Genomic DNA, 57,671 nt, shown 5'->3' on the forward strand with positions numbered 1-57,671 from the left:
CGACATGATTTAATTGGCCTACAAAGGGATAATAAATGTCTCGAATGTAAGCATGCTGATCCAGATTCACTAAGCACTTCCCATTGCCTACGACGAGATATCGCGGCACACCATCACCTCCTTAATTGTTGATGAGATTGAACGATGCGGGATGCATAATTGTGCGCTAGTATTTTAGCTTGCGTTGGACTGTCCGCATGAGCGTAAACTTTAAAAAGAGGCTCATCTTGATCGGGCAAAATAAGCACGCAGCCTTCCGGTGACTGAATGCGGATGCCATCAAGCAATTCGGCTGCTTGCCCATTGGAGCGTACCCAGTCCATCAAGCAGCGCATAAGCGTACCTTTTTCGTTCCAATGGCAAGAGACCTCTTCCTTTGCTGTATAAGAATTAGGAAGTTCGGCGGCTATATCGTCAATCGACGTATTAGTCATTGCCAGGTGTTGTAAAATAAGGCTAAGCATATACAGGCGATGCGCAAATGGTGAAAACGGCAAGCCAACAGTTGCTTCCATAACAGAGCGAAGGGATTCCTTAGTTCTGATCACACGTAATCCGCTGCTTGCAACGGCAGCTGGCAGCGATCCGACCATGCTGGCTGGTACACCCAATACGGCTTTGGTGCCGTTTTCGGCCAGTGCCAGCATCGTAAGCAGAGCGACCTTGTCAGTTGATAAGAGGAATCCTTTAGGTGTAACAAAGGATAACTTTCCTTCTCCATCCCAATACACGCCAAAGTGGGCCTTACAGTTGTGGACATGTTCATGCAGATTAGTGGATTGGTCTTTGACTTGCTGAACCATCATTCGGGTACCGCCGACATAGGTGGTCCAACGCTGAATAAGCTCCAGATCCGCGCAAGGTGCGACAAGCAGCACATAGGTAAAGTTGGCATCGCGAATTAGACTGAAATCTATGTGCTGTGCCAAGGCATCGAGATAATCGTTGTCTGCGTGTGTATAGCTTTTGCAGCTGCCAACACGATCGGCATGACAGCGGACAAAGTCTTCTTGCCAATAGGCATTTTCGATCTTGCGCTCTGTTGATTTGGCTATCGGAAGTCCTAGACGGTCCATCCATTCTACAACCATGTTCATCATAGGCGATTGCTGGGCGAGATGCAGGTGAACAGCACCATCTGCTTTTTCTTGTCGTACCGCATTGCGGGTCACTTCATCGGATACGGTCCCGAGATCGATGATGTGAACGCCGACGGAGCGCAGTCCTGCTGCGAAGGCTGTTTTTAATAAGGACGAATAGGTGTGAGCGCATGCAGATACCATAATCGTGCTTGATTCGGGCAAGGTAGAGCCATATGCAGCCGCCAGTTTGGTTACCAATTCCGGATTAAGATCGACATTTGGAATGCCTGCTACGCCTCTGCTGCTGAACAGCGGCTTTGCTGCGGCATCTCCCCAAATGAGTGAGGTGTGCAGCGTTCCATTCGTAGGAACCGTCTTGTTTGGCCACAGTTTGACATGTTGACGAATGGTTGCTTTTGATCCTATCGTACAACCACTGCCGATTACGCTTCCCTCCTGAAGCTGGGCGTTGGAGGCAATGATCGTGCGATCCATAAGCAACGCATCCTGAATGTCGCAGTCTTCACCAATATAATTGCCGCTCCACGCAATTGTCCGCTCTAATATGCTGTTAGAATGGACCGTATTACTTTCACCGAGCACGGTGTAGGGTCCAATGCCACAGGAAGGATACAATGTGCAGCCGCTGCCGATATAAGCAGGTCCGCTCAGTCGTATGCGAGAAGGAAGGCGTACACCTGCTTCTACAAATAATCCTGGCAGCACTTCGGCAGCCGCAATGGATACCCCAACTTTTCGATCCAGCATATCAAATTGTGTTTGACGGTATTGGTGCAAATTGCCGATGTCAGACCAATAACCAGAGGCAACATATCCATATAATGCTTCATGGTTAGCGAGCAGTGCTGGGAAGAGGTCCATGCTGAAATCATACGGCTTGCCTGCGGGTATCCAATCGAGGATTTCCGGTTCAAGCACATATATTCCCGTATTTACTGTATCGCTGAACACTTCGCTCCAGCTTGGCTTTTCGAGAAAACGGGCCACTCTTCCGTCTTCCTCCGTCATGACGACGCCATATTCGAGTGGTGTATCGACTTGGGTTAACACCATCGTGGCTAAAGCCTGCTTCTGTTTATGGTATTCAATTGCGTGACGTAAGTTGAAATCTGTTAAAGCATCTCCACTAATAACAATAAACGGCTCGTCTAGGAAATGTGCCGCATTTTTGATGCTGCCTGCTGTACCAAGTGGCATATCTTCTTCGGCATATATAAGTTGCACGCCGTATTCAGAGCCATCGCCGTAATACTGGCGAATGACCTCCGGCAAATATTGAACGGTTACTGCGATTTGGTGAATGTCATACCGTTTCAGCAGATCGATAATATAAGACATGCAGGGACGATTCAGCAGCGGTACCATCGGTTTTGGAGTATTCAACGTAAGCGGACGTAAGCGGGTACCTTTTCCACCAGCCATAATAACGGCTTTCATCAGGCGATCACCCCTTCATATACTTGGCGTGTTGAAACTGCAATGGAATCCCAGTCATACATCGTACGAACTTTGCGCATCGCTTCTACTGCATAACGTCGAGCCAACGCTTCGTTTTGGAGCAGCTCTGTCACATGCCAGGCGAGTGATTCAACATGACCAGGCAGCGCTTTGAAGCCGTCTCGTCCATGATCGATAATTTCGGCCAAACCGCCAGTATCGGATACAACTACAGGAATGCCATGCCCCATTGCTTCAAGTGCTACGATACCAAATGGCTCATATAGACTTGGAAATATACACAAATCAGCAATCTGGAACAAATTTTCCCGTACCTCATCCTGCACGAAGCCAGCTAAACATACACTGTCTGTTAAATTCATCTCGTGAACTTGCCTCTTCAGTTCATTTAGCATCGGACCTGTTCCTGCTATGATTAACTTAATATTGGAGACGTGCTGTTTCACTAGCGGCAGTGCTTGAAGGAGTACCTGAATTCCTTTTTCGTACACCAATCGCCCAATGAAGAAAAGCACTCGTTCATCAGGAGCTGCATATTGAGCACGGAACGCTTGCAGATGGTTTGATCTTTCTCTTCGAAATGACAAGCTTGGCGACAATGTAATGTGATCTTTGCCTGATCCAGCAAGGGCAGCAGGCTGCCATGCACATTCCACCCCGTTAGGGATCATGCTGACCGCGGATCGCTTAATATCAAATAACTGCTCCACTTCTTGGACCATTGCTTGACTGCATACGATAACATGCTCAGCTGCGTGCACAAGCTGACGCTCTGTTTCATGAATGCGATGTTGAACAGACGAGTGTAACGTGCCGTTATTGCGGCCGTGCTCTGTAGCATGAATCGTTGCGATGAGCGGGAATTGATAGGTATCTTTAAGATCTTTAGCAGCTAAGTACACTAACCAGTCATGGGCATGAACAAAGTCTACGTGTAATCCGTCCTGAATGAGTTCATCTACACGATCACACATCGCTGCATTTAACTGTAGAACCCAATCCATAAATCCGATGGGAGCTACTGGAGTCGGCAGTGGGGCACGATGAACCATAACACCATGCATCCATTCTGTACTCGGACTGCCAGGAACCTCGCGTGTAATGACGTGCACTTCACATTGATGACGAGCAAGATGGCGCGATAAGTCATACACAGCTCTGGATAGACCACCCACGACGAGGGGCGGGAATTCCCAAGCCAGCATCAGAACACATTTGGAAGTAGTCCTTGAGCGCTTCCAAGACGAGAGTGGAAACCTGTTTGGCAAGGAAGGACAGATTTGTTCGGTTAAACTTGCGATCGTCATATGGCTTGTGCTGCACTGTACTTGACGTTTATACAATTGCAGCAGCACTTGGTAATCTATAGTCGGAAAACAGTCGATAGCTTGCTCCATTTCATACAATGCCACTTCGTCATATACGCCCTGCTCCAGCATATCCAGAAGAAGATGACATCGCATAATGTGTTCCTTTGTACGTTGTGAGGCATAGCTGGGCACGGTATCAGCATCTATAATAAATGCCCAATCACTGCTTTCCGCTAACAGAAGCTCGCGAATAGATTGGTTGCATAATCGTTCTTGCACCGAGCGGAAACCCCAGAGCTGGCGCTGCTGCTTGCTTATCATATCAAGCAGTCGATCTTCCGCCTGATGCAGGTGCTTATAAACCCAATCATTACGTTCTTGCAGCCAGACTTCCGCATAACCGCCACGTCCCCAACTGCTGCAAGGCAGCTCAACTTGTTGTGCGTCAGGGTGAAGCGCGATGTAATCAACGGGCGAAATAAACGCAATATTGCATCCTTTAGTCTGCTGCTGGTGATGGAGTTCGCGAAACAAGGCCTCAATCCAAATAGGACCCTCATACCACCAATGTCCAAACAACTCTGCATCGTATGGGCATAGGAGGATTGGAGGACGATCCAACTTGTTGGTATGCATCACATGAGAAAGTCTACTATGTAAAAAATGTCGGGCATGCTCATAAGCACGGGCTTGCGCCGCTTGCTCGTTATACAGTTCCTTATGGGAACCCGCCCCGGTAATGCGATAATATTTGATACCGGTGTTAATCCGCGCTCCGTCAGAGAGCAAGTAGGGCTTAATGTACGCCCATTCCTCCAGATCATGCCAACCAAGGTCATACCCGATGTCTCGGTAATACTCCCGATACTGTGGATCGCCCGGGTACCCCTCGTGACTGCTCCACACTTGATGCGAAGAGGCGGCATCTCTGCAAAATGCATATACGTTGTCATAAGTTTGGACAGGCGCTAATGTTTCGCGCACTGGACAAGGATCGGCATGTGAAATCGCATGCTCATCCACAATGAAATAGCGGAGCCCGCTCTCACGAAGCATAGGTGACAGATGCGGCGAATACGCGCATTCCGGCAGCCAAATGCCGTTCGGGCGGGCACCGAAATGCCGCTCATGTTCGGCGGCGCCAAATTCAATCTGAACTCTGGCTACCGCATCATTTTTAATAAAGGGCAAGTATGCATGTGTTGCGGCACAAGTCATTAGCTCCAAGTAGCCTTCATCAGCAAATGCCTTGAAGCGAGGAATAATTTGATACTCCCATTCCCGATACAATTGGAGCCACTTAGACCAGCGTGTCTGGTACATCGCAGCTAAGGCATGTAGCTGCTCTTGTTCCTGATGGCGTTCCATTTCCAGTTCCGCAAGTTTGATGCTGTGAACAAGGTGTTTCTCGTAACGTAATTGCATGACGGGATCATCCATCAAAGCAAGTAAGGTGGGTGTCATCGTCATCGTCAAACGGAAAGGAATGCCATCTTGCTTTAAACGAGAGAAGCATTCTAACAACGGGAAGTATGTTTCGGTCATCGCTTCAAAAAACCAGCGTTCTTCCATCAGGTCATCCCGATGCATATGGCGTACATATGGCAAATGAGCATGAAGGACTAATGCGACATAACCCGCGGGCGACGGCTGATCGGCTAATAATAAATCCTCTCTGTGAACGGTCATTTTTGAACCCCTTCTTCAATTGGATATATCGAATACGTCGAGAACTGCTTGAATGGCGATGTGTGATCGTATGATGACAAGGAGGTACCATGCGCTGGTGAGTGCGGCTGATGATGACCCTTATCGTTCATGTCAGTTGTATGGCCGGATCCATTTGTAGCTCGCTCGCTGCGCGGTGTACGTATGGCAGGAGAGCGTAGCAGTGAGACAAATAGGTGATCATCGGTTAGCAGGCCATATTCCAACTGGTAGACCACATTCGGCTCCAGATGACGGAAATACCAACGATCCGTATCATGGACAAAGACGTCCGTATACGATTCAACTGCTGCGGATGGGGGAGTGGTAAATGATCTTAATAAGCGGGCCACTTTGCATAATTCATCCCATCGTTTTCCGTAGTGGGCGGCAATCATCCGCCGCCTGCGCTCACTTATTTCCCAGTAGGCGTAAAGTACAGTCGGACTTTGAATCATAAGATGGATAATTTGCGTGTCGTAGCGCGGCGGCCATGCTGTCATGGAAGTGGTGGTATTAAACATAGAGACCTCCTTTCACCCGTGATGATGATGGACAAACTGGCTAACTGAGTGGTTCCAAACCATCTTATCCGTGAGATTCACGATCTATGTCTAATGTTTCAGTAAAGAAATATTAAAAAAGATGCTGTTGAAAAGGTATGGCAATCTATGAAAAGAGTTACAATAGTCTAGTAGAAGCGGCCTGCGAGAGCGCTGTTTCGAATGTGAGAACGAACGGTTGAGCAGCTGATTAGGATTGAGGAGTTTTCACCAGGCGTTGTGTCAGCTCAACAAAATCGTCATACCGGTTGTCAGACAATTGAAGCTGCCTGAACCAGCTAGCTGGTACACATCGATACGATTTGGTTTCGCCAGTTGCATATTGAGCGACCAATTCATTAGTAGTCTCATCGTACAGGAGATAGCTGATTTGCTTAGAGGGGACAAACAATACATTTAAAGGCATAGTGTATACACCCCGTTCCAATTTGTAATGTTTCACATGTATATGAAAAAATTAGGCACAATATACGTACACCTTACCGCGATTTTCATTTCATTTTGTATTGAAAAAAGGAATTTGTTGATTGTGTGACGAATATGCTACAACAATCGTTCCTAAACCAAATGTTGCATCCACATGAAGGTGCATTTAAGAGGAGGGAGCACATGAGTTTTTGTTGCGGGGCAAGTATGATTGGAAGTAAAGGTACGTTACAACATTATCGGACAAGGATTCATAATGTTCCCCTGCTATTATGTCCGGTGTGTCAGCGCATTGAAGTGCATTACCTCGTAGAAAATGAGTATGAGATTTTAGCGGAATATGCACAGACAGACGGTGTTGAGGACGTTGATTTTAAAGATTACGTGACAGAAGAAGACATGAAATTGTTTGAGAATTGCGTTAATCATGAAGACGAAGATCCGCTTGAAATTGTGCGCAGTCAGATTGATTCAGCTCTTGACCTGCTGGCACTTGCGAAGCAGTGGAAAGATACCCAATGGGAAGCGCAGCTCAAACGTCGATTAGCGCTCATGAGTCGCAGAAAGTCACAATTAACGAAGCAGAAGTAATAATCCTTGTCAGCCCCACGAATGGACTTCACGTATAACAAAAAGGCGACACTCGTCGCCTTTTTGAAGTGTGTGCGGTCACCTCCGCAGTTTAATCAACTCGGTCTCCGTTACAAGGAAGGCGCTTTATGCCGCCAAACCTGTGTGTTACGCACATCTTTCCGTATTTGCTCTGATCTTGTTGAAAGTTTAAACGGTTTCCTAAATGTTTAGGTTTCTTTTAGGCAATCCTCGTTTTTTTGCTGTTATTCGACATTATATTAGGTTGATTTTAATATCCTAATTTAACTATGATGAAGTCATTGATGCTTCAAGCCAAATTTGTAGCTACAGCAGAGTAGTGCTGCAGTGGGGTGAGATACATTGAATGGGATTAGTGCGAGTGAGGAGCGTGAGCTTGTCCTGTGGAAACAGCGATATTCCAGAAGTTTGCGTCGATATATTGTTAACGGCCATGAACAGGAATTGGAACAGGCGCGGGAGGCTGCACGTTCACTGACTGAATTACAACCAAATGACGTACTTAATCTTCATGAAGATACGATGTCCATGATGCTGACGCATGTTGAACTGGATGAAGCAGAGGTCATGTTTCATCGTTCATATGTTTATTTTATGGAGTGCTTGTCCGTCATTCAGGCGGAACGAGGTAGCAAGGAGGGGAATGTATTGTCCATTGACCCGATTCGCGAACCGTGGATGCAGTCTGCTCAGTCCTTGTTTGCGAACACGATTTCGCGCAACAAGTATGAGAACGTACTTCAGCAAATGGACAGCGCCATAGTGTTGTTTGATGACACCGGCATATTGTCTTTTATTAACGTAGAGGCGGCGAAGCTCCTGCATGTGCCCCGTAAAGAACTTGTAGGCTGCACGCTGCTTGAAGTGATGAGACACCCTTCGATAAGTCGTGAAAAGCGGAAGCTTATCCTGCGAATGTACCGAGAGACCATCGTTTATAGAAAGCGCTATCATGAATTCGTGGACAAGCAGGGACGTACTTTCCTAGTCACATTCACACATGGCGAACAGATGGATGGGGACTATTTGTTCAGCATCAAGGATGTGTCTGATTATAAGCGCATTGAGCAAACGGCAGTGCAAAATGACAAGCTAGCTATACTTGGCAAAATTGCAGCGGCCATTGCTCATGAGATTCGGAACCCATTAACTTCGATTCGCGGCTTCATACAACTGTTGCGTCCGCATCTGATGCAGCTCGGCAAAGAAGAATATGCACGTATTATTCTAGCCGAGATTGATCGTGCGAACGATATCATCTTCGAGTTTCTGAATTCCTCCAAACCGACAGCACCCCTGACTTCTGAGATTCCGATATCCTCTCTGCTGAGAGAGGTTGTATTGTTAACCGAAAGCGAAGCTTTAATGAAAGGCTGCGAGATTATACTCCTTAACGAGATACAAGATAGCACCTTGCTTGTCTCTATTGATGTGAAGCAAATCAAACAGGTATTACTTAATATGATCCGAAACGCCATTGATGCCTTAGATGAAGTACGTGACAAGCGTAAAGGAGCGATTACGCTCAGGACGGTTAAGGAAGGTCGTTATGTAGCGATTCATATCGTAGATAATGGCAAAGGTATGGATGAGCGTACGCTGGAACGTTTATTTGATCCCTTTTTTACAACTAAGGAAGAAGGTACTGGATTGGGTTTGTCTGTGAGTTACCGTATCATTCGGAATCATGGGGGAACCATTGAGGTAGACAGCCGACAGAACGAATGGACCGAATTTATTATCCGGCTGCCGCTTAATGGTTCAAAGCCTGCTAATCTGCTGTACTTCGACTCCTAAACGCACAGGTTCTAATGGCAAGCTAAGGGTGTGGTATAATAAGGATTAGCAGGATGAGACCATGACAGTAAAGGAAGGTATAATGATGAATTTGACCAATGTAGAGCAGTTGGGCGGCATTGCGGTGCAAGTAATGGCCAAGTCTGTGAAGGAAGTGGAGGCAGATGCCGTCATAGTGCTATTTTCCAAGTCAGAGTGGCATAATCGTGCTCAGGACATACCTGGCGGTCAACTGTGCAAGGATGCAGTTGAATGCGGGCTGTTTCAGGTAGAGGAACGTCATACACGTGTCTTTCCTGTACGTGAGGGAAATGTACGATATCTCATTGCGGTTGGTCGTAAAGAAGATCCATTAACGACTAAAGATGTTCGTTTGATGCTGGCTCATGCAGCCAAAGAGGCCTATAAGCTTGGCGTGGCACGGGTTGCGGTTGCGGTGCCGGATGATCTAGTATCGCTTACTGTTGAGAAGGACGTGTCAGCAATTGCCCATGCGCTTACCGAAGGATTTTTGCTTGGTGCATATCAGCGCGTCACTTATAAGCTTGACGCGAAGCCTATACATAAATTTGAATCGCTGACGCTTTGCGGCGAACAGCTTGGAGCCAGTGCATGGCAGCAAGGCGCAGAAGCGGGTAAAGCTTACGCGCTTGGTACGACGGTGGCACGTGACTTGACGAACTTGCCAGGCAATTTACTCGTGCCTAGCGTGCTTGCTGATTACGCGCAGCAGCTTGCAGCCCAATACGGTTTTGAAGCGCATGTGCTGGATGAGCAGCAAATTGAAGCAAAAGGGATGGGTGGACTGCTTGGCGTAGGCAAAGGCAGTGCTAATCCTCCCCGCATGATTGTGCTGAAATACCAAGGTAAAGAGCAGTGGAACGACGTGTTTGGACTAGTCGGGAAAGGAATTACGTTTGATACTGGCGGTATCTCGCTGAAGAAAGCAGAAGGCATGGAAGATATGATATGCGATATGGGCGGCGCAGCTACTGTGCTTGGTGCGATGGCAGCGATTGGCCAACTGCAACCGAAGGAGAATGTGCTGTGTGTTATTCCGTCCGCTGAAAATATGCCTTCAAGCAGTGCGATGAAGCCGGGAGACGTACTGACCACCTATAGCGGCCGTACGATTGAGGTGCTGAATACCGATGCAGAAGGACGCCTGGTGTTGGCTGACGGCATGACGTATGCCAAGGAACTAGGAGCTTCAAAGCTGATCGATGTTGCGACACTGACAGGGGCGGCGGTAGTTGCACTGGCTGATATTACGACGGGTATAGTTACTAACGACGAGACCTTTATGCAGGAGCTTATCGCCGCTTCGAAGCGTACAGGAGAATATGTGTGGCCACTGCCATCACATCCCGAGTATGCAGAGCTGTTGAAGAGTGATGTGGCAGATGTACGCAACAGCTGTGGTCGTGGTGGTGGTGCAATCACGGCAGGCTTGTTTGTAGGCACATTTGCAGACGGATTGCCTTGGATTCACCTTGATATTGCTGGAACTGCGTTTCTGGGCAAGCCGCGCGGAGTAGACCCGAAAGGGGCTACGGGTGTTATGGTGAGAACGATAACAGAGATGATCATTTCTGATTTATAGAAGCAACAGGTCCAACAACGCTAAATAACACGCGAGCTCAATGCTAAAGAAGCTCCATCTCCGCACGATTGGCAGAGATGGAGCTTCTTTGTATCGTTTCAATGTGTGAAATGAAGCGGGCGTGCTAAGCTACGCTCGGGCGCGATTTGACCTTGGCTGCCTGACCATTAGGCGCCGCATCGACAGCCGGACGGCGGCTGATGATGTTGTTTACAATTAGAGCGCCAACGATTAGCGCAGTCCCGATCCACTCTGCAACAGACACGCTGTAACCTTGAAGAACCGAAATTACAAATGTAGTTGCAGGTACAAAGTTAATAAATAACATGCCGTTAACAGGTGATAACAGTTCAATCCCCTTTAACCAACTAAGAAGTGCTAATAATCCGGCTGCAAGGACCATAAATGCCATTTCTGGTAAAACAGGTACAATTTCAGTTGATGTTGGCATTTGTAGCTGACCAAACAACGTAGCAATCGATACGATAACTAAAGACGTAATTGATCCTAATAAACAGGTTAGCGTGGAATAACGCAGGGCGGAGAAGCCCTTGAATTGTCCGCTGCCTACCGTATACAATACCCAGCTAATGACCGCTGCGAAAATGGAGAGCAGTGGCATAACTTTAAAGTCGCTGCTGCCAAACATCGACAGGTTTCCTTTGGTTACTACACATAACACACCTACAAATGCAACGATGACACAGGTTAACGTTCCGAAATTAGGGCGCTTTCGTGTAAGGAACCACATCAGCAATACGACTAGCATAGGCATGAACGACTCCATAATGGAGGCTAGCAGGACACCCGATTTTCCTAATTGCTGCTGCCCCCAGAACACGCCAAAATTGTAGATTGTAAATGCAAATGTTCCGAATATCCAAAGCCTAAATCCCTTGCCATCCAGACGGAACGCAGCACGTCCTTCCTTCCATAACAGCAACAGAACGAGAAGGAGCGTAACAGTTACATAACGAAGGGTGGAGAACCAGAAAGGGTCCAGATGGTGAAGCGCACTTTCGGCTACGGGAAACATCGCTCCCCAAGCGACAGCAGCGATAAAGCACAATAAGGCTCCTTTTAACAATTGAGACTTGGACATAGTAACGGCACACTCCTAGTTGTCTGACTCATGAAGTAACGACAGTTTCATGTATATAGACAGTCATATTTAAAATCTAAATTAATTGCTATCAACAGGATTCATCATACGGCTTTAGGAAGTATCTTGTAAAATAATTGAAAGTGATTTATGATATCATTTAAATTAATATCTAACGTCTGATGTGAAGAGGTGTTCAGTGTGGATTTAAGTGATATCCATATTTTTAAGGCGGTCGCGGAGCAGGGCAGCGTTAGTCGTGCTGCGGAACAGCTTGGTTATGTACAATCTAACGTGACCGCACGCATTCGTACGTTGGAACAAGAGATCGGACACCCGTTATTTCATCGTCATCGTCGTGGGATGACGCTTAATGCGGAGGGTAGAAAGCTGCTCGTTTATGCCGAGCGTATGCTGCTGCTCATTTCGGAGATGCGAAAGGCTTTTCAAAATCCTGAAGACCCGTCGGGCTCCTTGCTTATCGGCTCTGTTGAGACAGTGGTGGGGCTGCCTGATATATTAAGTCTTTATCATCGCAAGTACGCAAAGGTCGATCTGTCGCTGATGACAGGTGTAACAGAGAAATTAATAGAAGAAGTGCTAGAACTGAAGCTTGATGGCGCGTTTGTGTCTGGGCCTATTCATGAGCCTAATATCGAACAACATCCAGTGTTCGAGGAGGAGCTTGTACTGGTGTGCAGCACAAGTCGTGATGAGCTATCCCAATTGCGCGACGTACGAGAATTGCTTCATCTACCGCTGCTCGTGTTTCGTCAAGGGTGTGGCTATCGTGCGAAGCTGCGACAATGGATGCAAGCTGAGCGTGTGACGCCACATAAAGTGATGGAATTCGGTACGCTAGAAACGATTATCGGCACGGTCGTAGCGGGACTAGGCATTACGCTCGTTCCACGTGCCGCAGTTGAAAAGTTGGAACGTGAGGGATTGGTGAAGCTGTATACGATACCCGAACAGTTCAGGTATGTGTCTGTTTTGTATGTTCGTCGTATGGATGCTTATTTGGGCGAAGTGGAACGTAAATTTATGGAGACGATCGATGAAGTAACGAAGCTAAGACGACAATTGGTATAAAGAATATGATCACCGATAACCGAATGGAAGGTGTGTGACATAGCTGAAGTCGATCAGGTGGGCGAAATTTGTCAATGCATAGCGAATGCTGTTAAAAATGTGAAATGAAATAGCGGAACGTTCCGTGTTCAGGTGTTAAAGCATTCTTACTAGAACGAAGACAGCAAGCCAAATAAGGAAAATAACCTTGATATAAATCAAAAGAACCTTCCAGTCTGCTTTGAGGTGCAGCTTGAAAGGTTCTTTGTCATTTGTATTAGATAAGACATGAAAATACTAAGCTCGGGGGCGCGTGTTCTCCTGTACCCCGCATTTGGAAGTACATGAATGGCTGACGGAACAAGATGCACATGCCCCCTGTTTACTCTTTTTGACATGTTTTAGAACAGCCCAAGCTGCATATCCGAAAATGGCGACCAATAGTATAATTTCGAACCACGACATCATTATCGCTTCCTTTCCTAGATAAGCAAATTGATTCAAGCAAATCCGAGCAGCATGCCGCCAAACCGAATAAGCAAGGCAACGAGGTAGGCCACCACTAAAGCATAGCTCATGGAAAATAATGTCCATTTCCATGAAGCAACCTCACGCCGAATAATACCGACGGTTGCCAAACACGGAACGTACAACAGTACGAATGCGCAGAAGGCATAAGCTGTTAATGGCGTAAATGCATGTGCAATCTGAGCCTCCAGCATAGCGGCATCAGGTGCGTGATAAATAATGTTCATCGTGGATACGACGATTTCCTTAGCCATAAATCCGGTTACAAGTGCTGCGCCTGCTTGCCACGTACCAAATCCAAGTGGCACAAACAATGGTGCCAATACACCGCCTAGCTTGGCTAAATAGCTTTCATTCATCGCTACGCCAAAGCCATCAGGACCGGCATAGGACAAGAGCCAGATCAGGACAGATCCACCGAGAATAAAGGTGCCTGCTTTCCGTACGAAGCCCTTTCCTTTCTCCCATGTGCTGCGAAACAAGGTACGCCACTGTGGCATGCGATAAGGGGGCAATTCAACTACAAAGACGGTCTGCTCTTCTTTCATGAAGCTAAGGGAGAATACCTTTGCCAAAATTAACGTGAGTACGATGCCAAGCAAATATAAGGACAAGACCACAAAGGCTTGATGCTGCTCAAAAAAAACACCCGCAAACAAGGCGTACACCGATAGTCTAGCAGAACAGGACATAAACGGAACGAGCAGTGTAGTGACGAGCCTTTCACGCGGCTGTTCGATGGTCCGCGCAGCCATTATTCCTGGTACGCTACAACCAAAGCCGATAACAAAGGGAATGAACGCTTTTCCGTTTAACCCAACCGCTTCCATTAACCTGTCCATAACGATCGTGACACGGGCCATGTATCCAGAATCTTCTACGAAAGAAATAAACAAAAACAAAATGAAAATTTGTGGCACAAACACAAGTACACCACCAACACCTGCAATGATCCCTTCTTGAATCAAAGCATGGGTAAAAGCTGAAGCGCCGACCGTATCAAGCAGTGATGAGGTCCAATCGGTAAAGGCGCCACCAAAGAAACCGTCAAGCAAATCCGATAACGGAGATCCAATCCATTCAAACGTAACTTTAAACATGAAGTACATCACAGCAATAAAGATGGGAATGCCTAGCCAACGGTTTGTAACTATGTTATCGATCCGATCCGTCAAATTTGGCTTGGCGGGTGCGGTATGGGATAAGCTTTCAGCAACTATTTGCTTAATATACGCAGTCCTGACCGTACGAATGTGCTGTGGAAGATGGAGCGCTGTTCCAGCGGCTTGCAAATGTTGCTCGGTCTCTTCGTACAGGCGCTCAACCGCAGGTTCAATCTCAGCGTATTGCTGAACCCATTCGTGAATGGTGTTGTTATTTTCTAAATATTGCAGGGCAAGCCATCTGCTTGGAATGTGTGCGATAGCTGGCAGCAGTGCTTCCAAGCGCTGAATAGCTGCCTCCACACATTCACCATAATCCAGCCGGAAGGTGGAAGGCGGCTTTGCAAGCATGCCATCTGGCGTCAAGTCGTCCAGTAAAGCCGGGATTCCTTGATCACGACGTGCATTGACCTTGTATACGGGCACACCCAAGCGGCTTCCCAACAATTCGGATTTAATATATATGCCTCGACCTTCAGCGACATCATTCATGTTTAAGGCAATTAACGTTGGTGCACCGTATTCCAGCAGCTGTATTGTTAAAAATAAATTTCTCTCCAATTGGGAGGCATCAACGACGTTAAGTATTACATTTGGTTGGTCATGCAATAAGTAATGAACGGCAACCCCTTCATCTCGGGACATCGGTTGCAAGGAGTAGATACCAGGAAGATCAATTAACTGAGCTGCATGATTACGCAGCATTCCGACCTTTTTCTCTACTGTAACGCCAGTCCAGTTTCCCACATATGCATAGGAGCGAGTAAGAGAATTAAACAAAGAAGTCTTGCCTGTATTTGGATTGCCGACAAGGGCAGTGGACCAGGAGTTCAACATACATCCACCTCGATTAAAGTCGCTTCGACTTTACGCAAACCGAACAGCTGCCCGTTCGCTTCAAGCATCAGCGGGCCGCCTAGCAAGCTGCAACGTTTCACTTTTACAAGTGTCCCTATGGTCACACCAAGATCCAGTAGACGATGGGAAACTGCAGAAGATAGTCGGGCTAAGCTTGTAATATACGCTGCTTCACCTGGCTTTAGATGGCCTAGCGATTTGCATGTACAAGGGGATTGGATGTGTGAAGTCATACCTGATTCCTACTTTCAGCTTCAAGAGTGATAATCTTTATCATTTACATTTGTAATGTATCACTTTTTGAGCGCAGCCCTTGTGATTAATATCATATTTAGGAGAGACATTTGTCACAATAAGCACTTTTTTTACAGCAATTTACCGAAATCAGGTATCTTTTACTTTGCTTTATGTCGTTGTTTCCAGTAGAATGAAGAAAATTAAAACGTAAAAAGGAGAAAGCGGAATGAAAACGAATCATTGTAAAATTGTCGACTGCACCATTCGAGACGGCGGCCTCGTAAATAATTGGGACTTCAGTGTAGAATTTGTGCAAGATCTGTATGCCGCATTAAATGAAGCGGGCGTCGATTATATGGAAATCGGCTACAAAAATTCGCCTAAGCTGTTAAGTGGCGCTGATGAAACGGGTCCGTGGCGATTTTTGAATGATGATTTCTTGCGTAAGGTCATTCCGCAAAAAGGTCAAACCAAGTTATCTGCACTGGTAGATATTGGTCGTGTGGACGAAAATGACATTTTACCGCGCAGTGAAAGCTTGTTGGATCTCATTCGAGTCGCTTGTTACATTAAAGACGTTGACAAAGCGCTAGAGCTTATTCAGACGTTCCATGATCGTGGTTACGAGACCACTTTGAATATTATGGCGTTATCCAATGTAATGGAAAACGACTTAAATGAAGCGTTCCTGATGATTAAGGAAAGTCCGGTTGACGTAGTTTATATTGTAGATTCTTACGGCAGCATGGATCATAACGATTTTTATTTCTTGGTGACGAAGTTCCAAGAACATCTGCCTAACAAGAGTCTTGGAGTGCATACACATAACAATATGCAGCTTGCATTTTCCAACACGCTCGTTGCAGCAGAAAGAGGCGTAGAACTGCTGGATTCCTCTGTTTATGGTATGGGACGTGGAGCAGGTAACTGTCCTACGGAAGCGCTGCTAACGCATTTGAAGAACAGCAAGTACCATTTGCGCCCAACTTTACGTTTCTTGGAGAAACATATGATTCCGATGCGTGAGCAGTGGGAATGGGGCTATCTCGTTCCATACTTGATTACAGGCACGTTGGATGAGCATCCACGTTCTGCAATGGCATTGCTTGCTTCCCCGGAACGTAACAAGTTTACCGAATTTTATGACCGGATGATGACACCAGAAGGAAATTTTGTGCAGAAGAAACCGGAATAATTTCAATTTCTCCATACGTACAGCATGGCTGCTCCTTAGGAGCGGTCGTGCTGTATTTTTATTTCTCGTTATGATGCGATAAGGGACCATATAATAATACATCCGCACGATTAATTCGTGCGGATGTATTGTCTGTCGCCAGTCTTGGGATTGTAGTATACTTGATATTGGAAACCGTCACGCGGATCAATAAAGATTTCCTTTGTTGGGACATAATCAGCATTTAGACCGATAGCATCACGCACATTGTCATGCTGCTTATAGCGCTTGTCGTACACTTTCTTACCGATAATAATAAGAATTATAAGACCAATAAGCGGTATTCCATAGAAGACTACGGCAATACCGAGTATAGTTGCGACGCCGGACATTAATAGTTCACCGGTCTAAGCCGTACGACAGTTCCATAGGCTACAATTTCACTCATATTTTGTCCGATGTCTCCACTGTCAAAGCGCATCATAATAACAGCATCTCCACCCATCGCGTGGGCGTTCTGAATCATACGATCCATCGCTTGACGACGTGCATCTTCAATCATTTGCGTATATTGTTTGACTTCTCCTCCAACTAGACCCTTCAGCGAAGCCATAATGTCTCCACCAATGCCGCGAGCGCGTACCACAACTCCAAAGGCCGTTCCTAAAGTTTCAGCGATCTCAGCATTTGCAACACGTTCCGTAGTTGATACCAGCATAACGTCAGCTCCTCTTAGTGACAGGCCATCTTGACGGCCATTTACTTTTAATACGATTAGTTTCCTCTTTTCGTTTCATTCACATGCATGGGTATGTTTCATTTTTTATGACCCATCTGGGTAACAGGCTCGTTCAACCCTAATATGATTTGATGCTAAAATGAAAGAATTGTTATTAAATACGAAGGATTTTATTGGAATGAAGCTGTACATTGTTTATTATGTAAGGAGACAGAGATAAATAATAATAGAGCACATATTTTTAGCTTTTATGAGGAGAGTAGGATAGTGATGAAAGTCAGTATTTTTGATGTGGCCAAAAAAGCTGGCTTATCTGTCGTCACGGTGTCGCGCGTACTTAATAATGCAAAGACCGTACGGGAGAAAAATAGGCAGAAGGTGTTGCAGGCGATGAAGGAATTGGATTATCATCCGAATGCAGCAGCTCGCAGCTTGGCTAAAGGAAAGACAGGTGTTATCGGGGTAATCGTAACCACATTACAGGATTCATTCCTGGACAGTGTAGTGCAAAACGTATCCAGCCAACTTAAGGACTACGGATACTATCTAGCACTTTCAGTTGCCAATTATCCTACAGAAGAAGGACACGGTACGGAACTGATCCAAGAAGATCGGGTGGACGGGTTGCTCATTTTATCCGCAGTCCATGAAGAACTGTATATCGTGGAGCTGAAGAAGCGCAAAATTCCTTTCGTACTAATTGACAATCAAGTGATGCAGCCTTCTGTATCCTGTGTGCTTGTCGATAATTTGAAGGGTGGATACGAGGCGACTCAGCATCTGATTGATTTGGGTCATAAGCGAATCGCGCACATTAGAGGACCTGCATTCTTTTTGAGTGCCCACGAGCGCGAGCGTGGTTTTATGCAGGCGATGGCGGAAGCGGATTTAGAACCGTTCGCAATAGAAACGGGCGACTTTTCCATTACTTCAGGCTACGAAGCCATGATGCGTTGGATTGAATCGGGTAATGTGCCGGAGGCCATATTTGCGGCCGACGATTTTATGGCAATCGGCGCGATCAACGCTTTAACTGAGGCGGGGTATAAGGTGCCACGAGATGTCTCAATCGTGGGGTACGATGATCAAATATTGGCCTCCCAGCTCAAGCCACGCTTGACAACGATGAAGCAGCCAGCTGAACAAATTGCTAGAATGGCAGTGGATGTGTTGATGAAGCAAGTGAATGGCACTAACAAACGCAGCATGACCTTCAAATTTGACTCGGAGCTTGTAGTACGTGAATCAACTGCTCCGCGCTTGCCACAGTCATAATTGTAATCGTTTTCCTTTTGCAACCCCAGCAGGCATGAGTGATCTTTGACAGGTCGCTCATGCTTTTTTTAAGTGGTGGACACGGTTAAACTTGGTGTATACAATCGGTATCAGCAAATGAGGGTTGTAATACAACTGATCAAGCTAGCTGGCCCAGCGTTTAATTTGAAAATGTGATACAGGAGGTGCGTGATGAGCGACCGCATGATTAAAAGGCTTATATTATGGATTCCAACAATTACGATTGGATTGTGGGAGTACATACGCCATACTGTCCTTCTTCCGTATATGTCGATGGACCTCGGTAATATACTGGCACCGATCATTGTGTTTGCGGTGTCGGCTATCTTCTTAACGAAGCTATTTGCACTATTAGAAGAGACTCAGCGCAAGCTGCGACAAGAGCAGCAATTAAAAGCTGAATTGGAGGAGCGTGAGCGACTTGCTCAAGAGCTGCATGACGGAATTTCACAATCGTTGTTTATGCTATCGGTTAAAATTAATCGACTAGAGCATGCAGAGGGCGAGGAGCGCCAAATTCAATTTGATAAACTAAAGCAGACGGTACACCACGTACATGATGACGTGAGGCAGGCGATAGCTAATTTGCAGGCTGCGCCACAGGAGGCAGATTTCTCATGGACCCATACGTTTATGCAGATGATTGAAGAAATGCGGGTAGATACGGAATGGGAACCAGAAGTAGACTGGCGGCTCGATGACGAGCAGATGACGATAAAAGAGAAAATTACGCTGTTTTCCTGTGTACGAGAAGCCTTAACTAATGTTCGCAAGCATGCACAAGCCAAACATGTCACAGTTTTGTCGGAGGGAGGGAATGAGCAGTTTTATTGTGAGGTGCGAGATGATGGAGCGGGAATGAAGGACGATCCCTTTTCCCTGCCAGGAAAATATGGCATGAAAATGATGAGAGATCGAATACATAACATGGGTTGGCAAATGTCCGTCTATCGGCAGCACGAGGAAACCGTAATTTGCATTCGTAAGGGAAAGGAGATGTCTTGGAATGAACACGAAGCAGCAAGACCAGCGATTTCGCATATTAATTGCGGATGACAATGCACACGCGCGTGAGGGTATTAATGATATTTTATCAATTGATCCTTTGTTTCATCTCGTTGGCGAGGCGGTAAATGGGGAAGAAGCATTAAGTTTAACCGAACATTTAATGCCCGACTTAATTTTGATGGACATTTCGATGCCTGTTATGGGCGGATTGGAAGCGACCCGTCGTATTAAGGAAAGGTTTCCTTATGTAAAAATTGTCATGGTCACTGTCTCGGACGACATCACTCATTTATTTGAAGCGCTAAAAGTAGGTGCGCAAGGCTATTTGCTGAAAAACTTGCAGCCTGCTGCATGGCATGAATATTTACGTGCGGTTGCTATTGATGAAGCACCTATGTCGCAGGAGTTGGCGATGCGTTTGTTGCAGGAGTTTGCACCCAAGCAAAGCACTCGTCCTGTACACGCTTCACCATTAACAGCACGGGAACGTGAAATATTGGAGCGTGTAGCGAAGGGGGAATCCAACCGGGAGATTGCATTACGTTTGACGTTGTCTGAGCATACGGTCAAAAATCATCTCAAAAATATTTTACAGAAGCTGCATTTGGACAATCGAGTACAGCTTACCCGCTATGCGTTTGAGAATGGACTGGCGTGAAACAAAGAGGACAAGTGCTATTATACCGAATAGAGATGAGATAGTGAGTGCACGACAAGGAACAATAAGGCTGAAAGATGGAAAAAAGTTCGTATATGTGCCTGATTTGTATTGCGCGCCATTTTAAGGTGTGTTATATTAATCTATGTCGTCTTAATAGGGCGCATATAACGGGACGTAGCTCAGCTTGGTAGAGCACTTGGTTTGGGACCAAGGGGTCGCATGTTCAAATCGTGTCGTCCCGACCATTATGATCATCACAACGTATTCCATTTGGGATACGTTTTTTTGTCGTTTGAGCAGGCTACGATGATGATGGCAATGAGGATGACTCATACATCCAAGATTGACTTGGTGATTTCGATGGCAGCGCATCTCTAAGAGAAGAAGGACCTCACTCCTCCGTTAAAGAGGAGTTGAGGTCCGTTGTCTGTTTAGCGGGGGGGGGAGGGTGTTTGGTCATGCAAACCTTCTGGGGACAGGGCGTTCCCTAATCGCTGCATAGACTTAGACTCGCTCGCGCCAGTAACCTAGCAGATCAGACATAGTTTGCTCAAACGGAATCGTTGGTTTCCAACCTGTCTGACGTTCAAACTTCGAGGCATCCCCAAGCAAAATCTCAACGTCAGAAGGACGCATCCGACTTGGGTCTGGTACCACCTCGATAGAGATCGTACTCATGCTGAGCAGCAAATTCAGCATTTCTTCGATGGTGACACAAGTGCCAGAGGCGATATTATAACATTCGCCAGCCTCTCCCTTTTCTAATCCTACCCAGTATGCGCGTACAATGTCCCGCACATCTGTAAAATCGCGTTTGGCTTGCAAGTTGCCAACAGAAACGATGGGAGGTCGAATTCCTTTCTCAATCTCTGCGATTTGCTTCGCAAAGTTTGAGGTTACAAACTGCTCGCCGCGACGCGGTCCCGTATGATTGAAAGTTCTTGTGCGAATCACGTGTATGCCATAACTTTTAAAGTATTGATAGCCTAGATAATCCTGGGCAGCTTTACTTACAGCATAAGGGCTAAGCGGCCGCAGTGGATTGTCTTCGCTTATGGGGGTCTCATGTGGTTCGACGTGGCCATATTCTTCGCTAGAGCAAGCAATCTGGATCTTAGCGGGTAGTTCCAGCCTTCTTACGGCCTCGAATATATTCAACTGACCTGCAACGTTGTTGTATATGGTGTCTACTGGAGAATTCCATGATGTAGGTACGAAGCTTTGAGCGGCAAGGTGGAAAATGTAGTCGGGTTTTTCGGCAGCGAGCAGCGTTTCGACTGAGAACGGGTCACGGAGTTCACATTCAATCAGTCGAATTTGGGACTGAATATGCTCAATGTGATCCATCCGGCTGCGGTTGCGGATAGTTCCGATGACCTCGACTTGTTGGTCCAGCAGAAATTCGGCCATATGACTGCCGACGAATCCAGAAATGCCGGTTACTAGAGCCTTCATTGGGTTGGTTTCACCTCTTTAAGTTGATGTGATTCCCAGGTATGCATGCTTTCGTTAATAACTTCCTTAATGCGTTGTTCCTCTGAGCGATGACAGACGAGCAGGCCATCCTCAGTTGAAATAATGATGAGGTCGCGTACGCCAATAACAGCAGTATGTTTGTCGCTAATGACGATATTGTCTTTTGCATGAAACGAGTTTACATATCCGTTTAGCAAATTGCCATACGGATCAGTGCCGTAATGCCTGCGGACCGAATTCCATGTACCCACATCGTCCCACTCGAAATCGACAGGAATAACAAACAAATTAGGTGCTTTTTCAATAATGGCGTAGTCAACTGAAAGCTTAGGAATAGTGGAGTAAATTGTATCCGTGTGCGGATAGTGTTCTGAAAGTGGGCTCCATATGGAAGGACAAAAACGATTCATCAAGTGGGCGATTGTAGAAGGTCTCCATACAAAAATACCGCTATTCCAATACGTTCCAGGTAATCTGACAAGTTCATCCGCGACGCTGAGGCTGGGCTTCTCAATAAATGAAGATACGGAGCGAAGTTTTCTGTGTTTGCTCGACTCCGACGTGCGGATGTAACCATAGCCAGTTTCAGGTCGACTTGGCACAATTCCAAGCATGACGGTGGTGCGGTTATGAAGCGCTTCTTGTTCAGCCGCTTCCAAGGCGTTTCGTAATCGTTGGTAGTCCGATATATATTGGTCGGACGGCACCATAACGATCACATCGTCCATCTCCTGATGAAGAAAGAATAAGGCAGTGAGGGCAGTGCACGGGCCTGTATCACGGGCCACAGGCTCAATAATAAGTCGGTCTGTGGATAATTCAGGTAGTTGCTCCTTTACGAGTCCTACATAAGCGTCAATTGTTGCTACAAATATTCGATCTTCCGGAAGCCATTGTCTAAAGCGCTTATACGTTTCTTGCAGCATCGATTTGTTGGAGAGAAGGGGGAGAAATTGCTTGGGCTTCGATGTTGTGCTGCTTGGCCAGAAACGTGTGCCTCGGCCTCCAGCCATGATGACGACGTTCAACGAGGTTCACCCCATTTCGTGTAGACCAAAATAGAACGGTGCATATTTCTACTCCATTTTAGTACCTATTGTATGTGCAAATGAATTTGGCTTGAAACGGCACTTGTGCCGACAACAGATGAAAGATACGACGATTGGGAGTGGAAAAAGTAATTTCTATGCCATGCTGGATATAGCTGCATATCATCCTATCTCCTATGCTATGCATGCGCGTAATAAACGCTACTGCTGGATAAAGGAAGAATGATGGCAAGAGCACGTGTTACGTTTCTTTAAGTCATAAAAGGAGTTCAATTACGTGAAAGAGGCTTGCAAAAGAATTTATTTTCTGGCTATAATATAGACTAGTCTGATGCATGGTGACATATGATGACATGTGTCGACGACGTTAGCTTGATTTATGTTAATCATTAATGATGCTGAGATGGAGATAAGTAAGCTTGCGCCACTTGCCAGGGAGAGGATGCCGATGATTGAGAGTATCCTTCAAGTTAGGACTTGCTGAATTTCACTCCGGAGCAGGAGCTTGAACAGAAGCTGTTTAGAGTTGGCTTCAGAAGTAGAGTGTCCCGGCCGCGAACCGTTATAATCGCTTGAAGTGAGATATGCAGATGCAGCAACTAATGCTGTATCAGATATCTAATTAGGGTGGTACCACGGCCTTTTCGTCCCTTACCGGATGGAAAGGTCTTTTTTGTATGAATATGGATTGGAAATGAAGGAGGAACACATGTATGAAGGAGCGTTTACACGCACTGCGCGAAAATGTGCTGGATCTGCTGCAGGAAGTGATAACGGAACAACAGCTAAACGATCTTCGCATTAAATTTTTAGGTAAAAAGGGTGAACTCACGGAAATTTTGCGTGGTATGGGCAGTTTAAGCGCAGAAGAGCGCCCTATTATCGGTCAAGTCGCGAACGAAGTACGCGGATCAATTGAGAATATTATTAACGAGAAGCAAGAAGCTTTTGTACGTGCGCAGACGGAGCACCGTTTGCAAGCCGAGCTTATTGACGTAACGCTTCCAGGCCGTAAGTTGACAAGTGGCGCTATCCATCCTTTAAACAAAGTTATTCAAGAGATTGAAGATGTCTTTATTGGAATGGGCTACCAAGTAGCAGAAGGTCCCGAAGTGGAAAGTGATTATTATAACTTTGAGGCGCTTAATTTGCCTAAAAACCATCCTGCACGTGATATGCAAGATTCGTTCTACATTACGGAAGATATTTTAATGCGTACACAGACATCTCCGGTTCAGGTGCGGACGATGGAGTTGATGAAAGGTGAAGTGCCACTCAAAGTGATTTGCCCAGGACGTGTGTACCGTCGTGATGATGATGATGCAACACATTCCTTTATGTTCCATCAGATCGAGGGTCTAGTCATCGACAAAAATATTCGCATGAGCGATTTGAAAGGGACATTGCTGCAATTCGTAAACGAGATGTTTGGGCCACACATGCAAATTCGGCTGCGTCCAAGCTTCTTCCCGTTCACGGAGCCAAGCGCAGAGGTTGACGTGACTTGTGTACAATGTGCAGGCAAAGGATGCCGGATGTGCAAGCAGACTGGATGGCTCGAAATTTTGGGCTGCGGCATGGTTCATCCGCGTGTACTGGAGATGGGTGGTTATGATCCAGAAGTATATTCCGGCTTTGCGTTTGGTATGGGCGTAGAACGTATTGCACTGCTGAAATACGGCATTGACGATATTCGTCATTTCTATACGAATGACGTCCGCTTCTTGCAGCAATTCGATCGGATGTAGTATGAGGACTAGAGGAAGGAAGGAAAAATCATAATGAATGTATCCTATAAATGGTTATCTGAATATATCGATTTAACTGGCGCAACAGCTCAACAATTAGCTGAGCGCATTACACGCGCAGGCATTGAAATAGACCATGTGGAGAACCGAAATCCAGGTCTTGATAACATCGTTGTTGGTTATGTTACGGCTAGGGAGAAGCATCCTGACGCGGATAAGCTGAATGTGTGTACGGTAGACGTAGGAGCAGCCGACATGCTTCAAATCGTATGCGGCGCTAAAAACGTTGATGCGGGCCAAAAAGTCCCTGTAGCAACGATTGGAGCTGTTATGCCTGATGGCATGAAGATTAAGCGCGCCAAGCTGCGTGGAGTTGAATCTCAAGGGATGATCTGCTCAGCGAAGGAGCTTGGCCTTAATGACAAGCTGCTGCCAAAAGAAATGCAAGAAGGCATATTGGTTCTGCCGGCAGAGGTTCAATCAGGCACACCAATTGCTGAAATTTTGGAACTTAATGATTATGTCTTGGAGTTCGACCTGACGCCGAATCGCTCGGATTGCTTAAGTATGCTGGGTGCGGCCTATGAAGTCGGTGCTATTTTGGATCGTCCTGTCAAGCTGCCTGATGAAACGATAGAAGAAACTGGCGGGTCAGCAGCTGACCATATTTCCATAGAAATTACTGCACCAGAGGCTTGCAGTCGATACGCAGCTCGTTACATTACAGGCGTTAAGATTGCACCTTCGCCATTATGGCTCCAGAATCGTTTGTTAGCAGCCGGAGTACGTCCGATCAATAACATCGTAGATGCAACGAACTTTGTGATGCTCGAGTATGGACAGCCATTACATGCATTTGACGCGGATCAATTGTCTAATGGGCATATTGAAGTACGGATGGCTCGTGCAGGGGAGACGATTGTGACGCTTGACGGTCAAGAGCGCAAGCTGGACCCGCAAATGCTGCTCATTACAGACGGTGTGAAACCTGTAGCCCTTGCCGGAGTGATGGGCGGAGCAAATTCTGAGGTGACAGAATCAACAGTAAACATCCTGCTTGAATCCGCCAAATTTGATGGTGGGGTTGTAAGGAAGGCGTCCCGTCAGCTTGGATTGCGTTCAGAGGCTTCCCTTCGCATCGAGAAAGAAGTGAATCCGGAAGCAGTTATTCCTGCATTGAATCGTGCGGCTGAACTGATTCGTCAGTTGACGGGCGGTACAGTTGCAGCAGGCATCGTGGAAAAAGTGACCACACAACATATACGCCAAACGATTCAATTGTCCGTTGAGAAAACGAATCGCATGTTAGGTACTTCGCTTACAGCGGCAGAAATTCACTCGATCCTTAGAAGGCTTGGATTTGAGGGGAATGAAGCTGAGAGCGGCGTGTTTGAGGTGCAAATTCCGGCTCGACGTGGCGATATTACACTTGCCGTTGACTTGATTGAAGAAGTGGCGCGTATGTACGGCTACGACAATATTCCAACAACACCAATAGAAGGGGCGACAACACCGGGACATTTAACTAAGTCGCAACGTATCCGTCGTGAAATTCGCCGTTTGTTGGCAGGCGGAGGTCTTCATGAAGCGATCACGTATTCATTTACGCACCCGCAGGAAACGGAGCTGTTCCCAACGTTATCGCCTAACGCTAAAGCTGTAAAGCTGGCGATGCCGATGAGTGAAGACCGTAGCGTATTGCGCACAAGCTTTATACCAGGCTTGTTGGATACAGCAGGTTACAACCGCAATCGCAAGAACGAGGATGTGCAGCTGTTTGAAGTAGGCAGCATTTATGTGACCGACGATGCGGCACTTGCGGAGCTTCCAGAAGAGAAAACCGTGCTGGCCCTCTTGATGACAGGAAAGCGCAGCACGCCGCAATGGAATGTAAAGGCCGAACCAGTAGATTTTTATGATATTAAAGGAGCGCTGGATAGTCTGTTCAGCCACTTGGGCATTATAGGGCGTGTACGTTATGCGGCAGACCGTCCGGCAGGTTTCCATCCAGGTCGATCTGCCAGCATTTATTTGCAGACAGATGCAGGTGAAGTGCTGCTCGGTACAATTGGGCAAATTCATCCAGACCTCCAGCGCAGCAAGGATTTAGGCGAAACTTATGTGGCCGAGATTTTGCTGCAACCAGTCATTGACACGACAAGTTTTGCAATCGAGTATCAAGTGCTTCCGCGCTTCCCGGCAGTTGAACGCGACATTGCTTTGGTATTGGATCGTAAGGCTGAAGTTGGTCATTATGTGAACATAGCGAAGGAAACAGCAGGAGCTTGGCTGGAATCGGTACGTGTATTTGATGTGTACACAGGTGATCGTATTGCGGCAGACAAAAAGAGTGTCGCCATCTCGCTTGTCTATCGTAATCCAGAACAAACCTTTACAGATGAAGAAATTACAGCACTGCACGGTAAAGTCGTTGCTGCATTAGAAGCACAAGGTGCAGAACTGCGTAAATAATGGAAATATAACAGATAAATATGCGCTACCTTTACAGCGATATCATATTGTTATGGGAAGTTAAATAGGGCAAACCTCGTCATTTCAAGCGCCGCTGCGCGCTCGCATGGAATGGAGGGGTTGCCCTTTTCCTATTTATACGCCAAGATGATATATAGCTAAACTTCTGCTAAAGCCTGATAATGACAGCGCCTAGGAGCAGGAAAAAGCGCTTACTATATCGAAATAATTACAAATGAATGGTTATAACCATGCGGTCTGCCGCCGATAGCACAAAGGATGCGGCTGTCGTTCACAGTAAGAAGGAGGACGAGTATAATGACCTCACCAGACAAGCACCGGGTCACTGTTGAAATATATGGAACACAATATAAGATTGTAGGTACAACTAGCAAGGAATATATGCGGAATATTGCAGCTATTGTGGATGAGCATATGAGAACGATTGCGGAAGGGAATCCGCGGCTTGATATACCACGGATTGCGGTGTTGTCCGCCGTGCACATCGCTGAGCAGGTACAGCGTATTAAGGATGAGCAGGCACGTCTTGCGAATGAAATTCAAGTGATCGAAAAAGAGAAGCAAGCAGCAGAAGCTTCTAAGCAAAGCTTAGAGTCGCAGCTTCAAGCTCTGACCGCTAGTCATGAGGAAGAGTTGAAGCAAGAGCGCGAGGCGAACCATAACGAGGTTCAGCGTCTTCGTGAAGCTGAGCAGCGGTCAACAGCGGCATTGCAGCAGGAACAAGCAGCGAAGAAAGCGGCTGATGAGCATGTTTTGAAGCTGAAAGAGCAGGTGAAGGAGGCTGAACGCCGTGTTCAGGCGTGCACGGGACGTGAGCAGGATTTGAAGCGTCGCCTTCAGGATAGTGAGCAGAAGCTAGTTCGTTTACATGAACAAGTGGAGAAGCAGAAAAAAGAGCACGAGCAGGAACTTCATGCTCGTGTTCAAGCGATGACAGAAGATCATAAGCAGGCTTTGCACAGGCTAAAGAGTGAGCATGAGGCTGCGGTGAAGACAGCTTCTTTAAAGCTTACGACGGAGCTGCAACAGTCGGAAGCAAAATATGCCGCTGCAATTAAGCAGGCGGAAATGAAGCAAGCTGAGTTAACGAAGCAAGGTGAAGCCAAGTTGGCCGAGGCTTTAAAGCAAGCAGAGGCTAAACATGTCGATGCCATGAAACAATCGACGATAAAGCACGATGCGAGCTTAAAGCAAGCGCGCGAACAGCACCAAAGTATCGTCAAGCAGCTACAAGACAAGCACAGTGCTGCAATAAAGGAGTTGCAAGAGAAGTTACAGCAAGAACTGGCCTTGAAATCTAAGCGCGTTGCCGAATTGGAAGCAGAACATCAAAGTGTCGTAGAGAATCTTAATAAGCAGCTAGAGGAGCGGACCGCGACTTTGGAAGCTCGTCATCAGGAGGACATGGAAACGATGTCTGCACTGCATGAGGAAGCTATCGAGACACTTAAGATGACCCGTGATGCCCACGAAGAGCGTTTGCGCGCAGGTTGGGAAGAGCAGTCAAAGCAAGCGGATAGCCGTATTCGCCAGCTTGAGGGCCATCTAGGAAGAGCGGAAGAGCTGGATCGTGCTCGTCAAGTCGAGATGGAGCGGCTTATGCGTGCTAGAGATGAAGCTATTGCAGAAGCTGAGCAGCATTTGGCTACAGTACAACAATTACAGGATAACCTTACGTTACAAATAGAAGCAGTGGAACAGTCTAAACAAGATCGTGTTACTTATGAAGCGCTTATCCAAGAGCTGGAAGAACAGTGCAATCAGTTAACGAGTGAGCAAGAAGCGACCAAATTGGACAAGAAGCAGCTGGAGGAGCAATGTGATGCTCTACAGCAAGAGGAGCGGCAGACTCGCAAGCAGCTTGCTGAGCTAAAGCAAAAGTTGGAACTGCTGCAAGCTATTGAGGCTCAAGCCAAGGAAGAGCTGGAGCTAGCACAACTGGAGTCCGATGCTATTTTGCAATCGGAACGTGAAGCCCATACGATGGCTCTGGAGGAGCAGGCTCAGTCGCTAAAGCAGCAGTGGCAGGCAGAGCAGGAAGAGCATCTGGCTCAAATGTTGCAGCTTGAACGTGAAACTCATGCTAAGGCGATGGCGGAGCAAGCCGAATCTCTCAAGCAAGATTGGCAAGTGATGCATGAACAGGAACTGAACGCTCTCCGCAAGGAGCTGGATCAACGTTTGCAGCAGGCTGAGGCCGAGGCGAACGAACGGATGCAGGAAGTGCTGCGTGAGGCGGACAAGCGTGCTCAGGCGGCGGAAGCGGAAACAGGTGAACTGCTTCAATTAGTAGAAGCCGAAGCAACTGAGCGTCTTAAGGCGGTTGAGGCTGAGGCAAATGAACGTATCCAGGCTGTAGAAGCGGCTGCTAATGAGCGTATTCAAGCAGTAGAAGCTAATGCACATGACCGGATTCAGACAGCGGAAACTGCTGCCGATGAACGGATTCAGGTGGCACTGGAGCTGGCTGATTCTCGTGTTGCAGCTGCGGAAGCACTTGCTGAAGAACGTGCACACTATGCAGAGGTGTCACTTGAAGCACAGATGAAGTCGATGGAACTAGAAGCTAATGAGCGCATTCAATCAACAGAAGCGATGATGAATGAGTTGGTGCAAGCATCAGAAGAAGCTGCAAATCAACGGGTGCAGGCGGCAAATGCAGCGGCAAACGAGCGGATTCAAACGATCGAAGAGACGATGCAGGCGCAGCTTGTAGCAGCACAACAGTTAGCAGATGAGCGGATAGCAGCGATTGAGAGCGAGGCAAACAGACGTGTGGGCGACGCCCTAAAAGATGCTGAACAGCGTGTACAGCAGTTGCAGAATGCCCTTGAAGAAGCCACTCAACGTGAACTTGAGGCTAAAGAGGAAGCGAGTCTGCACATTAAGGCGGTTCAGGAAGAGATTGAAAAACAACTGCACGAGATGGAGCTTGAGCGGAGTAAACAATTCCAAGCATTGCAGGAAGAGGCTAATGCGCTGTTGAAGCTTGCAGGAGAAGAAGCGGAGCAGCAAGTAAAAGCGGTGCAGGCTGCTGCTGAGATCAAAGTAGCAGAAGCCAACAAGCAGGCGGAAATACGTGTAAGAGCGTTCCAAGAAGAGTATGAAGGCAAAATAAAGGGTCTTATGACAAGCGTGGATGAGCAAACACTTCAGTCCAAGCAAATGCAATCAGACCTTCAGGAGCAATGGGAAAAGCGCGAGCAGGCATGGTTGTTGGAAAAACAAACAATAGAGCAAGAGACAGCATGTCATCTGTCTGTTATTGCAGATGCAGAGCAGACGAACGAACAGCTCCTAGCTGAAGAAAGCCGTCTGCGTCAGGAATTGGCGGAGCTGCGTCAAGCGTTGGACGAAGCAGCCGCATCGACTACGCTAGTGTCCGATGCAAGCTCGGAAGAAATGGTGATTATTCAAGAGCAATTTGAGATGATGTCGCACCAGTTCCGATTGTCGCAGCTTGAGCGAGACATGGAGCGAGCGAAGGCGCAGCAGATAGAGGAAGAGTACAACAAGCTAAAAGAGGAATATGGCAAGCTTCAATCGGAGTTTAACGAATGGCTGGAGCTTATCGAACAAGGCAGTTAGGAAGGCATCAGTGATGATCGCTACGATACAGAGCAAGTGGATGGAAACGTGGACGTGGTTTATAGCTTTGCTGCACACGTGGAATACGTTGGATTGGACAATTGTTGCAGTTTGTATAATGTGCATCATAATCGGAGCGATAAGAGGCTTGCGTGCGCAAGCTCTTTCGCTCTTTGGTTATGTTGTTGCTTTTATTATTGCCGCAAAAAGTTATACATACTTTGTGCCGTGGGTTCGTAAACGGCTATTTAAGTCGGAAAGAAGTATAGATTCGACAGATATGACTTCGCTGACTCCGACGGACCTGAATCAGACATGGGATCAGCTCATTCATGCCGTGATTTCATTTTGTATGTTGTTTTTGTTTGTAATGGCTGGACTATGGCTGCTTAAATACGCTCTGAAAAGATGGTCCTCTGTAAAGCCGATTCGTACATTTGATCGGATAATGGGGGCGTTTCTTGGTATTGTACAATTTGTTTGTTTTTGGTGTATCGCTTATATTTTGCTAAGAGCTTGGCCGTCAGGCGCACTGCAAGAATGGGTGCGGCATTCGGTATGGATGGATAAGACAGGAGAATGGGTCCCTTCATTAATCGCACAAGCTATGCAATGGGCACAGTGGATATAGGTGCATACATAGGTACATACATTGGCCCTTGTTGCTTAGGGAACTGTTGTAGAAGCTAGTTATTCGACGATGAGTTTAGCTGTCATTTCTTTGTGGCCTGGTCCGCACATAATAGTGCATTTGAATTCGTAGGTGCCTGTTTGTGTAGGAGTAACCACTTGGCTGGTCTGATTCGGAGTTAATTCAAGGCCGATATCTTTAATTTTGATACCGTGATTGCCGGAAGATTCAAGTATGAATTTAACCGGCTCACCGGCCTTCACGCGATACTCAGGCTGTTCGAATTTATAATTGGTCGCTTTAATAATAATTTCTTTAGCCGCAAATGCAGGCTCGCCGGCTCCCTGTGTGGGACTCCCTTGTTGATTGCTTCCGCATGCAACCATAACGCATGCAAGCGCAAGCATAGCTGCAGCGAGTGCAATAGGTCGTTTCATAACTGCAAATCCTCCTCGTAGTTCACGACGCATTATTACGTGTGTATTTTGAACACTGGTAAGTGTCATGAAGATAACTATACGCAACGGAAAATGCAATTCCTGTCGTTTTACCGAAGTGAGATGTGACGGTTATGTGACTTTTGGGACGCTACAGCTATGTTTTGCGTTATGAATAGATAGCTGATCCTTTCGGCATTCGATTACAACATATCGTTTGAGCTACAAACCGAACCGTTATGCTCGATCAGAGCTGCGGCCAGCTTCAAACGGAGTAGCAATCGGAATAAACAAGTCGATTAATCCGACGACCAACGCCGCCAGTAAGGCACCAATAATGGATACGGAAACGCCACTGACAAAGAACTGAGCGACATAGATAACAACGGCGCTAGCCAGAAAGCCAACGATTCCGCGGCCAAAAGGGGTTACGCGTTTGCCGAAGATGCCTTCTACAATCCATCCGAACAACGCGATAACTAAAGCCAGAACTAATGCGCTCCAGAAACCGCCTACTGTAAAGGCGGGTACAAGCCAAGCCGTAACCATAAGTACGATGGCTGCTACGATAAAACGGACTACATGACCGAGAAAACTCATCATTTTTACCTCCTTGTTCGTTTATAAAGGGTGCAGTTTGTGCAACAATTAGTGTATCCTGATGCGGCAAGTTCATTAATTCCATGTTTCGACAATATTAGCCACTATTTAAAGCTTAGGCTATAATGATTTCAACGAGAGGAGTCGTGACTTCGTTTGAACGTTAAAATATTTCAGACTTTAGAATATAACAAAATATTAAGCGGTCTAGTGCGTCATGCAGCTACTGCACTTGGGGAGCAGGCGGCGTTAGCCCTCCTGCCAAGTTCTAAGCTGGATGAAGTGAAGAACCGTTTGCAGGCAACTGATGAGGCATATACGGTTGATCGGCTGAAGGGGGCAGCGCCATTTGCTGGCGTTACAGACATACGTCCTGCCTTGAAGCGTGCGCGTATTAGTGCGATGCTGAATCCGATGGAATTGTGGGATATTTCATCGCTCATCCATGCGAGTAGACGATTAAGCCGTTACATTAGCTCTGTAAATGAAGATAATCCTGTTCCTTTGCTGAATTCATTAGTAGAGCAATTCAGCGACCAGAAATCACTGGAGGATGAAATTCGCCAATGCATTGATGATCAAGGGGAAGTGATGGATCAGGCCAGCTTTGAACTGGCTACAATTCGTCGTGAGCTCCGCATTGGGGAAACAAGAATTCGGGAGAAGTTAGAATCGCTTGTCCGTTCACAAAGCACAGCCAAGATGCTGCAAGAGCAGCTTGTTACAATTCGAAATGATCGTTATGTCATTCCCGTCAAGCAAGAATATCGTGCGCATTTCGGTGGGATCGTTCATGACCAGTCCAGCTCAGGCGCAACTTTGTTTATCGAGCCAGAGTCAATTGTAGCCATGAATAACAAGCTTCGTGAGACCAAGCTGCGTGAGGAGCGGGAAGTTGAACGTATTTTGTCCCGCTTGACCGATTTGGTTGGCGAACAGACAGACATGCTGTTGTATGATACGGATTTGGTTGGGGATCTGGACTTTATGTTTGCCAAGGCCAGATATGCACATGAGATGAAAGCGACACTTCCAACGATGAATGATCATGGGTATTTGAAGCTGAAAAAAGGTCGTCATCCGCTTATTTCAAGTGATATAGTCGTTCCTACTGATGTCGAGCTGGGGAAAGAGTATTCCACGATAATCGTTACGGGACCCAATACGGGGGGTAAAACCGTATCGCTCAAGACGATTGGACTGTTAAGCTTGATGGCGATGTCCGGTTTATTTGTACCCGCTAATGAGGGTAGTGAGCTTTGTGTATTTGACGCCATTTATGCGGATATCGGAGATGAGCAAAGTATAGAGCAGAGCCTCAGTACATTTTCCAGTCATTTGACTAATATTATTCGAATCTTGCATGCCATGACACCTAAAAGTCTAGTGTTGCTTGATGAGGTGGGTGCGGGAACGGATCCTGCTGAGGGATCAGCGCTTGCGATTGCAATTCTGGAGCATATTCATCGGACAGGATGCCGCATGGTTGCAACAACGCATTATTCCGAGTTAAAGGCTTATGCGTATGATCGTGCTGGTGTCATTAATGCGAGTATGGAATTTGATGTGCAGACGCTGCGACCTACTTACCGCTTGCTCATTGGTGTTCCAGGGCGAAGCAACGCTTTTGCTATAGCAGAGCGACTTGGACTGCCTGGTTCTATTATTGAACATGCACGTGGTGAAGTGACAGAAGAAGATATGCGTGTAGAAAACATGATTGCTTCTTTGGAGCAAAATCGTGTGACTGCGGAAGCTGAACGGGAGTCAGCGGAGAAGCTTAGACAAGATTATGAAGCGCTGCGTCAAACGCTGGAAGAGGAGCATGCCAAGCTGCAAGCCGATAAGCAGAAGCGAATCGATCGTGCGGAAGAGGATGCGAGATCTATCGTGGACAAGGCGCGCAGAGAAGCTGACGATATCATTACGGAACTGAGGATACTGGCTCTGGAAGGTGTTAAGGTTAAGGATCATCAGCTTACTGAAGCACGTAAACGTTTAGATGAAGCTGCTCCTGCCAAGAAACTGAATGCCCAAGTAACAAAACCGAAGACGGTGCGCCAAATTGGACCTGGTGATGAAGTGATGGTATACAGCTTAAATCAGAAGGGTCACGTGGTGGAGATGACGGGCAGCGATGTGATCGTACAACTGGGTATTATGAAAATGAAAGTCAGCAAAGACGATCTGGAGCTTGTCTCAGCTGCCAAGCAGGAAGCAGTTAAGAAGCAAAAGGCGGGTCCAAGCGTGACACGTACACGAGATGACTCTGTGCGCTCAGAGTTGGACTTGCGCGGAGCTAATCTTGAGGAGGCGATTATGGAGGTTGATCGTTTTCTGGATGAAGCGCTGCTTAGCAATTTAGGACAAGTTTATATTATTCATGGTAAAGGCACAGGTGTATTACGTTCTGGTATTCAGGAGTTTTTACGAAAGCATAAACACGTCAAGAGCTTCCGGCTTGGCAATTATGGCGAGGGCGGAGCTGGAATTACCGTTGCGGAAATGAAGTAACAGGCAAAGCCTTCATGGGAGGAACAAAGTGGAACAATGGATTGAACGATGGTTGAGCAATCCGTATTTTGAGATGCTCGCTTATTTTTCGGTTGCAAGTGTAGCGCTTGTAGTTCTGTTATCAATATTTGAATTGGTGACCCCTTATAAGTGCTGGGAGGAAATCAAGAAGGGCAACATCAGCGTAGCAATGGCAACGGGAGGCAAAATATTCGGTATATGCAACATATTCCGATTTGGCGTAGAAGCCCATGACTCTTTGTACGCTTCACTACAGTGGGCTGTTCTAGGTTTTATTTTGCTGCTGGCTGCTTACTTTCTGGTCGGCTTTCTAATGCCGAATTTTAAGCTCGATCAGGAAATTCAACGTGATAATCGTGCTGTGGGCTTACTGGCTATGATTTTATCGATCTCGTTATCGTATATTATTGGCGCAAGTCTGAAATAAAGATGCACAGATGGAACTCAACTCAGTATATTAACGGGGTCGGAGGACAGCTCAAATGAAGTACTTATGGGGAACTTTGTTTGCACTTGCCGCATTGTTTTTAATTGTTGGAGTGTACTATTGGATAAATATGTAGGATAGGGAAGGCTGGGAATTAACATGTCTACAGATGTAATTTGCCCTTGGTGTGATACCGAAATCGTATGGGATGAAGTGCTTGGACCTGAGGAAGAGTGTCCTTATTGCCACAATGAATTGCAGGAGTACCGCACACTAAGTGTTCCGCTTGAGGCAGAAGAGGATGAGGAAGAAGGCATCGAATCGATGCAGGTTAAAGGGACTAAAAAAGGTGGAAATGCGTATACCAACGCTGTCCAACCGGGGAAGCAATCTGAAGCTGCAATGGGCTGGGAAGATGACAGCATGCTATTAAGCTCACCGGATCAATTACAATTCGAAGAAGGAGTTGGTCGTGTGCTGCACGATCAACTAGAAGTTCCGGAGTGTCCGCACTGCCGTGAGTACATGCTGCTTGCAGGTCAGGAAACAGTAACCGCTTCAGCATTTCAACCGCATCGTCCAGCTGCATTGGACAAGCCGCTACTGCAAGCACCTTTTACACTAGATGTGTATGTATGCGCCTCTTGCTTCCATGTCTCCAAATCGCTCAGTATGCGTGAGCGGGAAACGCTTATGAAGCAAGTGAATCAATTAGGTGAAGGTGACAACTGAGCAGGGTCGTTTCGTTGTTAGTAAATTTTAGATAGGCTGATGACGTTGTACGCTTCGGGGAAGATTAAGCAGGAAATGCTTAACGAGCTGAGAGCGAGGGGGTCATCTCGTGCAGGCGAAATGGGATACGCAGTCAAGGTTACTGCTAATCGTATATGGTTTGTTTGCATGTGCTAATGCCTGTTCAGGAACGTTTGTAAACGTGTTTCTTTGGAAATTGAAGCCCGATTATGCGCTCATTGGATGGTTTGCTCTTGTACAGCAGCTGTCCTTGGGCGCTGTTTTTATGTTCGGGGGTAAATGGGTTAAAGAGTATAATAAAATGAATTGTTTGCGGCTAGGGATCATTTTTGCCGGCGTGTTTTATGCTGTCGTATTACTTCTTGGCAAGCAGGCTATTCATTGGATTTGGCTGCTAGGACTACTGCTTGGGGCTGCAATGGGAGCCTTCTGGCTAGCTTTTAATGTAGTCTACTTTGAAGTGACTGACGCAAATAATCGTGACCGGTTTAATGGTTGGGTCGGGCTCATTGGCTCTGCATCGACAATGGTAGCTCCGTGGCTGGCAGGTTTGCTAATTGCAAGCTTTGGGGAGAAGGGATACACCTTTATGTTTACGGCCTCATTGGTAATTTTCTCATGTGGGGTTGTGCTTAGCTTTTGGCTGAAAAAGAGGCCACCAGGGCAAGCGTATGTTTGGCGTATCCCGTTAAAGTTATGGCTAGACCGAACAAGTCCCTGGCATATTACATTTTGGGCTTTGGCTGCGCAAGGGCTGCGTGACGGTGCTTATAGCTTTCTGATTAGTTTGCTTGTATTTGTAGCTACGACCAATGAACTGAAGGTTGGTAACTACACCCTTATTTCTTCGATTGCTGCGCTGCTGTCTTATTATGCGGTAGGGCGTTGGTTAAAATGGAATTATCGGGCGAATGGAATGATAGTGGGCGCAATGGCAATGGCCCTTGCGATTATCCCATTGTTTGTCAGGGTTGATTATTATTATTTAATCGTGTTTGGTATCGGCATGGCACTGACATCACCGTTGTTTATTATTCCGATGACTTCCGTTACTTTTGACTTGATGGGGCAGTCGGAGCAAGCTGTGAATCATCGAGTGGAATTAACCGTTTTGCGGGAATTTGGCCTGTTGGCAGGTCGAATGGTATCAATTGTTGCCTTTATTTTGATTATGTCCTGGTCTACACGGACAGAGACCGTCGTTTTATTTTTAGCGGTGATCGGCTGCATGCCCGTCATTAGTGCCTTAATGATGCGTAAATTAGTTAGACAGCACAATTAATTACAAAATGCCGTTATCCACTTGGCAAGCTGGATAACGGCATTTTGTGATATTAGCTGACAGGTGGCGCCGGATGGTGAGAACGCGTCAAGCTGAACAGATGTGCATCGGGATGTTCGCCTTGTTTAATTAGCGTAAGAATAATATTAGCGGCAATCGTTGAATAGGCAATGCCATTTCCCCCATACCCTTCAATAAAAAAACAATGTGGATATTGAGGGTGTGGCCCTATCATAGGATATCCGTCATGCGTAGAGCCGAAAGCGGCTGTCCAAGCGTACTGTGAGCGAATCGGTGCTAAAGCAGGAAAAAGCTTTTCAATTTCCTGCTCAAGTAAATACGTCTTATGTTTAAGCATTCGATCCCTTTCCTCGGGGATAACGGTAGCAACATCAAGTCCGCCTGCCACGATTCGATTATCCACTGTTGTACGTAAATATAAATAGGGCCGCGCAGTTTCCCATATTAAGCATCTATCTGGCCAAATCCGCTCGAGGTCGGGAATAGGTGTGGTTACAAGGGCGTATGTACTTTCAATGACGGCGTTGGTATCAGCTTTTATTTCTTGAGTCTCGTAGCCGGTTGCGAATATGACGTAGCTTGCCTCTACAACTGCCCCTTTACCAGAGACCAACTGCACACCATGTGCGAGCCAATTATGATGGACAATCTTTGTCTCTTCATAAATACGTACTCCATATCGTGAAACAGCTGTATCAAACAAAGCATGTACGAAGCGAAATGGGTTCACTTCTGCATCGCCACGGGAGTAAATAGCAGCGGGTTTGCTGAAACCGTATCTCGCTTTAATATGAGAGGCTTCCAGCCACTCCACATCAAACCCACACAATATCAATTGCTCATATTCTTCTTTTAAGGCCGGGACATCTGCTTCTTCAGTGGCATAATACAAACTTGGGCGCGAATCAAGTTCAGGGTCCATCATTAATTCGTCCTTTATTCGCAGCAACTTTTGCACCGCTTCTTTACATAAGGTGTAGAATCGTGTGCCGCTTTCACGACCGAAGGTATGGATGCAGGAACTTAAAGTTTTATCGTTAGAGCCCTGCAATAAACCGGTGCTGGCGCACGTGCTTCCGTGACCGATGCGACGTTTGTCGACTACAACTACGTGCAACCCTGCCTTACTGCATTCGTAGGCGGCCAATGCGCCGCTAATGCCCGCCCCGATAATGGCGACATCACAAGTGACATTATCCATTAGCGGAGGGTAGCTACTGACTTGCTCTAAGGAATGAGTCCAGGCTATTTGTCCAGACTTTAAATCCATCCAGATCTCTCCTTTCGAATACATAATTCCCTACAGATGTGTCCATAATACATACAGGTAAGCTTGTAGTTGACACAGGATCGCGCCAATATGGTTTATGACATTTTTACAGAAGGAGATGCCTTGATGCAGCATTACGGTTCACAAATGAAGCCCTTGACGGGCAAAGAGTTAGAGTACATTGTCGATTGCATATCCAATGAAGATTTACTCGTTAAGCAAAGCGCAGCGACAGCTGCAAGCACGTCCAATCCTGCAGTTGCCCAAGCGCTCACACACATGATTCACGTTCATGAGCAGCATATGGGAATTTTATTAAATACGATTCAGCAGCATGTGCAGTTGGCACCAACACAACCTACGTCGTCTCAATCCTAGTTTGAATTGCAGAAAGGAGACTTAACGAATGTATTCGAATCCATCTTCGTCGTTTATGCCAGAAGAAGATTTATTGTATACGATTTTGGCTGATTTGAAACGGACGGTAGGCGAATATACTACCGCCACGACAGAATCAAGTTGTCCTGCTGTTCGTCAGATGTTTACGGATCTGACAAACAGTACATTAAAGATGCAAGGGGAACTGTATACTTTGATGAGTCAGTTAAACATGTACAGCACTGCATCCCCAGCACTGCGTCAGGAAGTTCAGAAGCAATTACAGCAAAGTCAGCAGTCCCAACAGAAGCTACAGCATTTTGTTCAGCAGAAGCTTGGTCAATCCGCGCATCATGCCGTGCCGCAGCATCTTGTCCAAGGGCAAGCAGCTCAACATCAGCCGCCATCTGTTTATATGTAAGTTACCTCAATAAGCAGGTAACATAAGGAATACGAGGAGAACTCGCCATTTGGCGAGTTCTTTTTTTCTTTATTGTTTCGTTCCTTCTTGGCATATAGTTGCATTGGGTGTATCATATTTGAATATCATGACAATCGATCGGTTCATTAGAAGCGCGATCGCGGGAGGATATGGGGTATGAAGGAACTAAGTGAACTGAGCTTGAATATTTTGAAACTTCTTAAAGAAGATGCACGTCGTTCGCCTGATCTTCTCGCTACTATGCTTGGAGTAGAAGAAAGCGCTGTACAGACAGCCATTAACGAAATGGAAGCAGATCATGTTATCGTGAAGTATGCGACCGTTGTGAATTGGAGCAAAGTAGACGAGGAAAAAGTAACAGCACTAATTGAAGTTCAAATTACGCCTGAGCGCGAGCGCGGATTTGAAGGGATCGCAGAGCGTATTTATTTGTTCCCGCAAGTTAAGTCTGTTTATTTAATGTCAGGCGCATATGACTTGTTGGTTGAAGTTGAAGGGAAGAACTTACGCGAGGTAGCTAACTTTGTATCGGATAAGCTCTCGCCGATTCAATCTGTACTATCAACGAAGACCCACTTTATTTTGAAGAAATATAAGCAAGACGGTATCATCTTCGAGGAACGTGAGGACGATCAACGGCTTGTAATCTCCCCATGAGGTGATGTGACATGATCAACGATACGATAACTTCCAAGTCATCACGTAATATGGGTGATTATTTGAATCCGCTGGTTCGTTCCATTAAGCCGTCGGGTATCCGTAAGTTTTTTGATCTGGTGAGCGGCAGTAAAGATATTATTACGCTTGGGGTTGGCGAGCCTGATTTTTGTACCCCGTGGCACGTGCGTGAAGCCTGCGTATATTCATTGGAGCGGGGCAAGACGAAGTATACTTCCAATGCCGGCATGCCAGAGCTTCGGGAAGCGATTGGGCAATACTTGGACGACTCTTTCCAGGTCACTTATGACCCGGATAAGGAGATTCTTGTAACTGTTGGTGGTTCCGAGGCGATCGACCTTGCGCTGCGTGCGCTTGTCTGTCCTGGTGACGAGATTTTGGTTCCAGAGCCTTGTTACATTTCCTACTCACCTATCATCTCAATCGGCGGCGGTGTACCCGTAGGTATTGAGACTTTTGCCAAGGATGAATTTAAACTGACACCTGAGGCGTTGCAAGCGGCAATAACACCTAAGTCCAAACTTCTTGTTCTCTGTTATCCGAGCAATCCGACAGGTGGCATCATGACCTATGAAGACTGGCTGCCAATTGCGAAGATTGTGGAAGACAACGATCTTATCGTCATCTCCGATGAAATATACGCCGAATTAACGTATGATCAGAAGCATGTTAGCTTTGCTTCGCTGCCAGGGATGAAGGACAGGACTGTGCTTGTTAGTGGTTTTTCCAAAGCATTTGCGATGACAGGCTGGCGGATGGGATACGCTTGTGCGCACCCTGACTTGATCGCTGCAATGCTCAAGATTCATCAATATACAGTAATGTGTGCGCCGATTATGGGGCAAGTAGCTGCACTTGAAGCGCTGAAAAATGGAAAAGAAGAGAAAGAGCATATGGTTGAATCCTATAATATGCGACGCAGACTGGTAGTTAAAGGATTCAGGGAGATAGGACTAGAATGCCATGAACCTCAAGGCGCATTTTATGCATTCCCATCTATTCAATCGACAGGTTTAACCTCGGAGCAGTTTGCTGAGCGTCTTCTTTATGAGGCTAAAGTAGCGGCTGTGCCTGGAGATGTATTCGGCCAGGGCGGGGAAGGCTTTATTCGCTGCTCTTATGCGACATCTGTCGCGCAGTTGACAGAAGCAATCGAGCGAATGGGAAAACTTGTGACAAAAATCAAACAGGAAATGTGAAATCACTCAAATTTAGCAATAAAAAGCGCTAGTTTTCCTCAAAATGTTCTGGTATAATATAACATGTCTCGTTGTGCTTGTCCCATGAAATGGAATGTTTGGGCGGCAGTAGGTGGTTGATTATCCAGCAGCGGAAGGGGGAAGTGGCTTGTTTTGTTCGGACTTTACATTGACAACTTATAAGCGTCATTTGTTCAGGGAAGACATTAATCATCCAAAATGGTCGGGCAAAACAAGAGACGTTTCATCCAAGCTGCTTGCTTTAGAGCTAGAAATCCGTATGCTCCGCAAGCAAATGGAACAAATGTTTCAAGAGGAGCAGTCCTTTACCGCAGACAACGTGATAGAAATCAGCAGTATGCTGGATGTGAAGATTAACGAATATATGAAGTCACACGTCAAGAGTGACGACTCACAGAGAAGGCCCTAAGGGTCTTCTTTTTTTGCTGTGTCGCTTTATGGTATCATGAGAGAGACAACAGAGTATGATTACGGATACGAGTGAAGGGAGTAGCACCATGAACAAAAGAAAATGGGGATGGATGTCAATCGGGCTTGTTTTGCTGCTGTTTGTAAGCGGATGCGGTGGGAAAAGCGATGGGTTTCGAATCTTTATGATGAACGAATCAACAGTTCCTTCTGCGATTACTCAGGCGATTGAAGACGATTTGAATAAGCAATTAGCGGGGAAGTTCACCTTAACCGTAACAACACCAGCCATGTATAATTTACAGATGCTGCTGCTACAATATGCAGCGGAGACAAATTCCATTGCGATCATTCCTATAAAAGATTTAAAAAATGTGACAAAGAATGGCGGTCATATTCCGTTGGACAGCTATTTTGATCCAGCTAAGTTCCCTGAAGGTGTGATGGATGGTCAAATAGAAGTTCCTGGTACAGAGAAAGGTAAAAGCGAATATGTTACGGAGCAGCATTTGTTTGCTATTCCAATTACGAAGATGCCGTTAATGAAGAAGTATGGTGTAATCGAATCTTACTTATATGCAGCCATTCCTGTCAACACCCCGAACGTAGAGCAGTCGGTGCAAGTGATGAAGATGCTTCTCGAAGAAAAATAACAATAACTTATATTTATAAAGATAACTTATATCTATAGAGGCTGGACAGGAGGAATGAACGGTGATTATCGGCGTAACAGGCCATGTCGGCAGCGGCAAGACGTCCTTTATGCTCCGTTACGCGTCGTCATTTGGTCGTGAAGGCCTCTTTGTTGTGGCTGGTCTGAATGTGGTTCCTGCTATGGAGGGGGCCACATCCTTTAGGTGGCAAGTCATTGATGTGTTGGGAGCAAAAGGTAAGCTGCTCCCGGCTGTACTGGATCGGATCAACTGTGAGGCTAACATATTTAGGGCAGATCGGCGTGTACTTGTTGTGGATAGCATAACAGGCTATTTTGCAGCCTGCCATCAACAATTGTTGGCCCATGACCTGGTCACAGAGGAAGTATACAAACAGGGGCTTGAAGAGTATCGTTTGCAGTTGGAGCGTGCGATTTTTTCATATCAAGGTAACCTATTTATTATAAGTGCGGAGCCTGCTGAATTGACACCATTTATGAGTGCTAACGAACGTGTCTATCATGAACAACTGGGGGCATTTAATCGGGCAGTCGGATTAAAGTGCCATCAGTGGTTTAAGATGACGGCGGGGATGGCAGTTGATGTCACAGCAGTCCAGTTTCGTGGACTTTAAATAGGAATGTCGTTAATAGGAGGCGTGTTTGCAGATGAACCTATATACAAGAACAGGCGATGAAGGCATGACATCGTTAAAAGGCGGACGGGTGCCGAAAGATCATTTACGTGTAGAGGCTTACGGGCAGTTGGACGAATTAAATGCATTTGTTGGCTCGGCCATTGCTTGCTGTGCAGATGGCAGCTATGGCTTGCTGCGTGAGCAGCTTTTGGAAATTCAGCATGAACTGTTTGATTGCGGTTCCGATTTGGCATTTGCGGAGAATAAGCAGGGCAAGGCTGAGTATAAAGTGACAGCGGATATGGTTCAGCGCTTGGAACGATGGATCGATGAGCATGAGCGAGTCAATCCCGCTTTGCAACGATTTATATTGCCTGGTGGCAGCCCGACTGCTGCTGCCTTGCATGTGTGTCGTACAGTGTGCCGGCGCGCAGAGCGGCATATCGTGAAGCTGGCACATGAGGAGTCTATCCATGATCAAGCTCTGCATTATGTGAATCGATTGTCCGATTATTTCTTTGCGGCGGCAAGGAGAGCGAATGTAATTGCCGTGGTCAGCGATGTTGAATACACACGTAGCGCGAACGTATTTGGTCGTAAAGTGAAGGAACAGCATGACTAAACCTATACAATCTCCGCTCCAAACGGAGTCTGAGATTAATAACCATATAAGCGCGGAGCAGCCGATATGGGAAGCGGCGGAGCTTATTTATACGGTCCAGGAAGAGGAAGCCGGCATCCTGCTTCGCACGGTATTGCTGTCACGACTGCATATGTCAAGACGGCTTATTACCCGCTTAAAGAAACTGGAGCATGCTATTACGGTTAATGGCACGCGGACATACAGTCACAAGCCGCTAGAGGCTGGCGACATCGTACGTATTCGTATTGCAGAGCCACAACTCGATACGATTGAGCCAGAGCCGATTGCGATTGATGTACTGTTTGAAGACGATGATATTTTAGTTGTGCATAAGCCAGCAGGTATCGTCGTACATCCGACGAAGGGATATTCATCGGGTACGCTCGCTAATGGGGTTGTCCATTATTGGAGAAGTCGGGGAGAGCATACCCGTTTTCGGCCAGTTCATCGCCTTGATCAGGAGACTTCTGGTGTGCTTGTCATCGCCAAGCATGCATTTGCTCATCAACAGCTGTCCGAGCAGATGAAAAGAAATCAAATGGTTAAACGATACATCGCCTTTACGGAAGGGGTCCCTCAACTGGCGCGGGGGACGGTGAATGCACCAATCGATCGAGACCCGGATGAGCCGCATATGAGAATAGTGACGCCGGCAGGGTATGATTCGATTACCCACTATGATGTCGTTAACACCTATGGTACGATAGCCGCCAAGGTTGAATGCGAGCTAGAAACAGGTCGAACACATCAAATACGGGTACATATGCAGCATTTAGGTTGCCCGCTGATCGGTGATAAATTTTATAATCAAGACTCGATATTGTCGATTCCGATGACAAGGCATGCGCTGCACGCGGCTTATTTATCTTTTGATCATCCGATGTCAGGAGAAAAAGTTGTCTTTACTGCACCGCTGCCTGCTGAATTGGAACAGTTGGAGATGACATTAAGCAAACGAAAGGAGACGAGTACACAATGAAAGTAACAGTGTATCAATATACAAAGTGCAGTACATGTCGTAATGCTGTGAAATGGCTGCAAGCACATGACGTGGAAGTAGAACTTATTCCGATTTTTGAGGAGCCGCCAACGGCAGAGCAGCTCCGTAAGCTAATTGCAGACAGTGGATTAGAGCTAAAAAAGTGGTTTAATACTTCCGGCGAGGTGTACAAAGCGTTGTCTCTCAAGGACAAGCTGCCATCTATGTCAGAGCAAGAGCAAATTGAGCTGCTCGCCTCTAATGGACGTTTGATCAAGCGTCCTGTCGTTACTGATGGAGTACGTGTGACGGTAGGATTCCGTGAAGATATGTATGAGCAGGTGTGGGGAGCTACTTCCTAACTAACCTGATCTTACCTAATTGACGCTAGAAACCATGTTCATTTACAATCGTCCTTTCATCTGCATACTAATTTTTGAAGATAAGTTGCGTTGTTATATGAAAAGAAATGATAAGAACAACCGGTTCATAGGTTAATGAATTCGTTTGCACTTGTACAATAAAATATGCGGTATAGCAACAACAGCTCAGTCTCAGACTGAGCTGTTGTTGCTATACCTATCAATTTGCATGAAAGAGTGCGTGTTGATGATCAGTTACGGGGCAGAACAGGAAGACAAGGAGAACCAGAGCGTTCAACAGGAGAAATTTTCCAGCCGCTCATTTTATTTTGCTGCGTCCATAACTTAGCGTAAAGTCCAGCTTGCTGTAACAACTCCTCGTGGCGCCCTCCTTGTTCTACAACTTTGCCTCGATCAAGGACAATGATGGAGTCAGCACGCACTACTGTTTTTAGTCGATGCGCGATCATAATGACTGTACGTCCTTTAACGAGCCGTGCAATTGCTTTTTGCATCTCGACCTCGTTTTCTGGATCAAGCGAAGAAGTGGCCTCATCAAGCAACAGGTAGGCGCTCACATAGCAAGTGTGTAGCATCGTAATGGCAGAATTCGTTATCGGCTGTTGCTAGGCAGCTATGCTATACTAAATACAGAAGCTTCGCGAAAGGAGCATTATAATTGATGATGCATGATCAAGAATTAAACACAGCTGTAAGTCAGAGGCCAAGCGTGCTGTTAGTTGACGGGATGGCTGTGCTGTTTCGTGCTTACTATGCGACTGCCTACGGTGGTTCGATCCGTAGAATGAGCGACGGTACGCCCACTAATGCAATCTTTGGTTTTATTCGTTATTTCTGGGATGCGGTAGAACGATTTAAGCCCTCTCATATTATATGCTGTTGGGATTTAAGCAGCAAAACGTTTCGTTCGCAGCAATTTTCCGAGTATAAAGCGAATCGAGCGGAGTGTCCAGAGGATCTAGTGCCTCAATTCCAATTGATCCGTGATGTCATGGATTCCTTTGGCATACCGAATGTTTCATGCGAAGGTTATGAGGCCGATGATTGTATCGGGACATTGGCACGTATTTATCGCGATCAGAATGAGGTTATGATCTTGACAGGGGATCATGATATGCTCCAGCTAGTCCATGAGCATACAAAGGTCATCATCATGAAGAAGGGCCACGGCAATTATGCTGTGTACAGCCCTGATTACTTGATGGAAGAGCGACAATTAACGCCTGAACAGGTGATAGATGTTAAGGGATTAATGGGGGATACTTCTGATAATTATCCAGGTGTGCGCGGCATAGGCGAGAAAACAGCGTACAAGCTTGTGCAGCAATACGGAACGATTGAAGGTATATTGGACAATCTGCATGAGTTGACCAAAGGGGTTCGTACGAAGATTGAAGCGGATATGGACATGCTCCATCTATCCCGACAGTTGGCTCGTATTGAATGTGAGGTTCCGTTGGAATGTGAGCTGGACGCGTGTGTGTTTGCTCCTGATGCGGAAGAAGTGAGATCCATATTTGAACGGCTGGAAATGAAAAGTATGATTGCTTTTACCGGTGTATCTTCCACATAATAGCGTTGGAATGTGTAATGCCGGGTATTTAGCACATGCCCGGTATTATACAGAACCTGACACTGCAACAGGATGGTGCAGCGTTAGGTTCCTACAACGCAGTATAAGAGCGGTATAATGTAATGTAACATCAAGAACGGATACATAGGGAAGGAAGAGAGTGCATTGCGTCAGAAGCATACGACACCCATTAGAAGTGGGCTGCAATCAGACAGACAAAGAAGTACATTTATGTTAAAAATAGCGACGCTGGTTACTGCCTTAAGTGTAATGATTACAGTTGCTGTACCTAGTCAAGTCCAGACAGCACATGCAGTTGGGGCAGTACAAGCAGTTTCTATTTCCGCAGCGGCTCCACTCGCTGCTCCAAAGGCTCAACTGAAATCTGTTCAGGTAGGCAAGCAGTCTTTTAAAGTATCTACCGTTACCATTCCTAAAGGTTATCGTGTTTCCGCCACATTCGGCAAGCAGCAGTATGGAACTTCCGCTAGTCTCGGCGGAATTGTGAAAGCCAATCAAGCCGTTGCTGCTATAAATGGTACGTTTTTTGAAGCTTATACGGGTGTACCTGAACCGTGGGGAACGTTAATCATTAACGGAAAGATTGAACATATGGGGAATACCGGAACGATAATCGGTTTTGATCGACAGGGCCAAGTGTTGATGGACACCCTTCGCATCCAGATAACAGGTACAGTGGAGAGTAAAGCTACTGGGAAGAAGAACAACTGGTATACCTATTTTGTGAATCGAACACCGGCTAAAAACGGTTCCTCAGCTGTTCTTTATACCCCGATGCGGGGCAAAAACATCGGATTTACATATGGTAAAGCAGTAGTGGTGGAGCAGGGCGTCGTCAAAAAGATCGCTGCGGGTCAAAATGTTGCAATCCCGACAAACGGATTTGTGCTTGTCTATACAGGCAAGGAAATGCGTATGGCGGACCGATTTGCGGTAGGTGATCTTGTTGACGTACAGACCAAATATACAAATGCGGCAGGTAAAGAGTTGGATTGGTCCGAAGTTCAGACCGCAATTGGAGCTGGGCCTAGACTGGTTAAAGAGGGTCAAATTGCCTTAAATCCTGCGCAAGAAGGCTTTAAGCAGGACAAAATATTAAGTCTATCCGCTACACGCAGCGGTATTGGTGTTATGTCAGATGGATCAGTAATGCTGGCTACAATCCCTTCGGCGACGATGAGCCAGTGGGCCGCAATCTGGAAGCAGCTTGGCGCGAAGCAGGCGATGAATCTGGACGGCGGAGCATCATCGGGTCTATATGCGAATGGTAAAATGATAACAGAGCCAGGGCGCGCGCTCAGTAATGCTTTGCTGTTCCGCAAGCCGTAGCCATAGTTAAACTATTATGTAAGTTGGATAAGGTTAGTTGGAAGTCCATTTATTTTATAGTGGTGTGGATGGTGCAAATCAAATAAAACAAGTACAACAATAGAAGCAGACAATTGTGGCTGCTTCTATTGTTGCTTCAATAATAGTTGATGGCCGCTAATCCGTAAAATGCGCTTCCCCTACGACCAAGTATAAAAACTGACGAAGTTCCTCGGCTTCTTCACTGCCTAATTTGAAATGTGTCTCCAAGTAACCTTCGTCCTGTAAGTCATCCTGACCGATAATGCCTGTAATTCCGCTTTGCAGATCGGTTACCAGCTTCTTCCCATAGAAGCGGCTTGTCGTAGTTACGGCAAGGTCAAAGCGATGCAAGCTTTCTCCTATAAATGTCACAAAGCGTGATGTAGTTTCTTCCGTGTAATCAGACAGAAAGTCTAATTCGTCATTCATCCCTATTCGCCCCCTCCATAGATACGGTCTTATTATAGCCTATTACGTTAAATATTGGATATAAATAATGAATCCTAATATTGACAGGACGAATCGTCATGCTATAATAAGCTTAAATTCATAACTAGGATGAGGAAGCACCTCTTCGACGACGATATACGTTGGAGGCGTGCTTCCTTTTTGCTGTCTGCATATCGCCGGATTGTTGTGAAGGACTATTATTTTATAGTAGGAGGTAAGGCGATATGGTAGTCGTATGGATGACCCGACTGGAGAAGGTGACAGCAGCCGGTGTGACTATTACCGGGCTGGTAAGTGCTGGTGAAGAAGAAGGGAAATGGATTGTATTGTGGGAAACAGGGGTGTCCGATCCAGTGGACGACATGGCGGATAACCATATACAGCAGGAATCTGTCACTTGGTATGAAGGCGGGGTGTGGCTTGAGATGCGGGCGGCCCTGCGAGCGGGCATGGCGCGCTTGCTCAGCATTGGGTTCCAGCCTGCCCTTGGTTTTATGCCGGATACGAATATTCATGAGCGCCGTATGAAAGAGCAGAACGAGTGGATTAACTGCTATGGAGATTTGAATGTGAATGAGATGTTGTATGAGCGTTTAACGGCGTGGCGCAGAGAGCAGGCAATGACTTTGAAGAGAGCGCCGTTTTGGATTGCCACGAATCGAATGCTTAGACTGGTAAGTGCATTTGTACCGTATACGGCCGAAGAGCTGCGGCAGTTACCTGGATTTGGTGAGGCGAAGGTAAGGGCGTATGCAGATTCGATCACGGCTATTACTAAGACAGTCGGCCGTGCAACAGAGTATCCTTTGAACTGGGTGCGTGAGACGGTTTCAGAGCCTTTATTTCTCAAGTGGGTATATGAGCAGGAGCAAAGCAAGCTGAATAATGAATTTAGAAGGCTTGTGGAACGTCGATTGTTGCTTGAAGGAATTCAGAATCAGATGTCAGCAGAACGGTTGACAGCGCATCTGAAAGTCGATCGAAGGGAGCTGTTGGTGCGGATTGAAGCGCTGGTCGCTGACGGCTACGACGTCCATAACTTTATTGAGATAGAACTAGCCAGCCTATCAAGTGATGAGCGTCAAGCCATTCAAGCTGCGCTTGCTGAATTGGGCGTGGATTATTTAAAGCCGGTATTTGTCCGTGTGTATGGGGAGGAAGCGTTGCAGGTGGGAGCTAGTGAATTGCAGCGCAAATATGAATATATTCGGCTCGTAAGAATGAGCTTGAACAGCCAAGCAATGGGGAATCGGGTTGACGTCCATGAATTAAGTGCTAACCAAGCTCCAGACATGACGACAGAAGGCAAGTCAAGCAATAGGAAGGGAAGACAGACAGCTTAGTTTCATGGCTGGATTGATACACACATAGCCCGCTAACCAACATGGATTAGCGGGCGGATCATACAGGGAATGAACCTGCGTATATGATCTTGTTTAATCGTTAACGTTATAGCCAATCTTTTTTACGGAACCAATACAACATAAATAGGGCGAGTGCCAGCATAAAGCCGCTGACATATAACGAGCCATACTCATTATGCATAAATGGCACATAATCAAAGTTCATGCCGTAGAAGCCAGTAATAAAGGTCAGGGGCATAAAGATCGTTGTGACGGCTGTAAAGACACGCATAATTTCATTGGCCCGGTTCGCAATGCTCGATTGGTACGATTCTCGTAAGTTTGCCATTAAGTCGCGGAACGTTTCAAATGTTTCTGCCACTTTTACAGCATTTTCATAAATGTCTCGGAAATACTTTTGCAGATTATCATCGATCAGCCGCAAGTCTTTGCGATATAGAACAAGAAGGACTTCCTTTTGCGGACCTAGTCCCTTCTTGAGCCACAAGATTTCACTTCGCAAATTAATGATTTCGTTTAAGTGTGATTTCTTCGCATTGACGAGTACGACTTCCTCAAGGTTGTCAATCTTGGCTTCAATTCGATCCGCTACTGTAAAGTAGTTGTCCACAACTGTATCAGCGAGTATATAGAGCATACGGTCCGGTGTGCTTACTTCCTGTTCCCACAGCAAGGGCTTTACGGTTCGTAATTCATTAATTTTCTGCTTCGTAACAGTAATTAAATAATGCTTCCCTAGAAAAATGTTTAACGCACGCAGAAATATTTCTTCATCATCAAAACGAATACTGTTAATCACAATAAAGTAATGACCTTCGTATATTTCCATCTTCGGCCGCTGTTCGTCTTCGCTTAGGCAGTCCTCAACTGCCAGATCATGAATGTGAAACATCGGCTGTAATACAAGAAGATCATCAACGTCCGCATCGATCCAGTAGAATCCTGCATCAGGCGGGGTCAATGTGACACTAATGTCTTCGATCGGTGTAAACACACCGTCGTTGACGAGACGTATTTTCATCACCATCACTCCTTCATGCCACCGCTTATTGGTAGCTTGCGTCGTCGTTATCATGACGATTCATAACTAGCAACGTGAGGATGCGGGGATGGTGAAGTTGTTCACAGTGTCTGGAGTGAATGAAAGCAGCGTCAGGCGTGTAAAGACACCATCATAGTGTCCCCAAGCGCGAACAACTAACGACAGCCACAAGCACAAGCTTACGTGATCGTCGAATCGTCATATTCGGTTGTCCGTTCTTACCGTGGCACGGCCTCGGGTCGCCATCCATCCGAAATTCACCTCTACACAATAGAATGTTAACAAGTGCCTGCATCCGTCAGGGCTGAAGCACTTGTCTAGTATAACGCGGCATTAATAGCCTTTCAAGGGATAAACAGATGAAACTTATGCCTTCAATATATGGTGTTCTGCCATTACTTGTGATTTGACTCTTGACGAAATGCTTGCCAATGCCTTAAATTATTACCAAGTCCAATTGATGACCAATTTCATAAGTGAATGGCAATCTTATCAAGAGCAGGTGGAGGGACAAGCCCGATGATACCCGGCAACCGGCGCAAGCAGTATGTTTTGCGCAGCGGTGCTAATTCTTGCAGATGCATGGTGTACGAATGATTTGCGCCTTGCAGCTGATAGATGAGAGAGGCGCATGAATATATGCAGGCATGACCTTTCTCGTAACGTACAGAGAAAGGTTTTTTTGTATACAATTTTAACTAAAAGTCGAATTTGCTTACGTTATTGCTCATCTTTTAGGACACATTTCGAAGGGGGAGAGCGTCATGCCGATTAAAATACCGGACCATTTGCCGGCGAAAGAAATATTGACTCAGGAGAACATATTCGTCATGGATGAATCACGCGCTTATACGCAAGATATTCGTCCGCTGCGAATTGTTATACTTAACTTAATGCCGACAAAAGAGACCACTGAAACACAGTTGTTACGTCTAATCGGGAACACGCCGCTGCAAGTGGATGTGACGTTGCTTCATCCTGCGACCCACATATCCAAAAATACTTCGGCGGAGCATCTTTCGTCCTTCTATAAGACATTTGAAGATGTGGAAGATGAACAATTTGACGGCATGATTATTACAGGTGCTCCTGTCGAGCAAATGGAGTACGAAGAGGTTACGTATTGGAAGGAACTCTGTGACATTATGGAGTGGTCTAAAGATCATGTGACTTCAACTATGCATATATGTTGGGCTTCACAAGCAGGGCTGTATTATCATTATGGTGTACCCAAACATGCGCTTGCTAACAAATGTTTTGGGGTGTTCCACCATTCACTAAGCAAGGAAAACGTTAAGCTCACTCGTGGCTTTGATGAGTTATTTTTAGTGCCGCAATCTCGTCATACGGAAGTCCGTAGGGAGGACATTGAGCAGAAGGAAGGCTTGGATATTTTATCTGAGTCTGATGAAGCGGGTGTCTATTTAGTAGCGAGCGAAGACGGTCGTCATATTTTCGTAACCGGACACGCCGAATACGATACGTGTACATTAAAATGGGAGTACGATCGTGACGTGGCTAAAGGCATGGAAATGGAGCTGCCCTGTAACTACTATCCGAACAACGATCCGACCAAAACGCCGCGTTCCACCTGGAGAGGGCACGCCAACTTGCTATTTTCCAACTGGCTTAACTACTATGTATACCAAGAAACGCCGTTTGAACTACGTTCTGTAACTGCACGTAAAGAAGGGGCAGGTGTATAGCATGATTAACCGAGATGAGCAGTCTTATCGGATGGAAAGTCAATTAGCGCAAATTGGTTCTATTCAGGAGCCGATTACTGGCGCCGTAACTTTTCCTATTTACCAAGCTACGGCTTATCGGCATCCACGCTTAGGACAGAGTACAGGCTTTGATTACATTCGAACCAAAAACCCGACACGGGCGGTATTGGAGGATGCGGCAGCCTTGTTAGAGCGTGGAGATGCAGGCTTTGCCTGTAGTTCGGGCATGGCGGCGCTTCAAACCGTCTTTGCCCTATTCGGACAAGGTGATCATTTGATCGTCTCTTTGGACCTATACGGCGGCACGTACCGGATGCTAGAAAGACTGCTTTCTCGCTTTGGGGTGACGGCTTCTTATGTGGATACGAACGATCTGGAGGCGATAGAATCTGTTCGTCAACCGTCCACGAAAGCGATTTTTATCGAAACTCCTACAAATCCGCTAATGATGATTACCGATATTGAAGCAGTTGCCAAATGGGCGCGATCCCATAACATGCTGACAATCGTGGACAATACTTTACTTACACCGTTTTTCCAGCGTCCCATTGAGTTGGGAGCCGATATCATCGTACACAGTGCCACCAAATATTTGGGCGGTCACAACGATGTGCTTGCCGGACTTATCGTAACCAAGGGCAAAGAGTTGTCCGAGGAAATGGCGTTTCTTCACAACTCTATTGGTGCTGTGCTTAGTCCGAGTGACTCCTATCAGCTTATGCGCGGAATGAAGACATTGGCGCTGCGTATGGAGCGGCACGAATACAATGCCACACGAGTTGCAGAGTGGCTAAATACACACGAATCAATAGACACGGTGTATTATCCAGCACTTGAGAATCACCCTGGCTTTGCAATCCAACGCAAGCAATCATCAGGCAACACTGGCATACTATCCTTCCGCTTGCATGATGCTCGTTATGTGGAACCGATCTTGCGTCATATTAAGTTAATCGCCTTTGCAGAAAGCTTGGGCGGCGTAGAATCGCTGATGACGTATCCTGCTGTCCAGACACATGCCGACATCCCGCAAGAAATACGGGAAGCTGTAGGTGTAGATGATCGTCTGCTGCGTTTCTCTGTTGGAATCGAACATGTAGATGATATTATTGCGGATCTGGAACAAGCGTTAGCTGCGGCCAAAGAAGAGCTGGCGTCAGCAACTGTTTTGGAAGCAGAAGGGGTGTAGAGTATGAGTCAGGGGCATCATAACGACCAATTTGCAACTCGTCTTATTCATTTTGGCAGTGAAGTGTGCAAGCATACAGGGGCTTCGAGCGTGCCGATTATTCAAGCTTCGACGTTTCACCATGAAGATATTTATAATCCGCCGCGTCATGATTACTCCCGTTCAGGTAATCCGACCCGTGAAGCTTTAGAGGAGTATATTACGGTGCTGGAAGGTGGCACGCGAGGCTTTGCCTTTGCATCGGGCATGGCCGCTATATCAACGGCATTCCTTTTATTTTCGGCAGGTGATCATGTCATCGTGACGGAGGATGTATACGGTGGTACATACCGACTGCTGACTACTGTGTTGAATCGCTTAAACATTGAATCCACTTTTGTGGATATGACAGATATAGCGCAGGTTCAAGCAGCTATTCGTCCGAACACAAAAGCTGTATACATGGAGACACCATCCAACCCGACCCTTAAAATTACTGACATTAAGGCTGTAACGGCGTGGGCCAAGTCCAAAGGACTCCTTACGTTGGTAGACAATACGTTTATGACCCCATACCATCAGCGTCCGATCGAATTAGGGGTCGATATTGTCATCCATAGTGCCACCAAATTTCTTGGCGGACACAGCGACGTGCTTGCAGGTCTTATTGTGACGCACGATCCAGAGCTGGGACATCAAGTGAAAGTGCTGCAAAATGGACTCGGTACTGTGCTTGGGGTGCAGGATAGCTGGCTGCTAATTCGCGGCATGAAAACATTGGAAGCCCGTATGAAGCAGTGTGAGGAAAGTGCGCGTCGGTTGGCTGTATGGCTGAGTGAGCGAAAAGATATCGTGAATGTATACTATCCAGGTTTGCCTAACCATCCAGGACGCGACCTCCATGAACAGCAATCAAGTGGGTACGGAGCTGTCGTTTCGTTTGATGTGGGTTCGGGTGAACGTGCCAAACAAGTGTTAAACAAGGTGCGTTTGCCGCTTGTTGCTGTTAGTTTGGGGGCAGTAGAGAGCATTTTATCGTATCCGGCTATGATGTCTCATGCAGCTATGCCACCAGAAGTGCGTGCGGAAAGAGGAATTACGGATGGGCTGCTCCGTTTCTCCGTTGGTCTGGAACACATTGAAGATTTGTTGGCTGACTTGGAGCAAGCCTTAAATACAAATTGAGACGGTTTATAAATACCCTGCTTTGCCAGATAAACCGATATATTTTATAACTAAAATATATCGGTTTCGTCGAAGGTGAAGGGGGTATTTTTCTCGGGCAAACTATGTTACGATGATTATTAGCTTTCAGAATTAAGCTTATTATTCATAACTTATTGCACGTACGAATACAGTTTCAACATACGACGAGCTTGGCCGTCGAATCCGTGCATCCTAATAGGAGAGGAAGTGACGGTGACGATGATATCACCGGTAGATCGCATTTTAGACAAAGCTTTGCGCGGTGAGCGCATTAATGCAGAAGAATGCGTAACGCTGTTCGAATCTGATCAGATCGAGAAGATGGGACATGTCGCGAACGAGATTATGAAAAAGTGGCATCCAGACCCGATTGCGACATTTGTTATTGGACGAAATATTAACTATACGAATGTATGTGACACTTATTGTCGATTTTGTGCTTTCTATAGAGCGCCTGGATCGAAGGAAGGTTACGTACTGCCTAATGAAGTCATTTTCCAGAAGATTCAGGAAACGCTTGATGTTAACGGTACTGAAATTTTGATGCAGGGTGGCACAAACCCTAATTTGCCGTTTAGCTATTATACTGACTTGTTGAAGGAAATCAAGCAGCGTTTTCCTAAGATTACGATGCATTCTTTCTCACCAGCTGAAATATGGAAGATGAAAGAAGTGTCAGACGGATTGTCCCTTGAAGAGGTTGTGCGTCAAATTCATCAAGCGGGTCTCGACTCGCTGCCAGGCGGCGGCGCGGAAATATTGGACGACCGCACTCGTCGCAAGATCAGTCGCTTAAAGGGGACTTGGCGCGAGTGGATGGACGTAATGCAGACTGCACATAAAGTAGGGATGACAACTACGGGGACGATGGTTATCGGCTTCGGCGAATCGATGGAGGAACGAGCGCTTCATTTGGAGCGTATCCGGATCGCACAAGATGAATGCAAACAATTTAATTATCCATCAAGAGGATTTTTGGCGTTTATCCCGTGGACGTTCCAACCGGATAATACGAATATGAAGGCGGAGCGGGTCACGCCTGAGCAGTATTTGAAGACACTTGCCATTAGCCGCATTTTCCTGGATAATATTCCGAACTTCCAATCGTCATGGGTGACGATGGGACCAGAAGTAGGCAAGCAAACGTTAAGTTATGGCTGCAATGACTTTGGTAGCACGATGATCGAGGAAAATGTGGTATCAGCAGCAGGTGCAACCCATAAGGTTAACATTGAAAGTATTTTACGTATCATTCGGGAAGCGGGCAAAGTACCTGCACAACGTGATACACAGTACAACATTTTACAGGTGTTTCATGACGAGAAGGATGCTGTGACGCGTGACTTTATTATGCAGAACTAACAGCATATAACATTTTTGAAGTTTATTTTTAAGCATATTTTAAGCGTATTGAGAATAAGAAGCTAATCGGGCTTTTGTTCTTAATACGCTTTTTAGCATGCGTTGAAAGCTGCAACCGCTGTATACTAGGCATGTTCTGTTAACGTCTGAATGGATTACCAAATCTCACTTCGTATATATGGTTCTAAGCCCCCATATACTGAATAAGGAACGAAAAAGGAGTGAGCTTCATGGAACTGTTCACCGTATCCATTCCCAGTGCACAGCTTAAAGAATTGGAATCCTTAACGGAGCTATTGAAATGTGAAATGGGCGATTTACATACAAGTTCAAGCAGAGTGACATTAGACACTTTCCAAACAGACAAATTAGCAGGTGTGACATGCAGCGGCTTGTTGCCTGAATTCCAGCTTCATGTTCATGGACAGGATGTGTGGAAACGCGCAGCTAGTGCTGTAGCGGAGTATATTTTGGCCGTAAAGGAAGGAGTGCTCATACGTTCGTTAATTGCAAAAGAAAAGCATGTGGAGGATGCGGATCGTAACAAGATTGAAGCTTATTGTTATCAGTTGCTTAATGGTTATGAGGAACAGGGTTCCCCAGAAGTAAGACGTAGACGTAAAAGCAAAGTAACTAAGGCTTTACAGCTTTATCTTGAAGAGCACACCGTATTAAACGTTGACGGATTTATCCGATTTCGTTTGGAAAGTTATATGACGGAGCTACGTGAAGTAGTGGATTATGCCATTGATGAATATGTGCTGGAACGCCAATATCAAGAATTTATTAGTTTGCTTAAGTATTTCGTCTACATTCAGGATACTAAAATTCCAATGGCACATCTTATGCACAAAGGCTGCCATGAATTTACGCTGCTCGATGAGCAATGGCTGCCGATTGAACCTTCCCACGTTGTGGATGGAATGATCGTGGAGATGATTGATTGTGATATGGAAATGGAAGACATGATCGTAAGTACGCTCATTAATGTCTCGCCAGGTCATATCGTTATTCATACACGTGATCCCGAATCACAAGTGATCAAAACGATTCAACAAATATTTGAAGCGCGGGTTCATGTGTGCGTTTACTGTAATTCATGCGAACCTTGTTTAACAAACAATTGGAAGTCTCAGGACTTGGTTCCTTAAATATGAAGCAGCAAAGAAAGCAATCAACAAACAAACGGTACGCCGGTTAGCAAAGCAATGCGCAGGTTACTTGACCGTCTGCTTGATTTCGCATATAATATCCCATATTA

54 protein-coding genes, 1 tRNA gene, 1 pseudogene, 1 riboswitch and 1 other annotated feature (1 of these 58 cut by a window edge) are annotated in these 57,671 nt (G+C 46.2%); of the genes and pseudogenes, 37 read left to right on the plus strand and 19 right to left on the minus strand.

All coding sequences use genetic code 11. The annotated features are described in order from the left end of the window. The 5 genes from H509_RS0116320 to H509_RS27265 form a co-directional block, all read right to left on the minus strand. On the minus strand, positions 1-109 hold the 5' portion of the coding sequence (locus H509_RS0116320) for a glycoside hydrolase family 15 protein (RefSeq protein ID WP_028546024.1). It extends 1,922 nt beyond the left edge of the window; only the first 109 of its 2,031 coding nucleotides appear in the window; the start codon lies at positions 107-109; the stop codon falls past the left edge of the window. Between the two features lie 4 nt (positions 110-113). Then, positions 114-2,540, minus strand: a complete 2,427-nt coding sequence (locus H509_RS0116325) for a sugar phosphate nucleotidyltransferase (protein WP_028546025.1) — start codon at positions 2,538-2,540, stop codon at positions 114-116. Continuing rightward, positions 2,540-5,560 carry a 1,4-alpha-glucan branching protein domain-containing protein gene (locus H509_RS25635; RefSeq protein ID WP_051287267.1) on the minus strand — a complete coding sequence of 1,007 codons (3,021 nt, stop codon included), beginning with the start codon at positions 5,558-5,560 and terminating at the stop codon, positions 2,540-2,542. The genes H509_RS0116325 and H509_RS25635 overlap by 1 nt, the downstream gene beginning before the upstream one ends. After that, positions 5,557-6,102 carry a DUF4912 domain-containing protein gene (locus H509_RS0116335; RefSeq protein WP_028546026.1) on the minus strand — a complete coding sequence of 182 codons (546 nt, stop codon included), beginning with the start codon at positions 6,100-6,102 and terminating at the stop codon, positions 5,557-5,559. The genes H509_RS25635 and H509_RS0116335 overlap by 4 nt, the downstream gene beginning before the upstream one ends. Before the next feature lie 229 nt (positions 6,103-6,331). Then, positions 6,332-6,583 carry a KTSC domain-containing protein gene (locus H509_RS27265; protein WP_245596117.1) on the minus strand — a complete coding sequence of 84 codons (252 nt, stop codon included), beginning with the start codon at positions 6,581-6,583 and terminating at the stop codon, positions 6,332-6,334. 167 nt (positions 6,584-6,750) lie between these two features. Here H509_RS27265 and H509_RS0116340 point away from each other — a divergent pair, with 167 nt between their 5' ends. From H509_RS0116340 to H509_RS0116350, 3 genes are all read left to right on the plus strand, one after another. Beyond that, a complete protein-coding gene (locus tag H509_RS0116340; protein ID WP_028546027.1) occupies positions 6,751-7,158 on the plus strand; it encodes a hypothetical protein in 408 nt (135 codons plus the stop codon). A 363-nt stretch (positions 7,159-7,521) separates the two neighbouring features. Further along, on the plus strand, positions 7,522-8,976 hold the full coding sequence (locus H509_RS25640; protein ID WP_051287269.1) for a two-component system sensor histidine kinase NtrB: 1,455 nt from the start codon (positions 7,522-7,524) through the stop codon (positions 8,974-8,976). 61 nt (positions 8,977-9,037) lie between these two features. Next, on the plus strand, positions 9,038-10,579 hold the full coding sequence (locus H509_RS0116350) for a leucyl aminopeptidase (RefSeq protein ID WP_245596119.1): 1,542 nt from the start codon (positions 9,038-9,040) through the stop codon (positions 10,577-10,579). A 124-nt stretch (positions 10,580-10,703) separates the two neighbouring features. On the opposite strand, the gene H509_RS0116355 is transcribed toward H509_RS0116350, so the two are convergent. Next, a complete protein-coding gene (locus H509_RS0116355) occupies positions 10,704-11,681 on the minus strand; it encodes a DMT family transporter (RefSeq protein WP_028546029.1) in 978 nt (325 codons plus the stop codon). A gap of 201 nt (positions 11,682-11,882) precedes the next feature. Between H509_RS0116355 and H509_RS0116360 the strand changes: the two genes are divergently transcribed. Further along, positions 11,883-12,773: a LysR family transcriptional regulator gene (locus H509_RS0116360; RefSeq protein WP_028546030.1), complete on the plus strand. Its 891-nt coding sequence runs from the start codon at positions 11,883-11,885 to the stop codon at positions 12,771-12,773. Between the two features lie 276 nt (positions 12,774-13,049). On the opposite strand, the gene H509_RS28670 is transcribed toward H509_RS0116360, so the two are convergent. From H509_RS28670 to H509_RS0116370, 3 genes are read right to left on the minus strand one after another with little or no spacing between them, the layout of a single operon-like run. Next, positions 13,050-13,352, minus strand: coding sequence for a FeoB-associated Cys-rich membrane protein (locus H509_RS28670; RefSeq protein WP_342663657.1), 303 nt, complete (start codon positions 13,350-13,352; stop codon positions 13,050-13,052). Beyond that, positions 13,253-15,277, minus strand: coding sequence for a ferrous iron transport protein B (gene feoB, locus H509_RS0116365; protein ID WP_028546031.1), 2,025 nt, complete (start codon positions 15,275-15,277; stop codon positions 13,253-13,255). Before feoB ends, H509_RS28670 begins: the two co-directional genes overlap by 100 nt. Then, positions 15,274-15,534, minus strand: a complete 261-nt coding sequence (locus H509_RS0116370; protein WP_028546032.1) for a FeoA family protein — start codon at positions 15,532-15,534, stop codon at positions 15,274-15,276. The genes feoB and H509_RS0116370 overlap by 4 nt, the downstream gene beginning before the upstream one ends. A 230-nt stretch (positions 15,535-15,764) precedes the next feature. Between H509_RS0116370 and H509_RS0116375 the strand changes: the two genes are divergently transcribed. Continuing rightward, entirely contained in the window at positions 15,765-16,733 is a 969-nt protein-coding gene (locus tag H509_RS0116375; protein WP_028546033.1) for an aldolase catalytic domain-containing protein, read from the plus strand. A 110-nt stretch (positions 16,734-16,843) separates the two neighbouring features. On the opposite strand, the gene H509_RS0116380 is transcribed toward H509_RS0116375, so the two are convergent. Both H509_RS0116380 and H509_RS0116385 read right to left on the minus strand, forming a co-directional pair. Next, positions 16,844-17,104 (minus strand): hypothetical protein, encoded by a 261-nt coding sequence (locus H509_RS0116380; RefSeq protein ID WP_028546034.1) that lies wholly within the window; start codon positions 17,102-17,104, stop codon positions 16,844-16,846. Continuing rightward, the gene (locus H509_RS0116385; RefSeq protein WP_028546035.1) at positions 17,104-17,430 is read right to left on the minus strand and encodes a YbjQ family protein; all 327 of its coding nucleotides are present in this window, start codon (positions 17,428-17,430) and stop codon (positions 17,104-17,106) included. Before H509_RS0116385 ends, H509_RS0116380 begins: the two co-directional genes overlap by 1 nt. 291 nt (positions 17,431-17,721) lie before the next feature. On the opposite strand from H509_RS0116385, the gene H509_RS0116390 reads away from it, so the two are divergent. The 4 genes from H509_RS0116390 to H509_RS0116405 all read left to right on the plus strand — a co-directional run bounded on the left by H509_RS0116390 (position 17,722) and on the right by H509_RS0116405 (position 20,661). Beyond that, complete coding sequence (locus H509_RS0116390; protein ID WP_028546036.1) at positions 17,722-18,726, plus strand: LacI family DNA-binding transcriptional regulator; 1,005 nt, start codon at positions 17,722-17,724, stop codon at positions 18,724-18,726. A 192-nt stretch (positions 18,727-18,918) separates the two neighbouring features. Continuing rightward, entirely contained in the window at positions 18,919-19,803 is an 885-nt protein-coding gene (locus tag H509_RS25645; protein WP_051287272.1) for a sensor histidine kinase, read from the plus strand. After that, entirely contained in the window at positions 19,754-20,413 is a 660-nt protein-coding gene (locus H509_RS0116400; RefSeq protein WP_028546037.1) for a response regulator, read from the plus strand. The genes H509_RS25645 and H509_RS0116400 overlap by 50 nt, the downstream gene beginning before the upstream one ends. A 171-nt stretch (positions 20,414-20,584) precedes the next feature. After that, positions 20,585-20,661 (plus strand) — tRNA-Pro (locus H509_RS0116405). A 259-nt stretch (positions 20,662-20,920) separates the two neighbouring features. On the opposite strand, the gene H509_RS0116410 is transcribed toward H509_RS0116405, so the two are convergent. Together H509_RS0116410 and H509_RS0116415 are read right to left on the minus strand one after the other, a co-directional pair. After that, on the minus strand, positions 20,921-21,871 hold the full coding sequence (locus tag H509_RS0116410) for a GDP-mannose 4,6-dehydratase (protein WP_028546038.1): 951 nt from the start codon (positions 21,869-21,871) through the stop codon (positions 20,921-20,923). Next, a complete protein-coding gene (locus tag H509_RS0116415) occupies positions 21,868-22,920 on the minus strand; it encodes a mannose-1-phosphate guanylyltransferase (protein WP_028546039.1) in 1,053 nt (350 codons plus the stop codon). The genes H509_RS0116410 and H509_RS0116415 overlap by 4 nt, the downstream gene beginning before the upstream one ends. 118 nt (positions 22,921-23,038) lie before the next feature. On the opposite strand from H509_RS0116415, the gene H509_RS28620 reads away from it, so the two are divergent. From H509_RS28620 to H509_RS0116435, 5 genes are all read left to right on the plus strand, one after another. Beyond that, on the plus strand, positions 23,039-23,167 hold the full coding sequence (locus tag H509_RS28620; protein ID WP_281169749.1) for a hypothetical protein: 129 nt from the start codon (positions 23,039-23,041) through the stop codon (positions 23,165-23,167). Positions 23,168-23,332: 165 nt separating this feature from the next. Continuing rightward, positions 23,333-23,596: a binding site (T-box leader), on the plus strand. Between the two features lie 58 nt (positions 23,597-23,654). Next, positions 23,655-24,689 carry a phenylalanine--tRNA ligase subunit alpha gene (gene pheS, locus H509_RS0116420; protein WP_028546040.1) on the plus strand — a complete coding sequence of 345 codons (1,035 nt, stop codon included), beginning with the start codon at positions 23,655-23,657 and terminating at the stop codon, positions 24,687-24,689. Between the two features lie 33 nt (positions 24,690-24,722). Then, the gene (pheT, locus tag H509_RS0116425) at positions 24,723-27,161 is read left to right on the plus strand and encodes a phenylalanine--tRNA ligase subunit beta (RefSeq protein WP_028546041.1); all 2,439 of its coding nucleotides are present in this window, start codon (positions 24,723-24,725) and stop codon (positions 27,159-27,161) included. 318 nt (positions 27,162-27,479) lie between these two features. Beyond that, the gene (gene zapA, locus H509_RS0116430) at positions 27,480-30,770 is read left to right on the plus strand and encodes a cell division protein ZapA (protein ID WP_028546042.1); all 3,291 of its coding nucleotides are present in this window, start codon (positions 27,480-27,482) and stop codon (positions 30,768-30,770) included. Between the two features lie 13 nt (positions 30,771-30,783). After that, the gene (locus H509_RS0116435) at positions 30,784-31,401 is read left to right on the plus strand and encodes a CvpA family protein (RefSeq protein WP_028546043.1); all 618 of its coding nucleotides are present in this window, start codon (positions 30,784-30,786) and stop codon (positions 31,399-31,401) included. A gap of 59 nt (positions 31,402-31,460) precedes the next feature. On the opposite strand, the gene H509_RS0116440 is transcribed toward H509_RS0116435, so the two are convergent. Together H509_RS0116440 and H509_RS0116445 are read right to left on the minus strand one after the other, a co-directional pair. Further along, positions 31,461-31,838, minus strand: coding sequence for a cupredoxin domain-containing protein (locus tag H509_RS0116440; protein WP_028546044.1), 378 nt, complete (start codon positions 31,836-31,838; stop codon positions 31,461-31,463). Between the two features lie 237 nt (positions 31,839-32,075). After that, positions 32,076-32,438 (minus strand): phage holin family protein, encoded by a 363-nt coding sequence (locus H509_RS0116445; RefSeq protein WP_028546045.1) that lies wholly within the window; start codon positions 32,436-32,438, stop codon positions 32,076-32,078. A 156-nt stretch (positions 32,439-32,594) separates the two neighbouring features. Between H509_RS0116445 and H509_RS0116450 the strand changes: the two genes are divergently transcribed. The 4 genes from H509_RS0116450 (at position 32,595) to H509_RS0116465 (ending at position 37,435) form a co-directional block, all read left to right on the plus strand. Further along, on the plus strand, positions 32,595-34,952 hold the full coding sequence (locus H509_RS0116450) for an endonuclease MutS2 (RefSeq protein WP_028546046.1): 2,358 nt from the start codon (positions 32,595-32,597) through the stop codon (positions 34,950-34,952). Between the two features lie 28 nt (positions 34,953-34,980). Beyond that, a complete protein-coding gene (locus H509_RS0116455; RefSeq protein WP_028546047.1) occupies positions 34,981-35,400 on the plus strand; it encodes a DUF350 domain-containing protein in 420 nt (139 codons plus the stop codon). 159 nt (positions 35,401-35,559) lie between these two features. Continuing rightward, positions 35,560-36,132 (plus strand): hypothetical protein, encoded by a 573-nt coding sequence (locus H509_RS0116460; RefSeq protein ID WP_157277759.1) that lies wholly within the window; start codon positions 35,560-35,562, stop codon positions 36,130-36,132. A gap of 109 nt (positions 36,133-36,241) precedes the next feature. Beyond that, the gene (locus H509_RS0116465; protein ID WP_028546049.1) at positions 36,242-37,435 is read left to right on the plus strand and encodes an MFS transporter; all 1,194 of its coding nucleotides are present in this window, start codon (positions 36,242-36,244) and stop codon (positions 37,433-37,435) included. Between the two features lie 52 nt (positions 37,436-37,487). Here H509_RS0116465 and H509_RS0116470 read toward each other — a convergent pair whose 3' ends face one another. Beyond that, positions 37,488-38,726, minus strand: a complete 1,239-nt coding sequence (locus H509_RS0116470; RefSeq protein WP_028546050.1) for an NAD(P)/FAD-dependent oxidoreductase — start codon at positions 38,724-38,726, stop codon at positions 37,488-37,490. A gap of 126 nt (positions 38,727-38,852) precedes the next feature. Here H509_RS0116470 and H509_RS0116475 point away from each other — a divergent pair, with 126 nt between their 5' ends. The 11 genes from H509_RS0116475 (at position 38,853) to H509_RS28790 (ending at position 45,480) form a co-directional block, all read left to right on the plus strand. Then, positions 38,853-39,104, plus strand: coding sequence for a hypothetical protein (locus H509_RS0116475; protein ID WP_028546051.1), 252 nt, complete (start codon positions 38,853-38,855; stop codon positions 39,102-39,104). A gap of 28 nt (positions 39,105-39,132) precedes the next feature. After that, positions 39,133-39,525 (plus strand): spore coat protein, encoded by a 393-nt coding sequence (locus H509_RS0116480; RefSeq protein WP_028546052.1) that lies wholly within the window; start codon positions 39,133-39,135, stop codon positions 39,523-39,525. A gap of 177 nt (positions 39,526-39,702) precedes the next feature. Beyond that, on the plus strand, positions 39,703-40,203 hold the full coding sequence (locus H509_RS0116485; protein ID WP_028546053.1) for an Lrp/AsnC family transcriptional regulator: 501 nt from the start codon (positions 39,703-39,705) through the stop codon (positions 40,201-40,203). Positions 40,204-40,214: 11 nt separating this feature from the next. After that, complete coding sequence (locus tag H509_RS0116490; protein ID WP_028546054.1) at positions 40,215-41,423, plus strand: aminotransferase class I/II-fold pyridoxal phosphate-dependent enzyme; 1,209 nt, start codon at positions 40,215-40,217, stop codon at positions 41,421-41,423. 148 nt (positions 41,424-41,571) lie between these two features. Further along, positions 41,572-41,853, plus strand: coding sequence for an aspartyl-phosphate phosphatase Spo0E family protein (locus tag H509_RS0116495; protein WP_028546055.1), 282 nt, complete (start codon positions 41,572-41,574; stop codon positions 41,851-41,853). A gap of 88 nt (positions 41,854-41,941) precedes the next feature. Beyond that, on the plus strand, positions 41,942-42,505 hold the full coding sequence (locus H509_RS0116500; protein ID WP_028546056.1) for a hypothetical protein: 564 nt from the start codon (positions 41,942-41,944) through the stop codon (positions 42,503-42,505). A gap of 61 nt (positions 42,506-42,566) precedes the next feature. Continuing rightward, on the plus strand, positions 42,567-43,139 hold the full coding sequence (locus H509_RS0116505) for a DEAD/DEAH box helicase family protein (protein WP_028546057.1): 573 nt from the start codon (positions 42,567-42,569) through the stop codon (positions 43,137-43,139). A 34-nt stretch (positions 43,140-43,173) separates the two neighbouring features. Continuing rightward, positions 43,174-43,764 carry a cob(I)yrinic acid a,c-diamide adenosyltransferase gene (locus tag H509_RS0116510; protein ID WP_028546058.1) on the plus strand — a complete coding sequence of 197 codons (591 nt, stop codon included), beginning with the start codon at positions 43,174-43,176 and terminating at the stop codon, positions 43,762-43,764. Beyond that, positions 43,757-44,764 (plus strand): RluA family pseudouridine synthase, encoded by a 1,008-nt coding sequence (locus H509_RS25650; RefSeq protein ID WP_084159240.1) that lies wholly within the window; start codon positions 43,757-43,759, stop codon positions 44,762-44,764. The genes H509_RS0116510 and H509_RS25650 overlap by 8 nt, the downstream gene beginning before the upstream one ends. Then, positions 44,761-45,126: an arsenate reductase family protein gene (locus H509_RS0116520; protein ID WP_028546059.1), complete on the plus strand. Its 366-nt coding sequence runs from the start codon at positions 44,761-44,763 to the stop codon at positions 45,124-45,126. Before H509_RS25650 ends, H509_RS0116520 begins: the two co-directional genes overlap by 4 nt. A gap of 237 nt (positions 45,127-45,363) precedes the next feature. After that, positions 45,364-45,480: a hypothetical protein gene (locus H509_RS28790; RefSeq protein ID WP_425414237.1), complete on the plus strand. Its 117-nt coding sequence runs from the start codon at positions 45,364-45,366 to the stop codon at positions 45,478-45,480. On the opposite strand, the pseudogene H509_RS0116525 reads toward H509_RS28790, so the two are convergent. Beyond that, positions 45,429-45,692 (minus strand): annotated as a pseudogene (locus tag H509_RS0116525) (ABC transporter ATP-binding protein); the annotation flags it as partial. The gene H509_RS28790 and the pseudogene H509_RS0116525 overlap by 52 nt on opposite strands. Before the next feature lie 116 nt (positions 45,693-45,808). Here H509_RS0116525 and H509_RS0116530 point away from each other — a divergent pair. Together H509_RS0116530 and H509_RS25655 are read left to right on the plus strand one after the other, a co-directional pair. Next, entirely contained in the window at positions 45,809-46,720 is a 912-nt protein-coding gene (locus H509_RS0116530; RefSeq protein WP_051287274.1) for a 5'-3' exonuclease, read from the plus strand. 165 nt (positions 46,721-46,885) lie between these two features. After that, positions 46,886-48,070 (plus strand): phosphodiester glycosidase family protein, encoded by a 1,185-nt coding sequence (locus H509_RS25655; protein ID WP_051287276.1) that lies wholly within the window; start codon positions 46,886-46,888, stop codon positions 48,068-48,070. Positions 48,071-48,226: 156 nt separating this feature from the next. Here the strand turns inward: H509_RS25655 and H509_RS0116540 are convergent, their stop codons facing one another. After that, the gene (locus tag H509_RS0116540) at positions 48,227-48,520 is read right to left on the minus strand and encodes a DUF3055 domain-containing protein (RefSeq protein ID WP_028546062.1); all 294 of its coding nucleotides are present in this window, start codon (positions 48,518-48,520) and stop codon (positions 48,227-48,229) included. 245 nt (positions 48,521-48,765) lie between these two features. Here H509_RS0116540 and H509_RS25660 point away from each other — a divergent pair, with 245 nt between their 5' ends. Further along, a complete protein-coding gene (locus H509_RS25660) occupies positions 48,766-49,884 on the plus strand; it encodes an HRDC domain-containing protein (RefSeq protein ID WP_084159241.1) in 1,119 nt (372 codons plus the stop codon). A gap of 106 nt (positions 49,885-49,990) precedes the next feature. Here H509_RS25660 and corA read toward each other — a convergent pair whose 3' ends face one another. Then, positions 49,991-50,926: a magnesium/cobalt transporter CorA gene (corA, locus tag H509_RS0116550; protein WP_028546063.1), complete on the minus strand. Its 936-nt coding sequence runs from the start codon at positions 50,924-50,926 to the stop codon at positions 49,991-49,993. Positions 50,927-51,433: 507 nt separating this feature from the next. Then, positions 51,434-51,572: riboswitch (SAM riboswitch) on the plus strand. 139 nt (positions 51,573-51,711) lie between these two features. Here corA and metA point away from each other — a divergent pair. From metA to ytxC, 5 genes are all read left to right on the plus strand, one after another. Further along, positions 51,712-52,653 (plus strand): homoserine O-acetyltransferase MetA, encoded by a 942-nt coding sequence (gene metA / locus H509_RS25665; RefSeq protein WP_036697651.1) that lies wholly within the window; start codon positions 51,712-51,714, stop codon positions 52,651-52,653. Position 52,654: 1 nt separating this feature from the next. Next, entirely contained in the window at positions 52,655-53,863 is a 1,209-nt protein-coding gene (locus H509_RS0116560; RefSeq protein WP_028546064.1) for an aminotransferase class I/II-fold pyridoxal phosphate-dependent enzyme, read from the plus strand. Between the two features lie 3 nt (positions 53,864-53,866). Beyond that, positions 53,867-55,027, plus strand: coding sequence for an aminotransferase class V-fold PLP-dependent enzyme (locus tag H509_RS0116565; RefSeq protein WP_028546065.1), 1,161 nt, complete (start codon positions 53,867-53,869; stop codon positions 55,025-55,027). 240 nt (positions 55,028-55,267) lie between these two features. After that, entirely contained in the window at positions 55,268-56,410 is a 1,143-nt protein-coding gene (gene mqnC, locus H509_RS0116570) for a cyclic dehypoxanthinyl futalosine synthase (protein WP_425414245.1), read from the plus strand. A 230-nt stretch (positions 56,411-56,640) separates the two neighbouring features. Then, positions 56,641-57,561: a putative sporulation protein YtxC gene (gene ytxC / locus H509_RS0116575; protein ID WP_028546067.1), complete on the plus strand. Its 921-nt coding sequence runs from the start codon at positions 56,641-56,643 to the stop codon at positions 57,559-57,561. Positions 57,562-57,671: the final 110 nt, after the last annotated feature.

The sequence above is a fragment of the Paenibacillus taiwanensis DSM 18679 genome, assembly GCF_000425125.1.
In the GTDB taxonomy this organism is placed as follows: Bacteria; Bacillota; Bacilli; order Paenibacillales; family Paenibacillaceae; genus Paenibacillus_B; species Paenibacillus_B taiwanensis.

Excerpts from the sequence above, each read along its gene's own strand:
- H509_RS0116325 (WP_028546025.1), bottom strand. The coding sequence starts at position 2,540 with ATGAAAGCCGTTATTATGGCTGGTGGAAAAGGTACCCGCTTACGTCCG.
- H509_RS25635 (WP_051287267.1), bottom strand. The coding sequence starts at position 5,560 with ATGACCGTTCACAGAGAGGATTTATTATTAGCCGATCAGCCGTCGCCC.
- H509_RS0116335 (WP_028546026.1), bottom strand. The coding sequence starts at position 6,102 with ATGTTTAATACCACCACTTCCATGACAGCATGGCCGCCGCGCTACGAC.
- H509_RS0116340 (WP_028546027.1), top strand. The coding sequence starts at position 6,751 with ATGAGTTTTTGTTGCGGGGCAAGTATGATTGGAAGTAAAGGTACGTTA.
- H509_RS0116350 (WP_245596119.1), top strand. The coding sequence starts at position 9,038 with ATGACAGTAAAGGAAGGTATAATGATGAATTTGACCAATGTAGAGCAG.
- H509_RS0116355 (WP_028546029.1), bottom strand. The coding sequence starts at position 11,681 with ATGTCCAAGTCTCAATTGTTAAAAGGAGCCTTATTGTGCTTTATCGCT.
- H509_RS28670 (WP_342663657.1), bottom strand. The coding sequence starts at position 13,352 with ATGGAAATGGACATTATTTTCCATGAGCTATGCTTTAGTGGTGGCCTA.
- H509_RS0116370 (WP_028546032.1), bottom strand. The coding sequence starts at position 15,534 with ATGACTTCACACATCCAATCCCCTTGTACATGCAAATCGCTAGGCCAT.
- H509_RS0116375 (WP_028546033.1), top strand. The coding sequence starts at position 15,765 with ATGAAAACGAATCATTGTAAAATTGTCGACTGCACCATTCGAGACGGC.
- H509_RS0116380 (WP_028546034.1), bottom strand. The coding sequence starts at position 17,104 with ATGTCCGGCGTCGCAACTATACTCGGTATTGCCGTAGTCTTCTATGGA.
- H509_RS0116385 (WP_028546035.1), bottom strand. The coding sequence starts at position 17,430 with ATGCTGGTATCAACTACGGAACGTGTTGCAAATGCTGAGATCGCTGAA.
- H509_RS0116390 (WP_028546036.1), top strand. The coding sequence starts at position 17,722 with ATGAAAGTCAGTATTTTTGATGTGGCCAAAAAAGCTGGCTTATCTGTC.
- H509_RS25645 (WP_051287272.1), top strand. The coding sequence starts at position 18,919 with ATGAGCGACCGCATGATTAAAAGGCTTATATTATGGATTCCAACAATT.
- H509_RS0116400 (WP_028546037.1), top strand. The coding sequence starts at position 19,754 with ATGAACACGAAGCAGCAAGACCAGCGATTTCGCATATTAATTGCGGAT.
- H509_RS0116410 (WP_028546038.1), bottom strand. The coding sequence starts at position 21,871 with ATGAAGGCTCTAGTAACCGGCATTTCTGGATTCGTCGGCAGTCATATG.
- H509_RS28620 (WP_281169749.1), top strand. The coding sequence starts at position 23,039 with ATGAAAGATACGACGATTGGGAGTGGAAAAAGTAATTTCTATGCCATG.
- pheS (WP_028546040.1), top strand. The coding sequence starts at position 23,655 with ATGAAGGAGCGTTTACACGCACTGCGCGAAAATGTGCTGGATCTGCTG.
- pheT (WP_028546041.1), top strand. The coding sequence starts at position 24,723 with ATGAATGTATCCTATAAATGGTTATCTGAATATATCGATTTAACTGGC.
- zapA (WP_028546042.1), top strand. The coding sequence starts at position 27,480 with ATGACCTCACCAGACAAGCACCGGGTCACTGTTGAAATATATGGAACA.
- H509_RS0116435 (WP_028546043.1), top strand. The coding sequence starts at position 30,784 with ATGATCGCTACGATACAGAGCAAGTGGATGGAAACGTGGACGTGGTTT.
- H509_RS0116440 (WP_028546044.1), bottom strand. The coding sequence starts at position 31,838 with ATGAAACGACCTATTGCACTCGCTGCAGCTATGCTTGCGCTTGCATGC.
- H509_RS0116445 (WP_028546045.1), bottom strand. The coding sequence starts at position 32,438 with ATGAGTTTTCTCGGTCATGTAGTCCGTTTTATCGTAGCAGCCATCGTA.
- H509_RS0116460 (WP_157277759.1), top strand. The coding sequence starts at position 35,560 with ATGTCTACAGATGTAATTTGCCCTTGGTGTGATACCGAAATCGTATGG.
- H509_RS0116470 (WP_028546050.1), bottom strand. The coding sequence starts at position 38,726 with ATGGATTTAAAGTCTGGACAAATAGCCTGGACTCATTCCTTAGAGCAA.
- H509_RS0116475 (WP_028546051.1), top strand. The coding sequence starts at position 38,853 with ATGCAGCATTACGGTTCACAAATGAAGCCCTTGACGGGCAAAGAGTTA.
- H509_RS0116480 (WP_028546052.1), top strand. The coding sequence starts at position 39,133 with ATGTATTCGAATCCATCTTCGTCGTTTATGCCAGAAGAAGATTTATTG.
- H509_RS0116485 (WP_028546053.1), top strand. The coding sequence starts at position 39,703 with ATGAAGGAACTAAGTGAACTGAGCTTGAATATTTTGAAACTTCTTAAA.
- H509_RS0116490 (WP_028546054.1), top strand. The coding sequence starts at position 40,215 with ATGATCAACGATACGATAACTTCCAAGTCATCACGTAATATGGGTGAT.
- H509_RS0116500 (WP_028546056.1), top strand. The coding sequence starts at position 41,942 with ATGAACAAAAGAAAATGGGGATGGATGTCAATCGGGCTTGTTTTGCTG.
- H509_RS0116510 (WP_028546058.1), top strand. The coding sequence starts at position 43,174 with ATGAACCTATATACAAGAACAGGCGATGAAGGCATGACATCGTTAAAA.
- H509_RS25650 (WP_084159240.1), top strand. The coding sequence starts at position 43,757 with ATGACTAAACCTATACAATCTCCGCTCCAAACGGAGTCTGAGATTAAT.
- H509_RS0116520 (WP_028546059.1), top strand. The coding sequence starts at position 44,761 with ATGAAAGTAACAGTGTATCAATATACAAAGTGCAGTACATGTCGTAAT.
- H509_RS0116530 (WP_051287274.1), top strand. The coding sequence starts at position 45,809 with ATGATGCATGATCAAGAATTAAACACAGCTGTAAGTCAGAGGCCAAGC.
- H509_RS0116540 (WP_028546062.1), bottom strand. The coding sequence starts at position 48,520 with ATGAATGACGAATTAGACTTTCTGTCTGATTACACGGAAGAAACTACA.
- H509_RS25660 (WP_084159241.1), top strand. The coding sequence starts at position 48,766 with ATGGTAGTCGTATGGATGACCCGACTGGAGAAGGTGACAGCAGCCGGT.
- corA (WP_028546063.1), bottom strand. The coding sequence starts at position 50,926 with ATGAAAATACGTCTCGTCAACGACGGTGTGTTTACACCGATCGAAGAC.
- metA (WP_036697651.1), top strand. The coding sequence starts at position 51,712 with ATGCCGATTAAAATACCGGACCATTTGCCGGCGAAAGAAATATTGACT.
- H509_RS0116560 (WP_028546064.1), top strand. The coding sequence starts at position 52,655 with ATGATTAACCGAGATGAGCAGTCTTATCGGATGGAAAGTCAATTAGCG.
- H509_RS0116565 (WP_028546065.1), top strand. The coding sequence starts at position 53,867 with ATGAGTCAGGGGCATCATAACGACCAATTTGCAACTCGTCTTATTCAT.
- mqnC (WP_425414245.1), top strand. The coding sequence starts at position 55,268 with ATGATATCACCGGTAGATCGCATTTTAGACAAAGCTTTGCGCGGTGAG.
- ytxC (WP_028546067.1), top strand. The coding sequence starts at position 56,641 with ATGGAACTGTTCACCGTATCCATTCCCAGTGCACAGCTTAAAGAATTG.